Origin of the sequence: Candidatus Didemnitutus sp., assembly GCA_019634575.1 — a bacterium.
GTDB lineage: Bacteria > Verrucomicrobiota > Verrucomicrobiia > Opitutales > Opitutaceae > Didemnitutus.
Genome location: JAHCAY010000001.1, coordinates 1,320,156 through 1,375,523, shown reverse-complemented (window position 1 = coordinate 1,375,523; position 55,368 = coordinate 1,320,156). Strand labels below are relative to the sequence as shown.

At 66.2% G+C, this 55,368-nt stretch carries 56 protein-coding genes and 1 tRNA gene (2 of these 57 running past the window's edge); 23 read left to right on the top strand and 34 right to left on the bottom strand.

All coding sequences use genetic code 11. The features are described 5' to 3' along the window. A protein-coding gene (locus tag KF715_05785; GenBank protein ID MBX3736179.1) for an rRNA pseudouridine synthase crosses the window boundary here: on the bottom strand, positions 1-66 show its start. It extends 711 nt beyond the left edge of the window; 66 of the gene's 777 nt are visible here — the first part of the coding sequence; it begins with the start codon at positions 64-66; its stop codon lies off the left edge, out of view. Positions 67-200: 134 nt separating this feature from the next. Here KF715_05785 and KF715_05780 point away from each other — a divergent pair, with 134 nt between their 5' ends. Next, a complete protein-coding gene (locus KF715_05780; protein MBX3736178.1) occupies positions 201-1,370 on the top strand; it encodes a sulfite reductase subunit alpha in 1,170 nt (389 codons plus the stop codon). Positions 1,371-1,407: 37 nt separating this feature from the next. Here KF715_05780 and KF715_05775 read toward each other — a convergent pair whose 3' ends face one another. Then, a complete protein-coding gene (locus KF715_05775) occupies positions 1,408-1,806 on the bottom strand; it encodes a RidA family protein (GenBank protein MBX3736177.1) in 399 nt (132 codons plus the stop codon). A 125-nt stretch (positions 1,807-1,931) separates the two neighbouring features. Between KF715_05775 and fabG the strand changes: the two genes are divergently transcribed. The 6 genes from fabG (at position 1,932) to KF715_05745 (ending at position 6,270) form a co-directional block, all read left to right on the top strand. After that, complete coding sequence (gene fabG / locus KF715_05770; protein MBX3736176.1) at positions 1,932-2,678, top strand: 3-oxoacyl-[acyl-carrier-protein] reductase; 747 nt, start codon at positions 1,932-1,934, stop codon at positions 2,676-2,678. A 52-nt stretch (positions 2,679-2,730) separates the two neighbouring features. Continuing rightward, a complete protein-coding gene (acpP, locus tag KF715_05765) occupies positions 2,731-2,994 on the top strand; it encodes an acyl carrier protein (protein MBX3736175.1) in 264 nt (87 codons plus the stop codon). An 80-nt stretch (positions 2,995-3,074) separates the two neighbouring features. Further along, positions 3,075-4,325 (top strand): beta-ketoacyl-ACP synthase II, encoded by a 1,251-nt coding sequence (gene fabF / locus KF715_05760; GenBank protein ID MBX3736174.1) that lies wholly within the window; start codon positions 3,075-3,077, stop codon positions 4,323-4,325. A gap of 66 nt (positions 4,326-4,391) precedes the next feature. Further along, positions 4,392-4,829 carry a DUF4019 domain-containing protein gene (locus tag KF715_05755; GenBank protein ID MBX3736173.1) on the top strand — a complete coding sequence of 146 codons (438 nt, stop codon included), beginning with the start codon at positions 4,392-4,394 and terminating at the stop codon, positions 4,827-4,829. A 134-nt stretch (positions 4,830-4,963) separates the two neighbouring features. Next, positions 4,964-6,037 (top strand): class II fructose-bisphosphatase, encoded by a 1,074-nt coding sequence (gene glpX, locus KF715_05750; protein ID MBX3736172.1) that lies wholly within the window; start codon positions 4,964-4,966, stop codon positions 6,035-6,037. 157 nt (positions 6,038-6,194) lie between these two features. Next, positions 6,195-6,270 (top strand) — tRNA-Phe (locus tag KF715_05745). Between the two features lie 176 nt (positions 6,271-6,446). Here KF715_05745 and KF715_05740 read toward each other — a convergent pair. After that, positions 6,447-6,941, bottom strand: coding sequence for a GAF domain-containing protein (locus KF715_05740; GenBank protein ID MBX3736171.1), 495 nt, complete (start codon positions 6,939-6,941; stop codon positions 6,447-6,449). A gap of 93 nt (positions 6,942-7,034) precedes the next feature. On the opposite strand from KF715_05740, the gene KF715_05735 reads away from it, so the two are divergent. From KF715_05735 to KF715_05725, 3 genes are all read left to right on the top strand, one after another. Then, positions 7,035-7,580 carry an RNA polymerase sigma factor gene (locus KF715_05735; GenBank protein MBX3736170.1) on the top strand — a complete coding sequence of 182 codons (546 nt, stop codon included), beginning with the start codon at positions 7,035-7,037 and terminating at the stop codon, positions 7,578-7,580. After that, positions 7,577-8,311 carry a hypothetical protein gene (locus KF715_05730; protein MBX3736169.1) on the top strand — a complete coding sequence of 245 codons (735 nt, stop codon included), beginning with the start codon at positions 7,577-7,579 and terminating at the stop codon, positions 8,309-8,311. The genes KF715_05735 and KF715_05730 overlap by 4 nt, the downstream gene beginning before the upstream one ends. Positions 8,312-8,580: 269 nt before the next feature. After that, positions 8,581-9,321, top strand: a complete 741-nt coding sequence (locus KF715_05725) for a hypothetical protein (protein MBX3736168.1) — start codon at positions 8,581-8,583, stop codon at positions 9,319-9,321. A 105-nt stretch (positions 9,322-9,426) separates the two neighbouring features. Here KF715_05725 and KF715_05720 read toward each other — a convergent pair whose 3' ends face one another. Beyond that, positions 9,427-10,443, bottom strand: a complete 1,017-nt coding sequence (locus KF715_05720) for a haloacid dehalogenase-like hydrolase (GenBank protein MBX3736167.1) — start codon at positions 10,441-10,443, stop codon at positions 9,427-9,429. Between the two features lie 106 nt (positions 10,444-10,549). On the opposite strand from KF715_05720, the gene prfA reads away from it, so the two are divergent. The 3 genes from prfA to KF715_05705 all read left to right on the top strand — a co-directional run bounded on the left by prfA (position 10,550) and on the right by KF715_05705 (position 13,080). Beyond that, entirely contained in the window at positions 10,550-11,671 is a 1,122-nt protein-coding gene (gene prfA, locus KF715_05715) for a peptide chain release factor 1 (GenBank protein ID MBX3736166.1), read from the top strand. A gap of 109 nt (positions 11,672-11,780) precedes the next feature. Further along, a complete protein-coding gene (prmC, locus tag KF715_05710) occupies positions 11,781-12,629 on the top strand; it encodes a peptide chain release factor N(5)-glutamine methyltransferase (protein MBX3736165.1) in 849 nt (282 codons plus the stop codon). Between the two features lie 55 nt (positions 12,630-12,684). Continuing rightward, on the top strand, positions 12,685-13,080 hold the full coding sequence (locus KF715_05705; protein ID MBX3736164.1) for a YrdB family protein: 396 nt from the start codon (positions 12,685-12,687) through the stop codon (positions 13,078-13,080). A 65-nt stretch (positions 13,081-13,145) separates the two neighbouring features. On the opposite strand, the gene KF715_05700 is transcribed toward KF715_05705, so the two are convergent. Together KF715_05700 and KF715_05695 are read right to left on the bottom strand one after the other, a co-directional pair. Then, a complete protein-coding gene (locus KF715_05700) occupies positions 13,146-15,320 on the bottom strand; it encodes a carboxy terminal-processing peptidase (GenBank protein ID MBX3736163.1) in 2,175 nt (724 codons plus the stop codon). A 144-nt stretch (positions 15,321-15,464) separates the two neighbouring features. Then, positions 15,465-16,337 carry a rhomboid family intramembrane serine protease gene (locus tag KF715_05695; GenBank protein ID MBX3736162.1) on the bottom strand — a complete coding sequence of 291 codons (873 nt, stop codon included), beginning with the start codon at positions 16,335-16,337 and terminating at the stop codon, positions 15,465-15,467. A gap of 146 nt (positions 16,338-16,483) precedes the next feature. Between KF715_05695 and KF715_05690 the strand changes: the two genes are divergently transcribed. Beyond that, positions 16,484-16,717, top strand: a complete 234-nt coding sequence (locus tag KF715_05690) for a ferredoxin (protein ID MBX3736161.1) — start codon at positions 16,484-16,486, stop codon at positions 16,715-16,717. Between the two features lie 2,036 nt (positions 16,718-18,753). Further along, positions 18,754-19,464 (top strand): zinc metallopeptidase, encoded by a 711-nt coding sequence (locus KF715_05685; GenBank protein ID MBX3736160.1) that lies wholly within the window; start codon positions 18,754-18,756, stop codon positions 19,462-19,464. Between the two features lie 74 nt (positions 19,465-19,538). Here KF715_05685 and KF715_05680 read toward each other — a convergent pair whose 3' ends face one another. The 20 genes from KF715_05680 to KF715_05585 form a co-directional block, all read right to left on the bottom strand. Next, complete coding sequence (locus KF715_05680; GenBank protein MBX3736159.1) at positions 19,539-20,075, bottom strand: putative colanic acid biosynthesis acetyltransferase; 537 nt, start codon at positions 20,073-20,075, stop codon at positions 19,539-19,541. Next, positions 20,072-21,268, bottom strand: a complete 1,197-nt coding sequence (locus KF715_05675; protein ID MBX3736158.1) for a glycosyltransferase — start codon at positions 21,266-21,268, stop codon at positions 20,072-20,074. The genes KF715_05680 and KF715_05675 overlap by 4 nt, the downstream gene beginning before the upstream one ends. A 16-nt stretch (positions 21,269-21,284) precedes the next feature. After that, positions 21,285-21,950, bottom strand: coding sequence for a hypothetical protein (locus tag KF715_05670; GenBank protein ID MBX3736157.1), 666 nt, complete (start codon positions 21,948-21,950; stop codon positions 21,285-21,287). After that, complete coding sequence (locus KF715_05665; protein ID MBX3736156.1) at positions 21,947-23,098, bottom strand: glycosyltransferase family 4 protein; 1,152 nt, start codon at positions 23,096-23,098, stop codon at positions 21,947-21,949. Before KF715_05665 ends, KF715_05670 begins: the two co-directional genes overlap by 4 nt. Beyond that, positions 23,095-24,417: a hypothetical protein gene (locus KF715_05660; protein ID MBX3736155.1), complete on the bottom strand. Its 1,323-nt coding sequence runs from the start codon at positions 24,415-24,417 to the stop codon at positions 23,095-23,097. The genes KF715_05665 and KF715_05660 overlap by 4 nt, the downstream gene beginning before the upstream one ends. Further along, complete coding sequence (locus KF715_05655) at positions 24,414-25,664, bottom strand: glycosyltransferase family 4 protein (GenBank protein ID MBX3736154.1); 1,251 nt, start codon at positions 25,662-25,664, stop codon at positions 24,414-24,416. Before KF715_05655 ends, KF715_05660 begins: the two co-directional genes overlap by 4 nt. After that, on the bottom strand, positions 25,661-26,776 hold the full coding sequence (locus KF715_05650) for an acyltransferase (protein MBX3736153.1): 1,116 nt from the start codon (positions 26,774-26,776) through the stop codon (positions 25,661-25,663). Before KF715_05650 ends, KF715_05655 begins: the two co-directional genes overlap by 4 nt. Continuing rightward, positions 26,769-27,887: a hypothetical protein gene (locus tag KF715_05645; GenBank protein MBX3736152.1), complete on the bottom strand. Its 1,119-nt coding sequence runs from the start codon at positions 27,885-27,887 to the stop codon at positions 26,769-26,771. The genes KF715_05650 and KF715_05645 overlap by 8 nt, the downstream gene beginning before the upstream one ends. Then, entirely contained in the window at positions 27,884-28,213 is a 330-nt protein-coding gene (locus KF715_05640) for an FkbM family methyltransferase (GenBank protein ID MBX3736151.1), read from the bottom strand. The genes KF715_05645 and KF715_05640 overlap by 4 nt, the downstream gene beginning before the upstream one ends. Before the next feature lie 56 nt (positions 28,214-28,269). Then, positions 28,270-29,286: a glycosyltransferase family 4 protein gene (locus KF715_05635; protein MBX3736150.1), complete on the bottom strand. Its 1,017-nt coding sequence runs from the start codon at positions 29,284-29,286 to the stop codon at positions 28,270-28,272. Continuing rightward, the gene (locus KF715_05630) at positions 29,283-30,368 is read right to left on the bottom strand and encodes a glycosyltransferase family 4 protein (GenBank protein MBX3736149.1); all 1,086 of its coding nucleotides are present in this window, start codon (positions 30,366-30,368) and stop codon (positions 29,283-29,285) included. The genes KF715_05635 and KF715_05630 overlap by 4 nt, the downstream gene beginning before the upstream one ends. An 18-nt stretch (positions 30,369-30,386) precedes the next feature. After that, the gene (locus KF715_05625) at positions 30,387-31,181 is read right to left on the bottom strand and encodes an FkbM family methyltransferase (GenBank protein ID MBX3736148.1); all 795 of its coding nucleotides are present in this window, start codon (positions 31,179-31,181) and stop codon (positions 30,387-30,389) included. A gap of 22 nt (positions 31,182-31,203) precedes the next feature. Then, positions 31,204-32,196, bottom strand: a complete 993-nt coding sequence (locus KF715_05620; protein ID MBX3736147.1) for a hypothetical protein — start codon at positions 32,194-32,196, stop codon at positions 31,204-31,206. Continuing rightward, on the bottom strand, positions 32,193-33,026 hold the full coding sequence (locus KF715_05615) for a glycosyltransferase (GenBank protein ID MBX3736146.1): 834 nt from the start codon (positions 33,024-33,026) through the stop codon (positions 32,193-32,195). The genes KF715_05620 and KF715_05615 overlap by 4 nt, the downstream gene beginning before the upstream one ends. Beyond that, entirely contained in the window at positions 33,023-34,219 is a 1,197-nt protein-coding gene (locus KF715_05610; GenBank protein MBX3736145.1) for a glycosyltransferase family 61 protein, read from the bottom strand. The genes KF715_05615 and KF715_05610 overlap by 4 nt, the downstream gene beginning before the upstream one ends. Then, a complete protein-coding gene (locus KF715_05605) occupies positions 34,216-35,019 on the bottom strand; it encodes a glycosyltransferase (GenBank protein ID MBX3736144.1) in 804 nt (267 codons plus the stop codon). The genes KF715_05610 and KF715_05605 overlap by 4 nt, the downstream gene beginning before the upstream one ends. 154 nt (positions 35,020-35,173) lie before the next feature. Continuing rightward, a complete protein-coding gene (locus KF715_05600; protein ID MBX3736143.1) occupies positions 35,174-35,950 on the bottom strand; it encodes a hypothetical protein in 777 nt (258 codons plus the stop codon). Beyond that, positions 35,947-37,191, bottom strand: a complete 1,245-nt coding sequence (locus KF715_05595; GenBank protein ID MBX3736142.1) for an ABC transporter ATP-binding protein — start codon at positions 37,189-37,191, stop codon at positions 35,947-35,949. The genes KF715_05600 and KF715_05595 overlap by 4 nt, the downstream gene beginning before the upstream one ends. 10 nt (positions 37,192-37,201) lie before the next feature. Continuing rightward, entirely contained in the window at positions 37,202-38,047 is an 846-nt protein-coding gene (locus KF715_05590; GenBank protein MBX3736141.1) for an ABC transporter permease, read from the bottom strand. Positions 38,048-38,081: 34 nt separating this feature from the next. Next, complete coding sequence (locus tag KF715_05585; GenBank protein ID MBX3736140.1) at positions 38,082-39,074, bottom strand: GDP-mannose 4,6-dehydratase; 993 nt, start codon at positions 39,072-39,074, stop codon at positions 38,082-38,084. A gap of 275 nt (positions 39,075-39,349) precedes the next feature. Between KF715_05585 and KF715_05580 the strand changes: the two genes are divergently transcribed. Further along, the gene (locus KF715_05580; GenBank protein ID MBX3736139.1) at positions 39,350-40,381 is read left to right on the top strand and encodes a phytanoyl-CoA dioxygenase family protein; all 1,032 of its coding nucleotides are present in this window, start codon (positions 39,350-39,352) and stop codon (positions 40,379-40,381) included. A gap of 121 nt (positions 40,382-40,502) precedes the next feature. Here the strand turns inward: KF715_05580 and KF715_05575 are convergent, their stop codons facing one another. Continuing rightward, positions 40,503-40,994 (bottom strand): hypothetical protein, encoded by a 492-nt coding sequence (locus tag KF715_05575; protein MBX3736138.1) that lies wholly within the window; start codon positions 40,992-40,994, stop codon positions 40,503-40,505. Positions 40,995-41,061: 67 nt separating this feature from the next. Between KF715_05575 and KF715_05570 the strand changes: the two genes are divergently transcribed. The 5 genes from KF715_05570 (at position 41,062) to KF715_05550 (ending at position 45,643) form a co-directional block, all read left to right on the top strand. Next, entirely contained in the window at positions 41,062-42,147 is a 1,086-nt protein-coding gene (locus KF715_05570) for a hypothetical protein (GenBank protein ID MBX3736137.1), read from the top strand. A 107-nt stretch (positions 42,148-42,254) separates the two neighbouring features. Then, positions 42,255-43,169, top strand: coding sequence for a hypothetical protein (locus KF715_05565; GenBank protein MBX3736136.1), 915 nt, complete (start codon positions 42,255-42,257; stop codon positions 43,167-43,169). Continuing rightward, positions 43,166-44,029 (top strand): sulfotransferase domain-containing protein, encoded by an 864-nt coding sequence (locus KF715_05560; GenBank protein MBX3736135.1) that lies wholly within the window; start codon positions 43,166-43,168, stop codon positions 44,027-44,029. Before KF715_05565 ends, KF715_05560 begins: the two co-directional genes overlap by 4 nt. 57 nt (positions 44,030-44,086) lie before the next feature. Continuing rightward, positions 44,087-44,386 (top strand): lasso peptide biosynthesis PqqD family chaperone, encoded by a 300-nt coding sequence (locus KF715_05555; protein ID MBX3736134.1) that lies wholly within the window; start codon positions 44,087-44,089, stop codon positions 44,384-44,386. 15 nt (positions 44,387-44,401) lie between these two features. Beyond that, the gene (locus tag KF715_05550; protein MBX3736133.1) at positions 44,402-45,643 is read left to right on the top strand and encodes a vitamin K epoxide reductase family protein; all 1,242 of its coding nucleotides are present in this window, start codon (positions 44,402-44,404) and stop codon (positions 45,641-45,643) included. A gap of 38 nt (positions 45,644-45,681) precedes the next feature. Here KF715_05550 and KF715_05545 read toward each other — a convergent pair whose 3' ends face one another. The 6 genes from KF715_05545 to KF715_05520 form a co-directional block, all read right to left on the bottom strand. Continuing rightward, entirely contained in the window at positions 45,682-47,085 is a 1,404-nt protein-coding gene (locus KF715_05545) for a tetratricopeptide repeat protein (protein ID MBX3736132.1), read from the bottom strand. Positions 47,086-47,091: 6 nt separating this feature from the next. After that, positions 47,092-48,612: a nucleotidyltransferase family protein gene (locus tag KF715_05540; protein MBX3736131.1), complete on the bottom strand. Its 1,521-nt coding sequence runs from the start codon at positions 48,610-48,612 to the stop codon at positions 47,092-47,094. A 350-nt stretch (positions 48,613-48,962) separates the two neighbouring features. Further along, positions 48,963-50,849 (bottom strand): hypothetical protein, encoded by a 1,887-nt coding sequence (locus KF715_05535; GenBank protein MBX3736130.1) that lies wholly within the window; start codon positions 50,847-50,849, stop codon positions 48,963-48,965. Between the two features lie 200 nt (positions 50,850-51,049). Continuing rightward, on the bottom strand, positions 51,050-51,697 hold the full coding sequence (locus KF715_05530; protein MBX3736129.1) for a phage tail protein: 648 nt from the start codon (positions 51,695-51,697) through the stop codon (positions 51,050-51,052). Positions 51,698-51,773: 76 nt separating this feature from the next. Beyond that, entirely contained in the window at positions 51,774-52,079 is a 306-nt protein-coding gene (locus KF715_05525) for a hypothetical protein (protein MBX3736128.1), read from the bottom strand. 43 nt (positions 52,080-52,122) lie between these two features. Continuing rightward, a complete protein-coding gene (locus KF715_05520; protein MBX3736127.1) occupies positions 52,123-52,848 on the bottom strand; it encodes a tail fiber protein in 726 nt (241 codons plus the stop codon). A 439-nt stretch (positions 52,849-53,287) separates the two neighbouring features. Here KF715_05520 and KF715_05515 point away from each other — a divergent pair, with 439 nt between their 5' ends. Together KF715_05515 and KF715_05510 are read left to right on the top strand one after the other, a co-directional pair. Further along, complete coding sequence (locus tag KF715_05515; protein MBX3736126.1) at positions 53,288-53,827, top strand: GNAT family N-acetyltransferase; 540 nt, start codon at positions 53,288-53,290, stop codon at positions 53,825-53,827. A 161-nt stretch (positions 53,828-53,988) separates the two neighbouring features. Further along, complete coding sequence (locus KF715_05510; protein MBX3736125.1) at positions 53,989-54,669, top strand: hypothetical protein; 681 nt, start codon at positions 53,989-53,991, stop codon at positions 54,667-54,669. Here the strand turns inward: KF715_05510 and KF715_05505 are convergent. Further along, a protein-coding gene (locus KF715_05505) for a sulfotransferase (GenBank protein MBX3736124.1) crosses the window boundary here: on the bottom strand, positions 54,662-55,368 show its 3' portion. It continues 226 nt past the right edge of the window; the window shows 707 of its 933 coding nt (coding positions 227-933); the start codon falls outside the window, past its right edge; its stop codon occupies positions 54,662-54,664. The two genes, KF715_05510 and KF715_05505, sit on opposite strands and share 8 nt — an antisense overlap.

Sequence of the window (55,368 nt, the reverse complement as noted above, 5' to 3'; positions counted from 1 at the left end):
CTCGGCCGCCCGGCGGGAGCACAGGCCGGAATCGGCGATGAATTTCTGAATGCGAACGGGTTCCATGTCCGCACGTTTGGGCCGCGCGCGGCGGCGGGCAACAGGAAAGCCCCGTTGGCGTTTTGCGTCACCTGTAGCAAAGTGACGATGAACGGGCTTGCCACCTGCTTCGGCGGCCCGGCACAAAACGCCTTCCACGCATGCATCTGGAGCCAGCTCCCGCCACGTTCTCCAAAGATAACCCGTTTCCCGCCCACCTGACGGAAAACCGCCGCCTGAATCGCGACGGCTCCGCCAAGGACACGCGGCACTTCGTCATCGACCTCGCCGACAGCGGTTTGGCCTACAAGGCCGGCGACTCGCTCGGGGTGTTTGCGACGAACCGCCCGGAACTCGTCGACGAAGTCCTTGCGCGCCTGCGTGCGACGGGTGACGAGCTGGTCAGCCCCGCGATGCTCAAGCTCACGACGCCGATCACGCTGCGCGAAGCGCTCTTCTCGCGGCTCGCGCTCGCCGGCCCGACAAAGAAAATCCTCGAGACGCTCGCGGCCAAGACACCCGATCACACCGAAAAGGAGAAGATCGCCGGCCTGCTCGCACCCGAGGCGAAGGAGCAGCTCGCCGCCTATCTCGCCGAGCGCGAATACGTGGACCTGCTCGCGGAATTCCCGCACGCGCGCGTCACGCCGCAGGAATTCGTCGATCACCTGCGCAAGCTGATGCCGCGACTCTACTCGATCGCCTCGAGCGGCAAGGTTCACCCGACGCAGGTGCATCTCACCGTCGCCGTCGTGCGCTATGAGACCAACGCCCGCCAGCGCCACGGCGTGTGCTCGACCTTCCTCGCCGATCGCGTCGTCGCGGGCGAGACGGCGGTGCCCGTTTTCGTGTCGCTCTCGCATTTCGCGCCGCCCGCGGATGGCACGAAGGACGTCATCATGGTCGGACCCGGCACCGGCGTGGCGCCGTTCCGCGCGTTCATGCAGGAACGCGTTGCGACCGGCGCGACCGGCCGCAACTGGCTGTTCTTCGGCGATCAGCGCCGCGCGACGGATTTCCTCTACGAGGAGGAGTGGCTCGCCTGGCAACAGGAGGGCAAACTCGCGCGCCTCGACGTCGCCTTTTCGCGCGACCAAGCGGAAAAAATCTACGTGCAGGACCGCATGCGCCAGAACGGCGCCGAGCTGTGGGCGTGGCTGAAAGCCGGCGCGCACTTCTACGTCTGCGGCGACGCCAAGCGCATGGCCAAGGACGTCGACGCCGCGCTCCACGAAATCATCGCGCAACACGGCGGCATGGACGCCGCCGCCGCGACCGAGTTCGTGAAACAGCTCAAGAAGGACCACCGCTACATGCGGGATGTCTATTGAGTGGCGGGAGTGTGACTGATCGGCCCCGCGAGGCTTTTTAGGCCTCCGCGATGACCGCGACGGAAATTTTTAGTCCGGGGGCTTTCACGGGCAGCTTGGCACCTTGACGGGCCGGCGGGTTCTGCGGGAACCAGCGCACCCATTCTTCGTTCATTCCGGCGAAATCCGCTTCGTCCGCCAAAATGACTGTCGCACTGACGATCTTTTCAACGGAGCTGCCGGACGCAGTCAGTATGGCAGCGATGTTGGTGAGGCACTGGCGTGTCTGGTCCTGGATGGTCGTGGCGGTAATTGTCCCTGTGGACGGGTCGCTTGGTGCCGTGCCGGAGACAAAAACAAGCCCCGCCGCCTTCACCGCTTGGCTGTAGGTAGGTGGGGGCGTCGGTGCGTTGGGGGTGGTGATGATTAATCGGCTCATTGTTTGATAGAGCGCCAATGGGCGCGTTTTTCCTTGGATCGGTTCAGTTCCTGACCTGGTTCAAATTACGGATAAGTCACCAGGAACGGGCCGACTATTTCTCGCTTGCTCGGGCCAATCCGACCGCATCCCATCCGCCTCCCATGAGCCTGACCTACAACAATCGTGTGGCCCTCGTCACTGGCGCGGGGCGCGGCATCGGCAAAGCCATCGCTGAACTCCTCGCCAAGAACGGCGTCACGGTGATCTGCGTGAGCAAGTCCGCGGACAGCTGCGGCGCGGTCGCGGCCGGCATCGTCGCGGCGGGCGGCAAGGCGAAGGCGCTGGCGGTTGACGTCGCGGATGGCGCGGCGGTGAAGGCGGCGTGCGAGCAGTTGCTGGCCGAGTTCGGCAACATCGACATCCTCGTCAACAACGCCGGCATCACGAAGGACGGCTTGCTGTTCCGCATGAGCGAGGACGACTGGAACAACGTCATGGCGACGAACCTGACGAGCTGCTACCACTTCACGAAACTCGTCGGCCGTCCGATGACCCAGAAGCGCTGGGGCCGCATCATCAACATCACCTCGGTCGTCGGCCTCATGGGCAATCCCGGCCAGGCCAACTACTGCGCGGCCAAGGCCGGCATGATCGGCTTCACGAAGTCGATCGCGAAGGAGTTCGCGGCGCGCAACATCACGGTCAACGCCGTGGCGCCGGGTTTCATCAAGACCGACATGACCGCCGGCCTCCCGGAAGAAGCCGGCGAGAAACTGATGAGCGTCATCCCGCTCAAACGCCTCGGCGAGGCCGCCGACATCGCACACATGGTGGCGTTTCTCGCTGCGGAAGAGGCGGGCTACATCACCGGCCAGGTTTTTACCGTTGACGGCGGCATGGTGATGTGATGCCGATTTGACCACATTTTAGCCGCGATAAGACACCCGAACCCTTTCCAACATGGCCGACCAGAAAACCATCGAACAACGCGTCAAGCAGATCATCGTTAACCAGCTGAACGTTAACGAAGAGCAGATCACCAAGGAGGCCTCCTTCCTGGACGATCTCGGCGCCGATTCCCTCGACACCGTTGAGCTCATCATGGCCTTCGAGGAAGAGTTCAAGAACGAGATCAAGGGTGAGATTCCCGAGTCCGACGCCGAGAAACTGCAGACGGTCGGCGACGTGATCACCTACATCGAGTCCAAGGCGGGCGCGAAGTAAGTTCCCTTTCCTAAAGGCGTTCTACCACCCGGAAAATCGGGACTGGTAGAACGCCTTTTTATTTTCACTGTGTCCCGCTGATGGAAACCGTTTCTCCGCACAAACGTGTCGTCGTTACCGGTCTGGGCGTCGTTGCCTCGCTCGGCCACAATGTGCCCGATTTCTGGGCCAGCATCCTTGCCGGCAAATGCGGCATCGATCGCGTCACGCAGTTCGAGGTCAAGGACTACGCCTGCCAGATAGGCGCCGAGGTGCGCAACTGGGACCCGGCGCAGCACATGGACCCGAAGGAGGTCCGCCGTAACGACCGCTACACGCATTTCGGTTTCGTGGCCGCCAAACAGGCCATCGCGGACGCGAAGCTCGACATGGCCAAAGAAGACGCGGACCGCGTCGGCGTCATCATTGGCTCCGGTATCGGCGGCATGCTCACGATCGAGAATCAGCACAAGAACCTCGTCGAGCGCGGCCCTCGCAAGGTGTCGCCCTTCATGATCCCCGCGCTGATCAGCAACATGGTCGGCGGCCTCGTCGCCATCGACCTCGGTGCGCGCGGTCCGAATTTCGGCGTCGTCAGCGCCTGTGCGACGGCGACCCACGCCATCGGCGAATCGCTCCGCATGATCCGCGGCGGCGAGGCCGACGTGATGGTCTGCGGTGGCGCCGAGGCGGCGATCACGCCGTTGTCCTACGCGGGCTTCTGCTCGATGAAGGCGATGAGCACGAACAACGAGAACCCGCAGAAAGCCAGCCGGCCGTTCGACGCGAACCGCGACGGCTTCATCATGGGCGAAGGCTCGGGCATCCTCGTCATCGAGAGCCTCGAACACGCGCTCGCGCGCGGTGCCCACATCTATTGCGAACTCGTCGGCTACTCCGCCACGTGCGATGCCTACCATATCACGTCGCCCGATCCGGAGGGCAAGGGCCTCTCGCTCGCGATGACGCGCGCCCTCGCGGACGCCCGCGTGCGCCCGGAGGAGATCGATTACATCAACGCCCACGGCACCTCCACGCCCTACAACGACAAGTTCGAGACGCTCGCGATCAAGAAGGTCTTCGGCGAACACGCAAAGAAGGTCATGATCAGCTCGACCAAGTCGATGACCGGCCACCTCCTCGGCGCCGCCGGCGGCATCGAAGCCGTGATCAGCGTGAAGACGATCGAGACCGGCGAAGTTCCGCCGACGATCAACCTCGAGACGCCCGATCCGGAGTGCGACCTCGACTACGTGCCGAACGTGAAGCGCTCCGCCAACGTCCGCACCGTGCTGAGCGACAACCTCGGTTTCGGCGGTCAGAACGCCGCGCTCGTTTTCCGCAAGATGTGACGCCGGCGCGTCCCGCGTCGCAGCTTGCCTAGGTCGTGCGCCGCTGCCATCAGTGGCGGCGCACACATGAAGACTACGTTGCGTCTGCTGTTCGCCGCGGCGTGCCTGTTGGTCGGCACGTTCGCGTTCGGGGCCGAGGGTAAGGTTGCCGGTTCGGCCGAGGAATCCACGAAGCTCGCACAGGCTTGGCTGAAACTCGTCGACGACGGTAATTACGCGCAGAGCTGGAAGGACGCCGCCTCGCGCTTTCGCGCCCAAGTAACCGAGGAAAAATGGGTCGGTGCGATGAGCCAGGTGCGCCAGCCACTCGGCGCGGTCAACTCGCGCGAGCTGGCCGAGGCGACCTTCGCCACGGAACTCCCGCGCGCCCCGAAGGGCGAGTATTGGGTCGTGCGCTTCAAGACGAGCTACGAAGGCGCCCAAGCCAACGAGATCGTCACGCTCACGGCTGATACCGACGGGCAGTGGCGCGTCATCGGCTTTTTCATCCGACCGGCATCGTGAGCGCGGCGCTCGAGTGCGAGCGCTGAACTGGAGCTGGGGACCGGGAATCGGTTTCTAATACTCGTCCGCGGTCGCGCCGCGCGCGTTGCCGCAACGAGGGGAACATCGCTTTGCTTTCCGGAACCCAACACCCCATGGCCACCCCGACCAAACGCATCAGCCTCACGGAGAGCGACCCGGAGCGGTCGCTCGAATTCGAGTTCATCCGCGCCACTGAAAACGCCGCGCTCAACGCCGTCCACTGGATCGGCCGCGGCGACAAGGAGGGAGCCGACGCCGCCGCGTGCGACGCGATCAACGGCACCTTCGACCACATCGACATGCGCGGTGAAGTCGTGATCGGCGAAGGCATCAAGGATGACGCGCCCGGCATTTTCCTCGGCGACAAACTCGGCACGTGGAAGGCCGGCTCGCCGAAGTTCAACATCGCCCTCGACCCGATCGACGGCACCACGAACATCTCGAAAGGTCTGCCCAATTCCATCTCCGTCATGGCCGGCGTGCTCGCGCCCGAGAAGGGCCACGCGATGGTGAACATCCCGACGTTCTACTCGGAGAAACTCGCCTACGGTCCGCAGGTCGCGCACGCGATGCAGAAGAACAAAGCCATGCGCTTCGATCTCGATACGCCCGTCGAGGAAATCGTCCGCAAGGTCGCGAAAATGCGCGGCAAAAATGTGCGCGAGGTCGTGGTCGTGGTCCTCGATCGTCCCCGCCACGAGAAGATCATTCGCGGTGTGCGCAAAGTCGGCGCCGCGCTGCGCCTCATCACCGACGGCGACGTCACCGCTGCGATCGCGCCATCGCTGCCCGACAGCGGCGTCGATCTTTACCTGGGTATCGGTGGTTCGCCCGAAGGCGTGCTGACGGCGGCCGCGCTCCGCGCACTCGGTGGCGGGCAACAGCTCCGCATGTGGGTGCGCGACGACGAGGAGAAGGCGCGCATCGCCAAGGACCCGGCGGCGAAAGACCTGAAAAAGATTTTCTATGCCGAGGATCTCGTGACGGGCCCGGGTGCGATTTTCTGCGCGACAGGCATCACCTCGAGTTGGCTGCTGCCGGGAGTGAAGGTCGTGGGGCGCCACGCGACGACGCACTCGATCCTGATGCGCGCACGCAGCCGGACGATTCGTTACATCCAGGCCGTGCACGACCTCGACCACAAGACGATCTACCTGCGCAGCCGGAACACGGAGACGTTGGTCTGAGGCAGGGAAACGCTGAACCGGTTCGCCCCGCGACGGGTTCGTCCGGAAATCCGCCCGCGGCTGCTGAGTTTGCGGCGGATTTCGCCGGCCGCAAAAAGTCCAAAAAGCCGTTGACGGCGGCTTTCGGCGGCCCTTTTACTCGCCCTTCCATTTTTGTGGCTCGGTAGCTCAGTTGGTAGAGCAGAGGACTGAAAATCCTTGTGTCGTCGGTTCGATTCCGACCTGAGCCACCACTCTTTTCGGGCGGCATTCCTCTTCTGGGAGTGCCGCCCGAAATCGTTTCTGGGGAACGAGACGGGACGGTAACGCGATGCCGCAGGACTCGCCTGCGGATTCACGCGGCGCGCGGATCCGTTCCGGGTTGCCGTGTGCTGACCTAACGCCGCGTCTCCGGTGGCGGTGCCTGCCTTCAGGGCGCGTCTGACGCGGTCAGCAGGATTTTCACGGCGCGTTCCAACCCGCGGGCGTCGTCCGCGTCGAAGCGGTTCAGCTGCGGACTGTCGAGGTCGAGGACACCCAGGAGGCGGCCGTCGTGGAGCAGGGGAACGACGACCTCGGAGTTTGAGGCGCTGTCGCACGCGATATGGCCGGGAAAATCGTGGACGTTGGGCACGACGACCGTCTCGCGCTGCGCCGCGGCCGTGCCGCAAACGCCTTTGCCGACCGCGATACGCACGCACGCGACCTTGCCCTGAAACGGTCCGAGCACGAGTCCGCCGTCCTTCAGCAGGTAGAAGCCGGCCCAGTTGAGATCGGGCAGCGTCTGCATCAACAGCGCGGACATTTGCGCGAGATTGCACACCCAGTCGCGTTCGCCGTGCAGGACGGCTTCAAGTTGCCGATTGAAGGCGGCGTAGAACTCGGACTTGGACGAGGCTTGGATGGCAGCGACTGCGTGCGACATGCGGGCAGAAAAGCGACAACTGGTCCCGGCGCAAGCGGTCGCGCGTTGAAACGTTCCCGGGAATAATCCAACCTGCCGCGACTCCCACATCCGATGCCTAGCGATGCCTTCACGCAGCTGGTGGACGCGCACTACGCGCCGCTCTACCGCTTCGCCCTCAGCCTGACGCGCAATACGTCGGATGCGTGCGATCTTACCCAGCAGACGTTTTTCATCTGGGCGCGGAAAGGCGATCAGCTCCGCGAGGAGACGAAGGCCAAGTCCTGGCTGTTCACGACGCTCTACCGCGAGTTTCTGCGGGGACGTCGCCGCGCCGAGCACGTGACCGCGCTGGAGGACCTCCCGCCGGGCGAGAGCGATCCGGCGGCGCCCGAGGTCGATCTCGTCACCGGCATGGATGCCGGACTCGTCGTCGAGGCGTTGCAGGAAGTCGACGAGGTCTACCGTGTGCCGCTGACGCTTTTTTATCTCGAAGACCTCGCTTACAAGGAAATCGCCGATGCGCTCGAAGTGCCCATCGGCACCGTGATGTCGCGCCTGTCGCGCGGCAAATCCCAGCTCCGCGCCGCACTCGCGCGCAAGGAAGCCGGCCGGAGCAAGGTCGTCCCATTCGACAAATCCGCGAGGAAACTCTCATGACCAACGAGGAGGCAAAGTTCGTTCTCCACGCCTATCGACCCAACGGCGCCGATGCCGGCGACGCGACGTTCTGCGCTGCGCTCGAGCAGGCAAAGCAGGATCCGGCGCTGGAAAAGTGGTTCTCAGCGCAACAGGCTTTCGATCGCGCCATGTGCGCGAAGCTCAGCGGCGTCACGCCGCCCGACCATCTGCGTGCGTCGATTCTTGCCGGCGCGAAAGTCAGCGAACCGCCGGCGGTGCGGTCGTGGTGGCACAGCTCCGTGCCCATGGCGCTCGCGGCGAGCATCGCGCTGCTGCTCGCGGTGGGCATCGCCTTCTGGCCGACGAACGCTTCGGCGGAGCAGATCGCGGCCTTTGCGATCAAGGATACGCTGACCCAGTCGCACGAGGGCGCCGAAGGCCCCGAGGCGCTCGAGTTGCAGGCTATGTTGACGCGCGCCGACCGGCGCCTCAGCGCACCGATGCCGCTCGATTTCGCCGCACTGCAGAAAAACGGTTGCCGCACCGTGCGGTTTGCCGGGCGTGACCTTCTGGAGGTTTGCTTCAAGCGCGATGGAAAGTGGTTCCACTGCTACGTTGCGCGCGCCGCCGACTTTCCCCTGCTCGCGAAGAAGCTCACGCCGAGCTTTACCGAGCGTCCGGGCGCCAGTGCGGCTGCGTGGAGCGACGGAGAACACATCTTCGTCGTCGCGAGCAAGGCCGGTCGCGATGCGATCCAACGCTTGATCTGATGCGTCGCGAGGCCCGCGTTTGCGGACTCTCGGGACCTCCGCGCGACGCTGGAGCGGGCATCGCGCGTGGGTCGGATTTCGATTGGAGGCGAAAAAAAGAAATTTCGCTCCCGCGTCGGTAGGCAGAAGCGTCCCAGTGGAACTGCGCTCGGGAAAAGGTTTGCGCGGCCTCTTGTAAACGCCGCGACATGGCGGCGCAGGTTGTAAATGGCACCGGCGGAAAAGTCACTTGTCAGGGTTCGTTTCGCGCACTTTGTGCCGACGTTCCTGTGATCAACACCGCCCGAAAATTCCTTCTTACGCTGTGCGCCGTCGCGCTCGCGCTGCCCTTTGCGGGCGCGTCCGAGCGCGCGGAAACGCTGCGCGCGATCAACTGGGTGGAGAATCCCACGAACCATACGCGGCCCGGTTCCCGCGGCGAATTGGGGCCCTATCAATTTCTCCCGCAGACCTGGCGACTGCATACACGCACGCCATTTCGGCAGGCGGTGGTGCGCGAACAGGCCGACGCCGTGGCGGTGAGGCATTACGAGTGGATTGCCGATGGACTGCGTGAAGCGGGCATCGATCCGAATCCCTTCAACATCGCGCTGGCGTGGAATTGCGGCCTCGGCGCCGTGAGGTCCGGCCGCGTCCCCGCGGTGAGCTACGCTTACGCGGAGCGCGTGCAAAATCTCGTCGAGAGTCAGCGCGCGCATCAGCAGGCCGCGCTCGCCGCCTCGATTCCTGAAGTGGCGGCGAAGCCCGCGCTACCCGACGCGACGGACGAGGGCGCGCCGCTCTTCGTTTTCAATCCGTCGCGGAACGCCGCGCCGAAGTTTGTCGTCTCATTGGGCGAACAGCTCTACGAGCAGCCCATTCCGGTGATTTTCACCGAGAAAACGCCCCGCGCTTCGGACCTCGCGCAGGCGCGCAGCGACGAGTCGTCCACGCCGACGCTCCAAGTCGAGGGAAAGCCGATGTTCACGCTCGGCAGTGTCGCGGCGCCGCGCTTCGCGCTGATCCACTGAGCGAGCGGAGTGCCTTTGCCATAGTCACGACGCCGTCCGCGAGGGCGGCGTTTTTCTTTGGGCAACCGGCGCAGCGGCGGAATGCGTGCCGCTGCGGGGAGCGACTTATTCGAGGAAGCTCGTTTGCTTCGGCGAGCGCGCGGATTTTTTCTCGTCCTCGGGGGAATTGAGATGCCGTGGCGGACGGGCGACGCGCGACGCCACCGCGCTCTCGCGGTCGGAGACAATGCGCTCGCACATCTTCTCGATCTGGAGGTGCAGCCAGTTGGTCGTGGGGCTGTTCTCCGTGTAGTCGGCGGGGCCGTAGTGGTCGATGCGGCCGGCCTGGCGAAGGCGATCGTTCTGCTCGAATTCGGCGCGGACAGCGGGATTGTAGACGGCGTAGGTCTTGCCGCCGCCCTTTTTCACGACCGAGAAGCTCGGCACATCGCTCGGACCGTCGGCAATGTAGATCATATTTTGCAGCGGAATGCGGCGATCTTCGGGCGAAACCTTCGCGTTGACGTCGATCGCGGCGTTGCGGTTCGTGCCTTTGTTGATCTCGAAAATCGCGCGCGTCTTCGTCGTGTTGTCGATCATCACGCCGATCTGTGCGATCTCGGCGGCGGCATCGAGCGGGAACTCGTTTTGTTTCAGGAAGCCGGGTTGCAGCGGGTTCTCGATGAATTCGCAGGCCCACACGCCGTCGACGAACGGGAAAATCGCGCTGCCGCGGACCATCTCGGCGAGGCCGGTGCTGACGATGTAGTGCTCGAGGACGATCTCGTGCTTCTGGAATTCCGGGCGCGCCTTCACCCATTCGCGCGAGGAACGGAAAAACTCCGGCAACCCCGGGTAGAACGTGATCTCGCGGCCGCAATCGCGGAGCACCTTGTTGTTCAGGCCCGCCATCGGGCCGGCGAGGACGTAGGTGAGCAGGTGATTGAGGTAACTGATCTCTGGCGAAATGTGGTAGCCGCGGCGGCGATAATTTTCGGCGAGTGCGTTGGTCTCGGTCCAAAATGTCTGCTCATCCACGCCAAAACGCTTGAACAGCGGGGCCTGCATGTAGGCGGGAATTAGGGTCTTGTCGAAGTCCCAGATGCAGGCGACGATGTTTTGAGTGAAGAGCGGAGAAGCCATCGCAGAAATGTTTTACTAGGCGGCGCGAGCCGCCCCTGATTGGCTTCCGACGCAAGCCGCCCCTCGCGGCTGACGCAATTCACAATTTCTCCCCGTGCCCGCGCGCATGGACCAACTGCCCGACATCTCTCCTTTTCAACACCGCCTCGATGAACTCGACGCGCAGATGGCGGAGCCGTCGTTCTATGCCAACGCCCGGCGCGCGGCCGACGTCACGCGCGAGCAGCAGCGCCTGCGCGCGCTCGTCGACGAGTTCCGGGCCTACGAGAAGCTCGGCCTCGAGATCGACGAACACGGCGCACTCTTGAAAGACCCGAAGGCCGACGCCGATTTGCGCGGCCTCGCGGAGATGGAGCTGCCGGATTTGGAAAAACGCCGCGCCGCGCTGCACGAGTCGGTGCTGCGCGCGATGATCCCGCCGGAGCCGTCGGACTCGCGCAACACCGTGATGGAAATCCGCGCCGGCGCCGGCGGCGATGAGGCGAGCCTGTTCGCGGCGGACCTTTATCGGATGTTCGTGCGCTACGCCGAAGGCCGCGGCTGGAAGGTGCAGCCGATGAGTTCGAGCGGCTCGGATCGCGGCGGCTTCAAGGAAGTGATCTTCCTCGTCACCGGCACCGACGTCTACAAACGCCTCAAATACGAGAGCGGCGTGCACCGCGTGCAGCGCATTCCCGTCACCGAAGCGAACGGGCGCATTCACACCTCGACGGTGACGGTCGCGGTGTTGCCCGAGGCTGAGGAGGTCGACGTGCAGATCGATCCGCAGGACCTCGACATCACCGTCCAGCGCGCGAGCGGACCGGGCGGGCAGGGCGTCAACACGACGGATTCGGCGGTGCGCATCATCCACAAGCCGACCGGCCTGATCGTGTTCTGCGCCGATGATCGTTCGCAGATCAAGAACAAGGCCCGCGCGATGGCTGTGCTGCGTTCGCGGCTGCTGAAGCTCAAGGAAGAAGAGGAGCGCGCGAAATACGCCGCGCAGCGCAAGGGCCAGATCGGCACGGGCGATCGCAGCGAACGCATCCGCACCTACAATTTTCCCCAGAATCGGGTGACCGATCACCGCATCGGCCTCACGCTCTACAGTCTGCCGCAGGTGCTCGAGGGCAACCTCGACACGCTGATCGAGGCGCTGCAGCGCGCGGAGTTCGAGGAGAAGTTGGCCGAGCTGACCGGTGCGCCGGTGATCGCGCATCGCCGCGCAAGCGAGGACGACGAGTGATGCGCCTCAAGACACGGTCTCTGGTAGCTCACGACCTCCGGACACGGGAATGCTCGCTTCCACTTCAACCCGCGCCCGGAGGTCGCGGGCTACCGAGCGAGGCGAAGCCATGCTGACTGTGCTCGAGATCATCAAACGCACCACCGAGTTTTTTCAGAAACACGGCGTGGATAGCGCGCGGCTGAATGCGGAGCTGCTGGTCGGGCACGCGCTCGGACTGAAGCGCATGCAGCTTTACCTGCAATTTGAGCGGCCGCTCGCGGAGGCAGAGCTGGCCAAGATCCGCCCGCTTGTGAAACGGCGGAGCGAGCGCGAGCCGCTGCAATACATCGTCGGCACGACGGAGTTCAGCGGACTGACGCTCAAGGTGGACCGACGTGCGCTCATCCCGCGCCCGGAAACCGAGCTGCTCGTCGAGTTAGCAAAGGAACAGTTTTCCGCCTCCCCGCCGGCACACGTGCTCGACCTCGGCACCGGGTCAGGCGCAATCGCGCTGGCGCTCGCGAAGCACTTTGCCGACGCCATGGTGACTGCGGTAGATGTAAGTTCGGACGCGCTGGCGCTCGCGCGCGAGAACGCGACCGCGCTGGGGCTCGCCGAGCGCGTCAGGTTTTCTCAATCGGATTGGTTGGCAGGGGTGACGGAGGGGGAGAAGTTCGAATTGATCGTGGCCAATCCACCGTATTTGTCCGATGCGGAAACGAAGGAAACTGCGCCCGAGGTCCAGAAGTTCGAGCCATGGAATGCGCTTTCGGCTGGGCCGGATGGGACGGCGGCCTTGCGCAAGATCATCGCTGAGTCGCCGAGGTGGCTCGCGGTCAGCGGAGTCTTGATGCTCGAAACGGGCATCGCGCAACACGCGCAGTTGCTGGAAGCGGCGAAGGCGGCCGGTTTTTCGAGCGCTGAATCGCGTCGAGACCTCACGGGCCGGGACCGCTTCGTGATCGCGCGGCTCTGAAGACGATGCGGGCAATCGCCGTCGCGACTTCGCGCTTCCTGCCTGAGCGAGCAACATGGCGACTCATCCGCTGAATTTGGCTTTCAGATTCGCGCTCGAGTGCGCGGCGTTGTGGGTTTTTGCCCGGCTGGGAATTTCGTTGGGCGAGGGAGCGGTTGGTTACGGTCTGGCGATTTTGTTCGTGCTCGTTGCGGCCTCGGTATGGGCGGTTTTCCGCACGCCGAATGATGGTGGCCGGCCCGTCGTATGCGTGGCAGGCTGGACGCGGCTCATCCTCGAGGGCGCACTCTTCACGCTCGCCATCGGCACGTTGCTGGAGCTGGGGGATAGCGGCGTGGCGGTCCTGCTCGCGGGGGCCGTCGCGGTGCACTATTCGTTCTCCTATGATCGCGTGGCGCGAATGCTGCGCGGCGACAAAGTGGGGAAGGACGAGGCCAAACGGGAACCTTAGAGCGGCATCGCTGCGCCCGGCGGTGTCTCGACGGTGCCGTCGCTGCGGAGGCGAGGAGCGGCCGGTCAGCCGCGCGGGAGCGTGTTGGCGGGCATCGGCGTGCGGCGCGCCCAGAGCGGGGAGTCGGCGAGGCGCACGGCGTCGGAGACGACGCGGAGGGTTTCGCGGAGATGGACGTCGAATTTCGCGGCGATCGCGCTGTCTTCGGCATCGGTGTCGCCTTCGGCGGGCGGGGGCTCGGGCGGCGGCGGGTTCTTGATGACGGCGTCGAGCTTGACTTCGCGTTTGGTGAAGTCGGCTTTGGCGAGGGTCTTGAACTCGGCTTCGAATTTCTTGCCGGTCGCCTCGATCGTTTGCTTTTCCGCGCGACGCTTCTCGAGGTTCAGCGAGACGGTTTTCTGCTCCGTGCGCTCCTTGAACCAGTTGATATTCTGCTTGAGGACGCTGAATTCCTCGAGCGATTCCTGGCGCTGCTTGCTGGCGGCGAGGAGCGGGGCGACGAAGGCTTGATTGAGCGGGCGGCCGACGAAGGGCGTGGAGTTGATTTCGTCCCACATGAGCGCGTTGGGCTCGGTGGCTTCGCCGACTTCGATGTAGTCGTCGATGGAGGGGAGGACAATGTCGGGCGTGACGCCTTTTTTCTGCGTCGAGGAGCCGTTGGGTAGGTAATATTTTTGCGTGGTCAGCTTGGCGGCGCCGGGCTTGCCGTAGTCGCGGGAGAGTTTCGGGAGGTAGCGTTCCATCTCGAAGATGACCTGGACGGTGCCTTTGCCGTAGGTGGAGCTGTCGCCGATGATGACGGCGCGGCCATAGTTCTGCATGGCGCCGGCGAAGATCTCCGAGGCGGACGCGCTGAAGCGGGAGGTGAGGATGGCGAGCGGGCCGTCGTAGGCGACGGAGGTGTTCGTGTCGCGGCCGACAGAGACGCGGCCGGCGGAGTCGCGAACTTGGACGACGGGGCCCTGGTCGATGAAGAGGCCGGAGAGGTTGATCGCTTCGGAGAGCAGGCCGCCGCCGTTGCGGCGCAGGTCGAGGACGAGGGCGGTGATGTTTTCCTTTTTGAGTTTCGTGATGAGTTCGGCGACGTCGTTGCTGGCGGAGGCGCGCGTGGCTTCGTCGGTGTCGCCGCCCTCGCCGTAGAAGGAGTTCAGCGTGATCACGCCGATGGGGGAGATTTTGCCGGTGGCGTCGGGGACTTCGTAGAGGTCGGCGGTGGCGCGGGCTTGGTTGATCTTGATGTTGTCGCGGACGATCGTGATTTGCTCGGTCTTGGACTGGTCGACGGCTTTCTGGGGGATGACGGAGAGCGTGACTTTGGTGTCCTTGGCGCCGCGGATCATCTGGACGATTTGTTTGTTGCGCATGCCGACGACGTCGACGGCTTCCTGGCCTTCCTGTTGGACGGCGATGATTTTGTCGTTGGGTTTCAGCTTGCCGGTGAGATCGGCGGGGCCGCCGGGGACGATGCTGACGATCTTGCAGTAGCCTTCTTCGTCAACCGTGAGGACGGCGCCGATGCCGACGAGGTGGAGATTGATGTCGACGTTGAAGTCTTCGAGATCGCTGGAGGAAAAGTAGGAGGAGTGCGGATCGTAGAGCCGGGTGAGGGCGGTGAGAAAGCGGGCTTCGATCTCGGAGGGTTGGACCTCCGCGGTGTTCTTGAGGAAGCGATCGAAGCGTTTGGTGATGGTGGCCTTGGCGGCTTCGAGGGTCTTTTTGTTGAGCAGCTCGTTGATCAGCTCGGCCTTCAGGCGGCGGGACCAGATGGAGTCGGCTTCGGTGGCGTCGGCGGGCCAAGGGCCTTTGGTGCGGTCGATCGTGTAGGTCTCGTCGGCGGTGAGGTCGATGTCCTTGGCGAGCTGATCCTTCACCCAGGTGACGCGGCTGCGGGCGCGTTCCTCGAAGAGGCCGAAGATCTTGAAGGCGGCGTCGATGTTGCCGCGGTAGGCGAGGTCGTTCTCCATGTTGGTGCCATAGAGGCGGCGGAGGGCCTGCTCGTCGGCTGCGGTGAAATAGAGGCGCTGCGGATCGAGGAGCGCCATGTAGTCGGTGATGAGTCTGGGGTAGTCGTCCGCCTTGATGCCGTTGCGGTTGAAGTGCACGTAGTCGAGCATCTGCTTGAGCGTGCGCACCTCGTTTTGCATGAGGGGATTCGTGGAGTAGTCGCGATCGGTGATCGCGAAAGCCACGGGCGCGGCGGCAAGCCAGAGGACGGTGCGGAGAAAGCGTGGAAGGCGCATGCGGAGGAGTTAGTCGCGTGGAGCGGGGGTTTGTTTCTTAAATCGGTGAATTATGGGCTGGGTGCGGCGAAGCGCGCGGAAAGTGCGGCGCTTGCGTGGGGCAAACGGATCAACATCGGCGCGCGGTTGGCGAGCTTGAGGGCGTCAACGGCGGCTGAGGAGGTCTTTGGCATCGTCGAGCAGACGTTTCTCCTGCTCAGTAAGAGCGCCGAAGCCGTGCGAATTTATCTTATCGAGAATGCGATCCACTTCCGCGCGAAGGTTGGCGGGGGGATTTAAACCCGCTGCGGCCGTGCCGGTCGCCGGTATTTGGACGGCGGCGTTTTTCTTCCGCCGGAAGAGTTGCGGCAGGCGAAATACCGTCTCGGCGGCGCGATCCAGCCCGTTACGCGCAAAAAAGAACCGGTAGTAGAGCCAGCCGGCAAGCATGCCTCCGAGATGGGCGGAGTGGGCGATGCCGGTATCGAAGGAGCCGCCCGGTAGTTCGCTGAAGAGGAAGCCGAGTGCATCGAACGCGAGCAGCATCCACGCGAGCAGCTTGGGTTTCAGGGTTACGGGCAGGACGAAAAGGACGAGGAAGGTGATTTCGCGTTCCGGCGCGATGCAGGCGAAAAAGACGAACATGCCAGCGAGCACGCCCGACGCTCCGACCAAAGGGAAGGGCGGTGCGCCCCAAGAGTGGGTCGCGACCCACGCCAGCCCGCCGACGATCGCGGTGCTGAGGTAGAATTGGAACAGGCCTCGCGAGCCGAGAATGGGCGCGATTTCCCGGCCGATCAGGAAAAGGCCGAGGCAATTCAGGACAAAATGAAGGACTCCGCCGTGCAGCAGGGAGTAAGTCACCAACCGCCAAATTTGGCCGTGCCAGAGCGAGGCTGGCGTCAGCGCGAAGAGTTGCTGGAACGATGCGCTGTTGAAGAACCGCTCGAAAACGAGCTGCAGCACCGAGCCCGCAATGACCGCGCTGATAATCCAAGTGAGAGCCGAGGTGGCCTCGCGCGGGTAATCCGAGCGCATGTAAGAGCGGTCCGAAAGCATCGTGCGCAACTTACGCGCGCCCCTCCCAAATACAAGCCCGAGCTCCGCTCGCGCATGACGCGGACCGAGTGGCCGATCCGGTTCGCCCGCTTGACACGGAATTTCAATGTCCTTGTATCCCGCCCATGGCCAACAAAGCAGAGAAATGGAAGGAAAACGCTGCAGGTAAGTTCTACGTCGATCAGCAGTGCATTGACTGCGATCTTTGTCGCGAGACGGCCCCGGGTTTCTTCACCCGCCACGACGAGGGCGGCTATTCCTTCGTCCACAAGCAACCGACGACGGAAGAAGAAACGGCGCTCTGCATGGAAGCCCTCGAGGGTTGTCCGGTGGAGGCGATCGGCAACGACGGCGAGTAATCTTCGCTCCCGCATCACGCGAATTGCCGCTGCGGTTCCCCGCAGCGGTTTCTTTTTGATTCTTATGTTAAGTTCATTTCCTTGGATTGGAAACATTGCTCGTTCCGTCGGGCGCGCGGCGGCCGTTTTTTCGACATTGGCAGCGCTTTTCGCCGCTCGCCTTTGGGCCGATGAGAACGATGGAGCGGCGAAAAAACTCCCTGAGTTCGTGGTGACTGAGGCCCGTGTGGCCAACGACGAACCGGCGGGCACGCTGGGAATGCCGATCACGGCACTGCGATTTGAGCCACGGGTTGACGTGCAGGCGCGGAATTTCGCCGAAGCTCAAGCCGATGTCAGCCTGCGCGGTGGCGTATTCGAATCCACCGGTGTCCGAATCGGAGCGGCGGCGCTCGCGGATCCTCAGACTGGACACTACCTTTTCGAACTCCCGGTTGCTCCTGAAATGCTGACTGCGCCCGCCGTGGTCACCGGTGCGGCCAATGCCGCTCGCGGCCTCAACGCCGGCACTGGATCCGTTGAATTCGGCTGGGCGCCGGTGCGCACGGGTGGCCGGGTTTCGTTTGCGACCGGGCCACACGATTTCAACCGGCAGGCGATCTACGTGAGCCGGGCCGCTGATACGCCCACCGGTCTCGCCGGTGACGTCTCGTGGGCGCGATCGCAATCAGACGGAGCAATCGCCTTCGGTGACCACGATTTCTCGCGCGTGGCTGCGCGCGTGCAGCGGCGCTCGGCGGATGCGCGTGCGCAGACGGACCTTTTCGTCGGTTACCAGCACAAGTTCTTCGGCTGGCCGAATCTCTACACGCCGTTCGGTTTCAACGAGTCTGAGAACCTGCAAACCGTGTTGATCGCGCTCAATCACTCGTGGCGTAGCCAGGCGGGCAGCGAGTTTCAGGCGGCCGCGTTCTACCGGCGCAACAAGGATGACTATGAATTCAACCGCCTCGTCCCGGGGGCCTCGAATCCGTTTCAACACACGACTTGGCTGCGCGGGCTCGCCGCGAGCGGACGGGTGCAATTTGCCTCCGCCGCACTCGGCTATTCGTTCGAGGCGCAGCGGGATCATCTCGCGTCGACGGCGTTGACGTTCGGCCGTTTCAACGAGCGATCGCTCGAAAAGGTCACGTTGCTGCCCGAATTCTCAAGGCCCACCGATGCAGGAAGCGTGACGGCCCGCGCGGGCGGAGCGCTCGACCATTCCGACCGCGACGGTTCGGCTTGGTCGCCGATCGCTGAACTCGAATGGCGCGGCGCGGCGGGCCGCACGATCCGGGGCGAATACTCCGAGACCACCCAGTTGCCTTCCTACACCGCGCTGAATTCCAACGCGACGAGCGGTCTTTTCCGGGGAAATCCGGATCTCGCTCGCTCACGGGCGCGGAATCTCGAGCTGGCCGCTGCGTTCGGCGTCTGCGATTGGTCGGTTGAGCTGGCGATGTTTCGCCGGTGGGACGATCGCTTGGTGGATTGGACGTTCCGGCGCGGCGTCACGGCGCGCACTGCAAATCCCGTCGATACGGTCACCGATGGCGTCGAGATTCTGACCACCCGGCGCAGCGCGCAAGTGGACCTCACGTTGAGCTATGCGTGGCTGCACAAGCGCAGCGATTACGGTTCCGCGCTCGTCGATGCGAGCTTCTATGCCTTGAATTTCCCCGAGCAGCGCGCGACCGCGGCGATCCGTTGGCGCGTCGCGCAGGGTGTCGAGGTGCGGTCGGACAACGAGTATCGTGTCCAAGCGCCGAATTCCCTCCGTGTCATCGGTGGGGACGAGGCGCTGATCTCGTCCCTCGGTCTTTATTTTTCACCGAGCGCATTTCCGCGCTGGGAGCTCTCGTTGCTCGTGGATAACCTGTGGAATTCGCGCTTTCAGGAAGTTCCGGCCGTGCCCGCCTCGCCGCGGCAGTGGTCGGTGTCCGCCGCCTTCCGCTGGTGAGGGATTACACGGCCTTCGGGCTGTTTCCAGCGCGCGGAATTTCTCTGGAAAATTCCGCGGCGCTGCGGATTTTAGACGGGAAACCAATTTCACCATGCCCTTCCCGCTCTGGATTCTCCTCATCATCGTTCCGCTCCTGTTCGGCCTCTACGCGCAGATGCGCGTTTCGAGTGCCTATAACAAGAACATCCAAATCCCGTCGCGCGGCCGCATCACCGGACGTGAGGCCGCCGCTGCGGTCATGGAAAGCGCCGGCATTCACGACGTGCAGATCGTCCGGGTCGAGGGGCAGTTGACGGACCACTACGATCCTTCGACGCGCAAGCTTGCGCTCTCGGAGCACAATTACGACGGCACCAGTCTCGCTGCGCTCGGCGTCGCGGCGCACGAAGCCGGTCACGCCATCCAGCACAAGGTGGGATACGCGATGATGAATGTCCGCCAAGCGCTGGTGCCCGCGATGCAGATTGCCGCTCCAGTCGCGTGGGGCGTGCTGAGTTTCGGCATCCTGATCGCGTCCCTGCTCGGCATGAAGTTTTTCGGCATCCTCATGCTCCAGCTCGGCGTGGCCGCGCTGTGTGTGATCGCGCTCTTTCAGCTCGTGACGTTGCCGGTGGAATTCGATGCCAGTCGCCGCGCAAAACTGCAGCTCGTCAATCTCGGCATCGTCGGTCGCGACGAGATGGAAGGCGTGAACGAGACGCTCGATGCGGCCGCGCTCACCTACGTCGCCGCCTTTGTCGCAACCCTCGGCAATCTGCTCTACTTGCTCCTGCTGCTGACCGGCGGCCGTCGCAGCGACTGAGCGATGCGCACTCCCACGCTAGACTTCGTCCCACGCCAGCCGGTCGGCTGGCGTTTTTGCTGGAGCGCCCGGCTCTAACGCGCCGGATTGCCGCGCACGGTTGCGCCGGCCGGCACTTCGCGGGTGACCACGCTCATCGCTCCGACCACCGCGTGCTCACCGATCGTGACGCCCGGCAACACGAACGCCCGTGCTCCGACAAACGCGCGCGCGCCGACCACAATCGGCGCGGTCAGCAGCGGCCACTCGCGGTCCGCGAGGTCGTGCGTCCCCGTGCAAAGGTAGGCCTCTTGCGCGACCAGTGCTCCGGGCAGCAGGGTGATGCGGTCCAGTGAATACAGATTTGCGCGGTCGCCGACGCACGCGGCGTCGTGCAACTCCACGTTCCAAGGCATCGCGATGCGCGCGCGCTGGTGCACGAAGGGCGTGCCGACGATCTTGGCACCGAAAACCCGCAGCACGAACAGGCGCCATGGATTGAGCGGTTTGGGCGTCCACTGGCACAACAGCGGCCAGCAAAAATCCCAAGCGAGCATCGTGAGCCGGCGCGTGAGCGTCCAGGGTGTGCTGCGGCCGGGGGCCTGACGGCGAACGAGGGGCGACTTGCTCATGAGGCGGCGCGAAGCGTTGCCGATGACGAGCCGGGCGTCGAGCGTGCAAGCGCCGCCTCGATCGCCGCCATGAGGCACTCGGCGGCGGGCTCGGTCGCGAAATGGCGCTCGAAGCAACGCTGGCTCGCCTCAGCCATGGCCTCTCGGGCGGGAGTTTCGCTGCCGAGCCAGCGGGCGAGTGTGGCCGTGGCGCCTTCCACGGTATCGGGCCCCACGAGTCCCGCGCCGGTCTCCGCGATTTCGCGCCAGACATTCACTTGGTCGCTGATCAGCACCGGGCGTCCGCAAGCCAGCGCCTCCACGACCGCCAGCCCGAAATTTTCCTGATGTGAGAACAGCACAAACGCTTCGCACGCGCGCAGCGCGCCCCATTTTTCCTCGCCCTCGATCATCGGCAGCCAGTGCACCCGCTCGCCGACGCCGAGCCCAGCTGCGAGAGTGCGCAGGTGCGCGCGAAATGATTCATCGCCGCAGGGTCCTGCGATGACCAAATCCGGCACACCGGTCGTTGCTCTCTCGACTGCGGCGTAGCCGCGCAGGAGTTCCTCCAGGCCTTTCTTCGGATGGATGCGTCCGAGAAACAGCAGAAACGGCCGCGTCCCGAGCGCGGGCAATCGCGCCCGGAAAGCGGCGTGTTGTTCCGGGGTATCGACGGGAGGCGTGCTGACACCGAGTGGCACGACGTGCTCCCGCGCGCGGTAGAGCGCGAAGCTCGCGCGCGCGAGCCGGCGCTCCTCCTCGGTCGTGAACAGGACGCCGGCAGCGTCGCGCAGCACGCGATATTCCGCCCACGGCCAGTAGAGCCATTTTTTCAGATGCTTGAGCGGGTAGGTGCGCTTGAACCACGGATCGAGCATCCCGTGACAGAAAACGAAATACGGCGTGCGCGAATCGCGCAATGCGCGCCATGTGCCGAACCCCGGATATTGCCACAGGCCGTGCACGAGCACGGCGTCGAACTCATCGCGGTGGGCGCGCAACCACGGCGCGAAATCCGCCGCGTAGCCGTAGCCGAGGGAACGACGACCGAAAACCCGCACGCCAGCCCGAACGGCATCCGCCGGATCGAGCGACACGGTGGAAACGTGCTCGCCCCGCGCCGTGAGCGTCGCCTCGAGGGTGCGCGCAGCGACCGCGACGCCGCCGGTTTCGGAGCGGAGCGAGCGAACGACTTGGAGGATGCGCCGCGCCATGCTTAGTCGCGCGAGCTCACCACACCCAGCCCTCCGCGCGGTGAAAATACGCCGCATCCGCCGGCAGTTCCTTCACCGGACGCGCCGGCACACCGGCGTAGAGCCAGCCCGGTTGATCGTGCGCCCGATTCAGCAACGCCATCGCGCCGAGCACGGACCGATCGGGCAGGCGCGAGCCGCCGAGCGCCACCACCGCGGTGCCGACAAAACAGCGCGCGCCGATCGTGATGGGCGCGCAATCCTGGCGGTTTTCCACGACATCGATGGAGTGGGTGAGGAATTGCGACCGATAGCCCGCCACCGTCGTGAACGCACCGATCGTGATCCGGTCGGTGCAATCGAAATGATGCGCCTTCGTGATCGCGGCGTGCTCGCCCACGACCAAGGCAGGATCGCGATCCGGACGATGTGCGAAATGTCGCGCGCCGCCGCGCGGGAAGCCGGTGATCCAGTTGTTGCGCTCGATGATCGAGTGCGCCGCGAGCTCGATGCGGGCGAGGTGTCGCGCGACCGTGAAGTGGCCGATGCGCGCGCCCTGCGCCATCACGAGCTTCTCCGGAAAGATCCATGAGCAGCCGATGCGCGCGGTCGGATGGATCTCGTAGCCGAAGAACGCGCCGAGCGCCCGGCGCCGCAAGGGCCACGGCAACAGGACGACGAAAAGGCGGAGCAGGAACTTCATCGGGGGCGCGGGAGCGTGATGACCTCTTCGTAGAGTTGGAGATAGGCGTCAATCATCCGCGCGACGGAAAACCGGGCGGCGTTCGCCAATCCGCGGGCGACGATCGCGTCGCGCTCCGCAGGTGCCGCCAGCCGGAGCGCCGCGTCGGCCATGCCGGCTTCGTCCGCGAGGGCGAAGAATTGCGCGGCGTCGCCGCCGACTTCCGGCAGCGAGGTGCGGTCGCTGCAAATCACCGGACAGCCGCATGCCTGCGCTTCGAGGACCGGCCAGCCGAAGCCCTCGCATTTCGACGGGAAGAGGAGCGCATGCGCCGCGCTGTAAAGCGCCGCCAGATCGGCCTCGGTCGCGTGCGGCACGGCGACGACGTGCTCGGCGACACCTTCCGTTGCGATCGCGGCGCGCAGTTCTGCGGTCAGGTCCGCGCCGCAGAAAACCAGTTGGCCGGGCCAGCCTTGCGCACGCATGCGCCCGAAGACGCGCACCACGCCGGCCTTGTTCTTCCGGGCAAGGTTTGAGCCGACGTGCAATAAGTAGGGCGTCGAAGCGAGGTGCGGCGTGAGCGTGGCCAGCCGAGCCCGCGCTTCGGCGATCGGGAGGGGGCGCAGCGGCTGGTTGAGCCCGAGTGGTATGGCGCGGCGAAGTTGCCGAGTTTGGCGCGGCACGATGCGCGTGGCGTCTGCGAGCGTGCTTTGCGAGTCGCAGGCGATGGCGTCGGCACGCTCGAGTCCGCGCACGATGGCGCCTTGGAGGCGGCGTCCGAGCCACGAGGCCGGGCAATCGGTGTCCTCGCCCAGCGCGCCGCGCACGGCCAGGAGGTCGTGGCACGTCACCACCCACGGGCGATCGCGCTGCGTCGGGAGGTAGAGCGCGTTGGAATGGTCGACGACGTGAATCACTTGCGCGGATGCGACCGGGCCGCCGTGCTGCGCGTCCCGCAACTCGGAGGGGAACGAGAGATACTTCGCCGCGTAGCCGGCCCACTTCGCGCCGATGGCTCGGGCGAGCCAGCGGTGGCCGGAGAGCGGCTGCGGTGCGAGCACGGCGACCTCGTGTCCGCGTGTCGCCAGCTCCTGTCGCAACAGTTCGCCGAAGCGCAACATACTCTGCTGACCGTCGGGCGCGTAGTTCGTGACGAGGGCGATCTTCATGGTCCGGCGGTATCGGGGGCGGCGGTGGCTCCGTCCTCTTCGGCGACATCGTCGGGGTCGGCCGGATTGTTCAATGCGGCGAGGCACAGGCCGGCGCCGAAGACGGCAAATCCCAGATGTGTGGACGGCCCCCACTGGCCGTTGAGAATAGGTAAGAACGAAGCGCCGGCCAGTGTCCACGCCAGTGGATCGCCGGTGAATTGGAAATGCCGCCAGCTGCGCGCGACGAGTGCGAACGCGAGCCACGTGCGCCAGGCGAGAAACGCGAAGCCGAGGAGCGGCCCGAGCTCGAGCACGACGCGGGTCCACTCGGATTCGGCGAGGAGAAACGCGTTCCGACCCGAAGCGAGCTGCGCGCCCGCCACGGTGCCGAGACCGATGCCGTGGCCGCCCCAAGGCACGCTGGCGGCGACCTCGGAGGCTTGGATGAAATCGCCGAAAATGCGCGCCGTGAGATTGCCCTGAATGGTGCCGTCCCGGGAGTCGGTCGCTTCGATCCACCGCTTATTGAATGCCTCGAGAAAACCGAAATTTGCCGCCACCAACAGCACGACGACGACGACGGACAATGCACCGGCGTAGCGGGGAATCCGACGGAAGTCGTGGACGACCGTCGCGAAACCGAAGACGCCTCCCACCAACAGCACGGCGGTGAGCGTGCGACTGATCGAGATGGGGAGCGCCACCGCCAGCGCGATGGTCGCGGCGACGAGCAGCCAGCGTGGCACGCGTCCGGGGTGCAGCCAGCCATCGAACACGAAAGCCGCAGTCAGCGCGAAGAACGCAACAAGACCGCCGATGAAACTGAACGGACCCGGTGGGCGGATGCGGCCGAGTGCGCCGATGATCTGGCCGTTCTCCTGGCGACCGACACCGACGTTCACGAAGGCGTCGGGTGGCGAGTTGTATTGCACGAACATGAGCGCCGTCACCGGCACGGAGCACACGAGGCAGACGATGCCGAAGCGGCGGACGTCGGCGCGGTCGAGCGCCTCCGCGAGCACGTAGATCAGAGGCAGATGCAGGTAGTTCGTGCGCAGGCCGAAGAGGGTCACGATAAACGGATTTTCGGTTGTGAACGCCAGCAGGAGCGAGCTGAGCGCCAGCAGCCAGATGCCGGCCAGCGCGGCGCCCCAGCGCAGCGCCCCCGCACGCCACGCGAGCGCGTAGACGACGAGCACGACCGGATCGCGTGCGACGAAGAGCACGTCACTGTATTGCGGCAGCACCCACTTGCGCAGCACGCCTTCCAGCAGGATGAGCGCGAAGTAGCACCAGAGCGAAATCTTCAGCCAGGCGAGTGGACGCGAGGATGTCATGCGGCGGGGAAAAGCGCCGTGTTCAGCGCGGCGACGTAGCTGGGCCACGTCAGGCGCGCGGCGGCGGCCTGCGCGACACTGCCCATGCGCGGGAGCTGCGGTCGATGCGCGAGGCACCACGCCAATCGATCGGCCAACGCCTGCGGCGAACGAATCGGCACGAGAAAACCGTTTTCGCCGTCCCGCACGACGTCGTCCGTTCCGGTGTTGGCCGTCACGATGACAGGCAGGCCCTGGCTCATCGCCTCCTGCACCACGAGCGCGCGGCCCTCGACGACCGAGGGTAGGCAGAGCACATCGCACGAGCGCATGAGCTCAAGCACGGCGGCGTGGGGCCGCGGCGGCTCGTAGGTGAAGCGCACGCCGGTCGCGCGGTAAAAATCCAACGCCAGCACCGCCGAGCCCATCACAACCAGTTCGAGGTCGGCGGCCGGCAGCAGGCGCACTGCGGCGAAGAGATCGGCGAGGCCTTTGCGCTGCGTCATCGCACCGGCGAACAGCACGCGCAGGGCTCCGTTCGGCGTGCGCGGCTCGCGCGGAGCGCACGGCGCCGGCGAACCGAACGGCGCGACGATCACGGTGCGAGCTGCGCGCACGGCGGCGGGCAGGGATTGGGCGACGAACATGCTCGGGCAGACGATGTGGGTGGCGAGTTCGAGTTCCTGCGTCTTGCGTGCGAGCTTTGTGCCGGAATCGTCCGGGCCGAGCAGAGTGGGCGCCCATTCGGGCCAACGCGCGGCTTCCTCGGCGAGCAATCGCCGGCTTTCGGTCCAATGCGCGATAGGCAGGTCGTAGACGCGGGACCAGCCGCGCGCGGCGGCGGCGGCGAACGTGTCGGCCGCGGCGTCCTCATAGGCGTAGGCATACTCCGCGGTGACCGCGCCGCGCGCGATGCGGTGCGCGACCCAGCGATCGAAATCGCGATAGACGGCGTCGACCGAAAACACACCGGTCTCGTGGCGGGTGAGTGCGCGTCCACGGAGGCGGGTGGCGGTCAGGCGCGCGGCCTCGCGCCACGGATGCGTGCGCACGTGGCCGCCGGTGGCTCGCGAGAGGCCGCGGCGGTTCAACTCGGCCACGAGTCCGGCGGGCAGCTGTGCTTCGAGCCACGCCGGACCGCGCCAGTCGAGGCAGGTGCAGAGTTCGGCGAGGCGCTGCTCCGCACGCCAGGCGCGCGCGAGTTGGCGGAAGAACTCGTTGCCCGTCGGGTGCGCGAGCAGCACGCGCGGTGCGGCGGTCGGCCTCATGCTCCGACCCTCCGCGCCCAGGCGTGACTCGGTTGTTCGACCAGCCGGTGAAAGACGACGACCGGCGCGAACACGGCCGCGCAACCGGCGAGCGTGACGGCGAAGCTGGCCGGCTTGCCGCCGAACATCTGCGTCCATCCCGCCCCGGCGAGCAGCAGGAGCGGAAAGTGCAGCAGATACAGCGAATACGACCAGCGCCCCGTCGCCCGCAACGCGCGCGCGAGGACTTGCTCCGCGCCGATGGGCGGGACTGCCACGCAGCGCCACACCAGCCAGAACGACGCGGCACCCCAGCACAGGTGTGCGAGCGGTGCTTCATGCCGCCATGTGAGCGCGATGCCGAGCGCCAGTGCGGTGCCAGCGACTGCGCTCCAGCCCGCGCCCGGCCGCCGCAGCGAGCCGGCCGCCTGTTGCTCGCGCAACCACGCGCCACCGCACCAGACGAGCCAGTAGAGCGCGAAGTTGCCGTCGAGCACGCGCGCTCCCGCGAGACAGGCGGCGGCCGCCAGTGCGGTCACGCTGGCGACCGCGCCCAGCGTCCACCTCCAGCCGACCCGTGCGATGCTCCGCCATAGGAGCGGATAAAGGAGATAGAACTCCATTTCGACCGGCAGCGACCAGAGCGAGGGATTCGTGCCCACCTGCGAGGCCAGGGAGGTCTCGGTCGCCGCGCCGGTGTAGTTTTGCGCCATGAACGCGCTGCTGAGCACATGGTGAACGTCGAGACCGAGCCAGACGGCCACGCCGACACTCGTCGCCACCGCGGCGAGATACGGCGGGTAAACACGCGCGAAGCGCCGCCACCAGAACGCGCCCCAGCGCGGCGGCACGCGTGCGCCCGCGATAGGTTGGTGCACGCAGAATCCGCTGATCACGAAAAACAGCATGACGCCGGCTCCGAGGAACGGCGTCGGGGCGGACAGCCAGGCCAGCGCGTGGTCCCAGGCGGAGAAATCGGCGGGGCGCGCCTGAATCTCGCGCCAACCCACCCACAGCGCGACTCGCGCGTGAAACACGAGCACACCGAGCGCGGCCAATCCGCGCAGCATTTCGATCTCGGGCGCGAATCTCGCTCCGCGGGCCTCGGCCGGGACGTGGGGCGCGTCAGTCATGTGCGGCGAGCGCGGCGAGGAACATCTCCGCGGTGCGCGATGCACCAGGGCGCGGGGGCGTCCGTTCGAGGGCTTGCGGCAGGGATTCCCGCGCCCGGAAATACGGCAGGAAACCGGCGTCGGCCGGCGCGAGATCCTCGGGCGTGGCGGCGAAGCGCGGCGGCTGGCCGGAGTTGGTGACGACGACGCGCAATCCGTGTTCACGCAGCGCGGCGGCGGAACTGCTCTTGCCGACGAGATGGAAGGGGGAAGTCGTCACGGCGAAGTCGAAGCGCGCGAAAAATTCCGCCAGTTGCGCAGGAGGATGCAGGCCGAGCGCGAGGCAGTCGATGCGTCCGCGCCAGTGTGCGGCGAGTTGGGGGAACAACACCTCGCCCTGGCGCAGCGAGCCCGCAGCCGCGAGCACGGCGCGTCGGCCGCGAGCGGCGGCGAGTTGCGCGAAGTCGGACAGAAACGGCTCGTGCTCCCAATTCGGATGCACCGCGCCGAACATCCCGCAGACGAGCGCATCGGCACCGACGCCCGGAAGCGCGGCCGGCACTACGCCGGGCCGCAGCGGCACACTGCCGAACATCGGCAGCTCGCTCGCGGCGCAGCCGAGGCCGGCGAGCGCGCGGCGATAGCAGCCGTTGCTGGTGTGCACCGCGGTGGGCGCGGTGGTGTGCAGCAGGCGGGCGAGCGCCCGGCGTTGCAGGAAGCCGAATGCACGCTCCTTCCACGGCGCGCCGCGGGCGAATCCGATCCAGATCTCGTGGAAAAAGACATGGCGGCGGGCACCAGCGGCGAGCACGCGGCGCAGCGGCGGCAGGCGGCCTGCGAACAGGCCGCGCGGATGAAACGCGTAGGGCACGAAGTGCAGGCTGGTCCAGTCGGGGCGGAACTCGTCGAGCCAGGCGCGAGCGCCGCGGCCGTCGTCGTCGCAGGTCGCGGCGAGCGTCTGGCGGCGCGTGGGCGGCGTTCCGCCGTCGGCTGACAAATCGACGGTGTCGGCAAGAGACAGCAGCCGCACCGCATGGCCGCGCGCGGTGCACTCGGCGGCGAGCGTGCGCACGTAGTCGCCCACGCCGTCGCGCCCGGGTTCGAGGCAGCCAGTGACGAAGGCGATCTTCATGCCGGGTTCTGCGGTCGCAGTCCGAGTTGCGCCCCGAGCGCGGATCGCTCCGCGGGCAAGGCCAGGTAGTTGGAGTTCTCCTCCAACGGGAAGGTAACGTAGCCGGCGGCGGACAGCTGAGGGTCGCCGGCACGGTCGAAGCTCTCGTAGAAAATGGTGGGCCGAGCCTCGCGCAACACCTGCGAGGCGCCGGCGAAAACCCGTGCCTCGGCGCCTTCGACGTCGATTTTCAGCACGGAGTGAGGGCCTCGGATTTCGGCCTGAAAATCGGCCAGCAAGCGGATGTGGTGTCCGCGGGCGGCGCATCCGGCGGCGAGGGGGCGCATGTCTTCTCCCATGCCGTCGCGGCCGGGTCTGAGGCGATCGATGACAGACCCGCTGCTCATTTCCTCGTCTGGTTGAGCGCGGCTTGAAAAAGCTGCAGGTAGTGCTCGGCGACGCGCGGTGCGCTGAATCGCTCCAGATGAGCGTGCACGTCGGGCGCATCTTCCGCGCGTGGGGGAGCGGCGAGCGCGAGCGCGATCTCGTGGGCGAGGGCCGCGGCATCACCGTTGGCGAACAAGGTGCCGGCGGGCCCCACGGCTTCGGGCAATCCGCCGCTGGCCGAGGCGATGACGCGGCAGCCGCAAGCGAGGCCTTCCAGCGAGACGATGCCAAAGGGTTCCTCCCAGCGCGAAGGGATGACGAGCACGCGATGGGCGTTCAGCGTCGCCACCAGCGCTTCGCCGCGCAAGGGGCCGACGTAAGACACCGCGTCCGCGATGCCGAGTTCCGCCGCGAGCGTTCGCAGCGCCGGCTCCGCCGGGCCTTGGCCGACGATGGTGAGCGATGGGCGTTTGCCGGGCGGCAGGTGATGGAGCGCACGGAGAAGCACGTCGGCGCCCTTGTCGCCCACCAGTCGGCCCACGAAAACGAGTTCCCGGTCGCGGTGGATGTTCGGCAACCGGCGGAAAAGCTCATTGTGATACGGATTGCCCACGAGGACGCCTGGGCATCCGATGTGGGCGGCGATGCACTCGCTGGGAAAGAGGTTGTTCGCGCGCGTGTGCACGATGCGCTTCAGACGATCGCGCCAGCCGACCCGGCCGTCGACCCCATGCAGCCAGGTATGTGCGGTGATGAACCATGGCCGTCGCAGGAAAAGCAACGGCCAGGCGGTCTGCAGGCTGATGTTGCTGTGCCAGTAAACGTCGCAGTCGCGCACGAGTGCGAACAGTCGGGCTGGCGTCGGCCGGCGGTGCACGAAGGGCGATTCGTCGGCGGCGCTACGCGCCGGAGTCTGCGTGACGACCCGCACCTCGTGTCCGCGCCGGCGCCATTCGGCGGCGAGGAGTCCGCTGACGGTCTCGATCCCGCCGACGTCGGGGGAGTAGCGATGACTGGAGACCAGAATTTTCACGGCGGGAACTGGTGCCACTCGCGGTAGATGGTTTCGAGTTGGTCGATGCGCTGCGACCAGGCGAAGGTCTGCACTGTTTGCCACCCGGCAATCGCCAGCCGGTGTCGCAGTCCGTCGTCCGTAGTGAGCCGCGCGAGCGCGCGAGTCAGCGCGTCGGGCGATTGGAAGGGGACGCGCAAGGCGTTGACGCCATCCTGCAGATCGGCGCCGAATCCGGTGGGGGTGGTGACGACGGCGCAGCCGCACGCCATCGCCTCGGCCGTCGCCATGCCGAAGCCTTCGTAGCGCGCCGGCAGAACGAAGATCGAAGCCCGCGTCAGCCGGCGGGCGAGTTCCGCCGTCGAGAGCAAGCCCGCGCCGTGGACTCGCGGTCGCACGAGCGCCGGGAAGCACTCACGCAACTCCGCCTCGCTGCGGGCCGTGCCGAGGAGGTCGAGTTCGAGTTGGGGGTATTGCGTGAGCAAGGCGGTGGCGGACGGCACGAGTTCGGCGATGCCCTTGCGGTCGATCCACGAACCCAGGAAAACGAGTCGCGGTGCGCGCGGTCCTGGCGCGGGGTGCACCAGAAATTCCTCGTCCAAGCCTGGAGGCACGCAACGGACACGCACCGCCGGCAGGCAGCGGGTTTCGACCAGATAGCGGCAGTCCTGACCGCTGACCGATATGCAGCCGTCCACCCAACGAAAGGCCGCACGGTCCAGCGCGCGATGCAGGCGGAAGAGAAAAGGACGGGGGGACGTGCTTTCACCGGCCAGCAGTTCGCAGCCGTCGGTGTAGTGCACCAGCCGCGGTCGCGGCGAGCGGCGCGCCAGCCAGCGGGCCAGCCAGCCGAATTCGCCGCCTTGGATGACGACCATGTCCCACGGCTGCTGCGCAAGCGTCCGCTGGGCGTGGCGCAGCGCGCCGAGCGCGAGCCGGAAGCGGTGCCCCGCGCGCAGCTGCGGCCAAAGCCGCACGGTGGCGGGTTCGATGACGCGCACGCTATGCCCGCGCGTGCGAAGGCCTTCGCTGAAACGCACGCGCGTCTTGCCCGAGCCGAGGGCGGGATCGAGCGGGCAGTTGCTGTAGACGAGAATCTTCATCTGGCGGAGCGCGGCGACTCAGGCGAACGGAATGGCTTCGACGCGCGCGGCCCATGGACTGCGCGAGGACCACACGAGCATGTTGTGCGAGCCCGACGCGATGATCCCGGCCCAGCTCTGCTCGAGATCCGGGAGCGGCGTGAGCCGATCCGTGACGGCGACGAAGCGATCGTAGCCGAGCGCACGCCATTCGGCTGCCAGGTCCGCCGGCGTGTGGCCGAAGTCGTGCAGCCAGTGCGACCAGACTTCGAGATGCAGCACGGGTTGGTGCGTGCGGAGCAAGTCGCGCGCGCCGCGTAGCGCGAGAAGCTCCGCGCCTTCGATGTCGAGCTTGATGAAGGATGGCGCGGGCGTGCGCAGTGTGGGGAAAAACTCATCCAAGCGATGCCCTGCGCAGGCGAAGGAGCGCACCACGTTGCTCTGCCACGAGGCGATTTGATGCCGCACCATGGACGCCTGGCCTGAGTCGTTGCCTGGCAGCATCAGCGTGACTGGTCCGGAGCGCTCGCAGACGGCGGCGTTGTGCAAGTGGACTTGGGGCCACGCTGATTCGGTGGCGAAGCGCGCGCGCAGCTGCGCGAAGGTGTCCGGCATCGGCTCGAACGCGTGCACGTGTCCGCGCGGACCGGCAAGGCGCGCGAAGACTTCAGTGTAGAGGCCGACGTTGGCGCCGAGGTCGAGGACGGTGTCGCCCGGACGGACCGCATGGAGGAACACGAACAAGTCACGATTCCACCCGGGCTTCCACCGCAGCAGGCGCGCAAGCAGGCGCGGCTGGTGCGCGGTGAGAAAGTTCTTCACGGTGGATTTCATGCAGGTGGCAGGCGGAAGATATTTAGCGGCGGAGGTGGCCGGGACCGAGGGTTCGCGCGATGGCGGCGGAAAGTTCCTGGCCACTGAGGCGCTCCGCGGCCGCGGCGGCGATCGCGGAGCGGGCGCGCGGCTCGCGGGTCCACGCCAGCGCCTCGTCGGTGCGCGCGAGCAGGTTGGTCAAGTCTCCGGTGCGGTAGCGGAAGACGCCCGGCAGTGTCAGATACGGCTCCGGAATGAGCGTGCGATCGGCGATCACGACCGCGGTCCCGCACAGGAGGCTCTCGATCAGGTTGGTCAGGCCGCTGGGATAGCGATCTTCGGCGCGAAGCAAAATCCAGCAAACGCGGCTGCGGTGATACGCGCGCCGCAATTCGGGGTCATTGCCGATGGGCGTGGCGGCCTCGGGGCGGCCGACGATTTGTGCAGTGACGGGCGTCAGCAGCACTCGATACCGGGCCGTATCCAGCGCGGCGCGGGCCAGGGCCGTGTCGCGCTGGGACATACCGCTGATGATCACGTCGGCCTCGGCCGGCACCGGAGCGGTAGCGCGGTAGTAGGCCGGATCGCAGCCCCAGAGCACGAAGCTCGATCGCGCGGACATGCCGCGCTCATCGAGCCGTTGCTTGGCGCCGGGCGTCAGGCAGAAGACATGGTCGCAGGTGCGCAGGCGGTCAAACTGGAGATCGACTTCCCAATCCATCCAGACCCAGGTCGCGAGCGGCCGGCGCGGAAAGAGTTCCTTGAGCAGCGGGAAGACCTGCCACAGGTCGGGCTGCGAGACCACGTAGGTGCCGGTGGCGTTGCGGCCCAGCCGCCAGAGGGTCGCGGCGAGGATCGAGGGGTCGAGGCCGCCGAGACGGTGGCGGAGATGGATTTCCCAGCGGTTCAGCCGATGCATCAGCAGCGCGTCGCCGGGGTGCGGCGCGTAGCCCCAGTAGTGAAGGGGGCTGGTCGAGCCGTCGTTCGACATGGCTCGGCGCGCGCGGAGCGTGGAGTTGACGTAGACGATGCTCATCGCCGGCGATGACGCCACAGCCAGACCGGCGTCATGAGTGCGATCACGCCGGTTTCCGCGATCCAGCGACCGAGAAAGCGCGCGGCCTCGGAGGCGTTGCGGCTGCCGGCCCATTGCTTGAGCCGGGCGCGGAGAAAAAAATCGAGACCCATGCCGCAGCGCGCGAGCGGCAGCCGGTGCTTGTGCGCGAAATAGAACGACGATTCGTGCGCGAGCGCCGAACGCCAGACCGGGCCGAGTGCGCGTGGCGGATGTTCCACGGCGGCGGCGGGAACGAAGCGGACGCGATGGCCGGCTGCTTTCAGACGGTGGTGGAAGTCCACGTCCTCGAGGTGCGCGAAGGGAAATCCTTCGTCGAAGCCGGACAAGGCGTGGAACGTTTCGGCGCGGATGGCAAAGTTGCAGGACCAGAGTCGCCCGCCGGACTCGTTGCCCGGCGCGAAGCGCAGCGACCCCATGTTCCGTTCGCCGCACCAGGTCCGGCCTTCCAGCGCGGCGATCGTCGTGTCGCGGGTTTCGCTCACGAAGGCCGACAGCCAGCCGGCGTCGGGCAGGCAATCGTCGTCGGTGAACGCCAGCCAGGCGCAGCAGGCGAGGCGGGCGCCGTGATTGCGGTTGGCCGACGGGCCGCGTTGCGGACCGCGCGTCCAGCGCGCCCAGGGAAAGCGGGTGCGGACGAGCGTCTCCGTCGCGGCGGAGCTGCTGTCGTCAGTCACGATCACCTCGTAGTCGGCGGCGGGCAGCGTCTGCGCGCCGGGCGCGAGCCGATCCAGCGCGGCCGCGAGAGTGTCGGGCCGGTTGCAGGTCGGGATGACAACGGAAAGGATCACCGGAAGGAAGCGAGGATGCGATCGACGGGGACGGCGACGGGGTGCGCATCGCTGTCACGATCGGTCGCGCCGGACTCCGCCGGGCCGACGAGCGCCGTGTAGTCGAGCGCGAGGGCGCTGGAGAGCACGAGACTGAAGGTCGGCAAATAGGTCGGCGGAAAGAGCTCCACGACCTGCGTGCCCGGCGCGCAGAAGGCGAGATTGGCGAGGCCGCCGCCGGTCGGCATCACGATCTGGCGCGCGTGGGCGAAAAGCGCCGCCTGTTCGGCGAGCGTGTGTCGTTCGAGGAGCACCTTTGCGAAGCCGGCGCGTTGCAGCTGTGCGTGGCCGGATTCGCCGCCGGTCCAGCGGCGCGCGGCGGCGAGTTCACGGGAGATGACGATCTTCTCCGGCCAGGTGCCGGAGGCGTCGCGGGACTCACCGAACAGCTCGCGGACGAAGGCCAGTCCCTCGGGCGTGTAGTCGAATTTCTCCGGCTCGCGGCCGGGCTCGGCGTAGGACGGCACGAGCAGCGTGTCGGCGGCGACATGCGTGCGCGCGTCGGCGAACACGAGGCGGTCGCGCGCGATGCCGAGACGGGCGAGGGTTTGCTCGTGCCACGGACGCTGCGCGGAGGCGGGGAGCACGAAGCCGTCGATGCGATCGAGCGGCCAGCCGGCTTCGTGCAGGAGGCCGAGCTTCGGCACGGCGTCGAGCAGCCAGTGGTGGAAATTCTCGCAGAAAAGCGTGCTCAGGACCGCGAGCGTGCCGCGGTGGCGTTGCAGGCGCGGCAGCAACGGCTGGCGCAGCGCGTCGTGGTGCGGGCGATTTTCCGCCGGCGCGAAATCGTCGAAACAGGGCGAGAGCTCGCCGTGCAGCGCGTCGTCGGTATCGATGATGTAGCCGTAGCCGCGGCCCCAGAAGCGTCCGCGCGGCAACTCGGCGACGAAGCGCGGTTTGATCGTGCCGTGGCGCATGGCGGCGAAGCGACGGGCGATCGGCTCGTCGGCTTGGCGCGCAGCGGCGCGCGTCACGGGTCGCGCCTCGCTCAGCGCGCGGAGGCGCGCGGACGGATGCACGCGCTGCCACGCGCGCGTGTCGGGCACGAGCTGGCGGGGCGGACCGAATTGCACGGATGAGCCGGGCGCGCGGCGCAGCGTCGCGGCCACCAGATCGCGGGCCGCGACGCCGACGGAGCGCAGGAACGGTCTCATCGGACGAGCAGTGAGCGCACGGCGCAGTAATGCGGACAGACGGCGCTGAGCGCGGCGGCGGGCCAGTCGCCGGCGCGGAGATCCTGCGGGATCATCGTGCGCCACGCATACCAGGCGTGACGCGGGTAGCCACGCAGCGCGGCGCGGCCGGCGGCGGCGTGGTTCCAGCGCCAGTAGCGTTCGAGGACTTTCGCGGCGGAGTTGACCGTGTTGCTCCAGACCGTGAGTTCCGGGGCGAGCACGACGTCGAAGCCGGCGGCGAGCAGGCGACGGCCGAGATCGGCGTCCTCGGAGGCGCGACACGCAGCGTCGAAGCCGCCGACCGCGGCGGCGGCGGCGCGGCGCACGACGGTGCCGTAGGTCGAGAGCAGCGCGCGTGTGTGGCGGCGCGGCGGTTCGTCCTGTCGGAAAAGATGGCGCGCGCGCCAGCGACTGGCGGCGCCGCGCGGTGCGGGATCGGCGAGCGGGCCGAACGCGGCGGCCGTGCGCTCCGCCGCGAACAGCGGTGCGGCCGCGGCGGCGAAGCCGGGCGGCAGGCGATTGGTGGCGTCGCAGCAAAGGACGAATTCCTCACGCGTCTCCGCCATCGCACGGGCGCGCACGGCACCGCGGCCGAGGTTGCGCTCGTGCCGGACCACGCGGATGGCGAGCCCGTCGAGTTGCGCGAGACTGGTATCGGTCGAGGCATCGTCGATCACGAGCACTTCCGCGGGCGGCAAGGTTTGCGCGAGCACGCTGGCGACGGCGTCGCGGATCGTCGCGGCGTCGTTGCAGCAGGGAACGTAGGCGGAATAGCGCACGCGCGGAAAACTCAGGCGGGGATTCGCGCCTGTCCGGGGCCGAGGGGCTCGCGCTCGAAGCGAGGCCGGGCCGACCTGGAGTCGGCGCGTGGAGCGGAGCTGAACCGGAGATCGCCGATCCCGTGGCCGGCTACGGGGCGCCGGGCGCACACATTCATGCGGTCGGCGATGAGAGGGCTGATTTCGGTTCGAGGAACAGCCATTGCATGGGTCCGCCGACCCGCTCGTTGACCCAGCCGAACAGATTGTAGCGACAGTAGAACCGAAGCAGCCATGAAGCGTCCGGAATTTCGGCGATCATGCGAACGCGGTTCGGGATGCGGGTGATGGCGTGGGTCGCTTGGAAGCGGGATTCGAGCAGCGCTGAGACGCCGGGCACGAGCGCGTCGTGGCATTCGACGAGGATCGGCGTGTGCACGAGTGCGGGCACGGCGGCGGGGTCGAGCAGCACGCGTTCGTAACCTTCGACGTCGAGCATCAGGATATCGCCGGGTTGCAGCGTGGCGCGCAGCGTGTCCGGTTCGCAGCGCCCGTGCATCTGGATGCGCTCCCGCACGCCGTTCAACGTCGCGAAGCGCGTGAGGAGCTCGCGGCCGGCCGCCAGTTCCTCGAAGGCGACGATCTCGGCTCGCGGCAGCCGTCGCGCGAAGCCGACCGCGTAGTAGCCGTCGGCGGCCCCGATCTCGACGATGCGCCGCGGGGTGCGCGCGATGATGCCCTCGATGATCGGGTGCAACTCGAGCTCGTAGGTGCCCATCATCTTCGGAAACGGGGCGGAGAAGCTCGGGTTCCAGTCCTCCCAAGTGAAGCGCATGCCGGCGAACGGACCGGAGCGCACAAGATCGGAGCGGGCCCAGCGCGCGCGGGCGCGCGCGGCCACCGCCGGCGGATGCCAGCGGTGCGGGACGATGCGCTTGAGCAGGGATTTCATCCGGCGTGCACCGCCCATTTGGCGCGGAGGCCCAGCAGGGCGCGGCCGGAATAGGCGGTGTAGCCCTGTGGGGAGATTTCCAGGGCGAGCAGGGGATCAACCTCGTCGTAAGTGGCCACCGGCTCGCCGCCCGCAAGCTCGTAGAGCGAGGCGACGACGGAGTAGACGCCCGGGCGGAGCAGTCGCGCCGGCAGGGTGCAGGCGATCCGGTGGGCGCGGCCCGGACCGGTGCCGCGCGCCGCGGCGAGTTCGCGGTCGAGCGTGCAGACCAGCTCGTGGCCCTGTGCGTCGAACAGCGCGACGCGCACGCCCCACAGGGCGCCGCTGGATCGCTCGACGCACTCCAGTTCGACGGTGAGTTCGCTGGAGTGCGGTAGCAGGGCGGCCGGCCGGCCGGATTCGTCGAGCACGCGGGCGCCTTGGAGGGCGACCGGCGCCGCGGCGTTGTGGCCGGGGGGCGCACGCCACTCGCCGGCGGCGGCGGCGTTGCGCGCGAGATAGCCGGAGACGACTTCTGCGGCGGGACCGTGGGCGGAGACGCGGCCATGCTCGAGCAGCACGGCGCGATGGCAGAGCTGCGAGACGGCGGCCATGTTGTGCGAGACGAAGATCACGGTGCGGCCCTGCGTGCGGGCGACGTCCTGCATTTTGCCGAGGCACTTTTGCTGAAACGCGTGATCGCCCACGGCGAGCACTTCATCGACGAGCAGGATCTCCGGTTCGAGATGCGCGGCGACGGCGAAGGCGAGGCGCACATACATGCCGCTCGAATAACGCTTCACCGGTGTGTCGAGGAAGCGCTCAATCTCGGCGAAGGCGACGATCTCGTCGAATTTCCGCGCGATCTCCGCGCGCTTCATGCCGAGGATCGCGCCGTTGAGGAAAATGTTTTCGCGTCCGCTGAGTTCCGGATGGAAGCCGGTGCCGACCTCGAGCAGCGAGGCGACATGGCCGCGGAGGCGAACTTCGCCGGCCGTCGGATCGGTGATCTCGCCGAGGATCTTGAGGAGCGTGGATTTGCCCGCGCCGTTGCGGCCGATCAGGCCAAGCACTTCGCCGGGCTGGACGTCGAAGGAAATGTCGCGCAGCGCCCAGAACGTCTCGGATGCCGCGCGCGCGCGGCGCCGCCCGGTGAGGAGCGACCACGCGCGATCCACTTCGTCGCGCATGCTGGTGAAGCCGATGCGGCCGAGCTGGTAGCTCTTGGCAACGCCGCGGACCTCGATGATCGGCTGGCTCATGGCGCGTGGCTCAGACGGTGTCGGCAAACGTGCGCTCGGCGCGCTGGAAGACGAACAGGCCCGCCGCAAGGACGAGCAGCGTGCCGGCGAGCGAGAGCGCGGCGAGTTGCGGCGTGACCGCGCCGGCGCCGAAGCAGGCGAAGCGCAGCATCTCGACCGGGCAGGCGAGGGGATTGAGCGCGGCGACCCAGCGCGCGAGCGGGCCGAGTTGCGAGAGCGGATAGATCACCGGCGTGGCGAACATCCAGAGTTGCACCACGAAGGGCAGCGCGTGCTGCAAGTCGCGGTATTTCGCCGAGAGGCCGGAAGTGAGCAGGCTGACGCCGAGGGCGAGCAAGGCGACTTGGGCGAGCGTGAGTGGCAGCAGCGCGAGCGCGACCGGGATCGGGTGCCACATGGGCGAGCCGAGCAGCGCGGGCACGTAGAACGCGAGGAAGAGCAGCGTTTGGAGAGCGAGCGGCGCGAGGCTGGCGAGCACGACGGCGAGTGGCACGACGAGGCGGGGGAAATAGACCTTGGTGAACACCGACGCGTTCACTTGGAAGGTGTTGCCGGCACCGGCGAGGACGTTGGCGAAATACGCCCAGAGCAACATGCCGCAGAGGTAGAACAGGTGCGCGGGCACGCCGTCGGTCGAGGTGCGGAGGCCGCGGTTGAAGACGAGGACGAACACGCCGGTGAGCAGCAGCGGTTGGAGCAGGAACCAGAGCGGGCCGAGGATCGTCTGCTGGTAACGCGAGACGAGATCGCGCCGCACGAGCAGCACCAACAGGTCGCGTTGCTGGAGCAGGCGCGCGAGATCGAGACGGAACCAGCCGCGATGCGGGCGCAGGATGCGTTCGACGGGCGGAGTCATGATCTCACTCGCGAAGCGAGGCGGTTCGTGGCGATCACGGTGCGGCGTCGAGCGCGGCGAGGTCGGCGTCGACCATGAGGCGGGCGAGGTCGGCGAGTTTGGTCTGCGCGGACCAGCCGAGTTGCGCGCGGGCGCGCGAGGCGTCGCCGACGAGGCGGAACGGCTCGGCGGGGCGGACGAAGCGCGGATCGGTCGTCACGTGCGCGCGCCAGTCGAGGCCGACGTGGGTGAAGGCGGCGTCGAGAAAATCGCCGAGCGTGTGGCTCGCGCCGGTGGCGAGGACGTAGTCGCCGGGTTTTTCCTGTTGGAGCATGCGCCACATCGCGTCGACGTATTCGGGCGCGTAGCCCCAGTCGCGTGTGACGTCGAGGTTGCCGAGCGTGAGCTCCTTTTGGCGGCCGCGGGCGATGCGGGCGGCGGCGAGCGAGATTTTGCGCGTGACGAAATTTTCGCCGCGGCGCGGGGACTCGTGGTTGTAGGCGATGCCGTTGCAGACGAACAGGCCGTAGGAATCCCGGTAGACGCGGCCGAGGTTGGTTGCGAAGGCCTTGGCGCAACCGTAGGGGCTCGTGGGGCGCAGCGGGGTGTCCTCGCTCTGCGGCGCGGCGGCGGGAGTGCCGAAGATTTCCGAGCTCGACGCGTGGTAGAAGCGCACGGGGTGTTCCTGATCGCGGAGGATTTCGAGGAGGCCGAGCGTGGCGTTGGCGACTTCCTGCACGGTGGCTTCGGGGATCTCGAAGCTTAGGCCGACGTGGCTCTGACCGGCGAGGTGGTAGACCTCGGTGGGCTTGATGGCGCGGAACAGGCGGCGGAGCGATGTGGTGTCGTTGAGATCGCCGTAGTGGAGGAAGAGCGATTGGCCGCCGAGCGCGGGATCGTGGCGCAGATGCTCGATGCGCGAGCGATTGAACAGGCTCGCGCGGCGCACGAGGCCGTGCACGGCGTAGCCGCGGGCGAGGAGGAACTCGGTGAGGTAGGAGCCGTCCTGGCCGGTGATGCCGGTGATGAAGGCGACGCGACTGCTCATGAGATTGGTAAGGGAGGAAAATTGGGCGAGCTTCGCTCCACCGCGTCTTCAGGGCGCGGCGTAGCAAGTTTGGTCACGGCCCGAGACCACATCGTCGGGCAAGAATCAGGGTGGCGCGGCGAGAGGGTCAAGGCGCGTTGTTCGACGGAGTTGCGCGAAGGCATGGGGCCCGGCGGGCCGGGGCGGTTGACCGGCGGTGGCTCGACAAAGGCGCATCCGGGCGTCAAGTCTCGGGGCGTCTCGGGCGATGGGCCGCGCCTGTTGGAACTCCGACTATGAGCAATCCACCGATCCCTCTCGCGCCCTCCGACGAAGCCGGCTCGCTCGGCGTGCTGCATCTGAAACGACTCTGGACGCGGGCGCGCGCGGCGCGCGGCGGCTGGCGCAGCGACGATCTCGACGACGACCAGCGCGACCATCTGGTGATCGATGCGCTCGGTCTCGGCCTCGAGCAGGCGCGCCGGCAGATCATGGAGTCGGCGAGGACATTCGAGGAATTCGAGAAATGGGTCGTGGCGACGAGTGGCGAACCGGAGCCGGCGCGGGTGGCGCGGCTCAACGCGGCCTTGTGCGGCGAGCCGCCTCCGCCGGCGACGCGGGCGTGGTTGGCGCAGATTGACGCGCTGCCGCCGGTGTTGAGCGCCGAGGACCTCGCGCATTGGGAAGAGCACGGCTACGTGATCGTGCACGACGCGGTGCCGGAGGAATCGCGCCGTGCGGCGGAGGCGGCGATCTGGGAAAACACCTCGGCGCGGCCCGACGATCCGACGACGTGGTATGCGGATCGAGGGCAGGGAATCATGCTGCAGTTGTTCCAACATCCCGCATTCACCGCGAACCGGCGTTCGCCGCGGATCCACAAGGCATTCGCGCAGCTGTGGGGCACGGCGGACCTGTGGGTGACGTGCGATCGCGGCGGCTTCAACCCGCCGTTGCGCCCGGGCGAGACGTTTCGCGCATCGGACCTGCATTGGGACGTGAGCTTGGCGCGACCGATTCCGTTCGGCACGCAGGGCATTCTCTATCTGACCGACACTCCGCCGGAACAGGGAGCGTTCCGGTGCGTGCCGGGTTTCCACCGGCGGCTCGAGGCGTGGCTCGATGCGTTGCCGACGGGCACGGATCCGCGCCAACAGGACTTGCACGCGCTCGGCGTGAAGCACATCGGCGGACGCGCGGGCGACCTCGTTATCTGGAGCGACAAGCTCCCGCACGGCGCGAGTCCGAATCACGGCGCGCGGCCGCGCATTGTCCAATACCTGAACATGTATCCGGCACGTCGAGAGCGGAACAAAGTGTGGCTGTGAGCGCGCGGCGGATCGATCACGCGGCTGCTTTCGAATTCGGCTGCTGCGAGCGATTGCGTGATCGGCGGCGCGATATCCGTGCGACGGCCTAAGCCGGCCTGCGGACTGGGAAGCGAATCGGTCAGGCAGTCGCGGGCGCAGGCTCGGGGCGCAGCCAGCCGCTCATGCGCGGAAACACAGGCGCACCGCTGCCATTGTCCTGCGCGTGGGTGAGACCGAACCACTCGAGCAGGGGAGCTCCCGGTGCGCCGGGTCCGGCGAAGGCTGCGAGCAAAGATTCGGAAGCCCCGCGATAGCCTGCGGGATGAAAAACGACCGTTGGATCGATTCCGATGTGGCGCGCGGCGGCGTAGGACCAGGCTTGGGCGGCGATCTCGTCCGCCATCGTGCTGCCGAGGTCGCCGTTCAACGCAGCGCGTTGCGAGGGGGGCGTCACCGCGATGTGTCCGGCCTCGTGCAGGAGATCGCCCGGGTAGGCGAGCCGTGCGCGATCGATCACGAGACCGCCGTTTTCGATGAGGATGCCAGGCACGAAAGTGCCCGCGGGGAGGGCGCGCTCCTGGAGAGGGATGCCGATTTCGTTAAGGAAATGAACGATTCGATCGAGGGGCACGGCTGCGACGGGATTGAGCGGAGCAAAACGATCAGGCGGAGCGAAGCAATGTCGCGATTTACGCCGAATGCGAATTGCCCTTGCGCCGGTGACGCCGACGGCGTCGGTTCGATGGGTGAATGCTGAGCGCAGAGCTTTTGACGAGTGGACGACCTGCCTCATCGACGAGACGCGCGCGCCGCAGGAACACCTGACCGCCGCCCACGCCTGGTGCGGTTGGGCGCTGGAGCGCTTGGGAATGGACGCGGTCCGCATCGATCCGCCGGACTCGACCGGGACGCATCCCACACCGCTGCCGGGCGGAGAAGCAATCTCCCCTCAACGGGCGGTGCTCTGCCTGCGTGAACATCTGCGCACCGCGGTTTACCTGCGCGCGCTCGATGCGGCGGTGCGGGCGGCGCAGGAGAAATTCCCCGGCGAGACGATCCACCTCGTCGAGGCCGGGTGCGGTCCGGCGGCGCCGATGGCGCTGGCAATGGCGGCGCGCTATTCGCCGGCGGAAGTGCAGGTGAGTTTGCTGGATATCCACGAGGCTTCGCTGGGCGATGCGCGCCGGCTGGCGGCGGACCTGGGCGTCGAGCGGTCGTTGCGCGCGACGATTTGCGGCGACGCGGCGGCGGTGCGTTTCGCGGAGAATGACCGGCCGCATATCGTCGTGGCCGAGGTGTTGCGGCGGGCGTTGAAGAAAGAGCCGCAGGTGGCCGTCACGCGGGCGCTGGCGCCGCAGTTGCGCGCGGGAGGCTTTTTTCTGCCGGAGCGAATCGAGGTCGATCTGGGTTTCGTGCGCGCGGGGCTGGCTGGCGGCGGGAGCTGGGACATCGAGCGGCTCGGACCGGTGTTCGTCCTCGATGCGGGGCGGACGGACGCGCTCGTGCCGGATGCGGCGGGACGGCTGCCGGAGCGGAGCATTTTCGTGCCGGCGCATGCGGCGAGCGCGCTGCAACTGCTGACGCGGCTACAGCTTTTCGCCGCGCACGCGCTCGAGGATTTTCATTGCAGCCTGACGATGCCGGAGCGGCTGCGCGGCGTGCCGGACGCGATCGCGGCGCGCGGAGGGCGGTTGCGTTTGGCTTACGAGATTTCCGCCGACCCGGGCGTGCGGCTGATCGCGGCGGAGCCGGCAGAAGAGGCGATTTCGGCCGTGCGTTTTTGAGCGGCTCGTGCACAAACCCGGGCGATCTCCCGAATGCTCCGATACCCTTCGATTTCCAGCGTTGGCACACCGAACACGCGGCTCGCGTGTGCAGGAGGTTTCCTGCCGTGAGCGAGTCTGCGCGGGTGCACATGGGTTTCGGTCTGCGCATGCGGTCGGAACTGGATTTGCCGGAGCTGACGGCGACGACCGGAGCGGAGCCGGTGGATGTCGAAATTGTCTACGGTCAGGTGCCGGCCGAGCTGCCGGGCACGCTGAAACATGGCGTGCGCTTTCAGGCGGCGGCCGACGCGTTGCGGCTGCAGGTCGATGGCGTCGCGACTTATCTCGTCGAACAGGGCCGGCGGATCACGATCGATCGCGCGGCGCAGGCCGACGATGAGGATGTGCGGGTGTTTCTGCTCGGCTCGGCGATCGGCGCGCTGTTGCACCAGCGGGGCGATTTGGTGCTGCACGCGAGCGCGATCGAGTGGGACGGCGAAGCGGTGGTTTTTCTCGGCCGTTCCGGCGTCGGCAAATCGACGTTGGCGACGGCGTTTCGGCAGCGCGGGCGAGCGGTGCTGACGGACGATCTCTGCGTCGTGCGACCGGGGGCGGGCGGGCGGATGTTCGCCGAGCCGGGTTTTCCACAGGCCAAGCTCTGGCTCGACTCGCTGCGCCAGCTCGAGATTTCGCCGGACGGTCTGCGCCGGATCCGCAATAAGCTCGAGAAGCGCGCCGTCCCGCTGGGGAGGGAGTTCGCGACCGCGCCGCGACCGATTCGGAAGCTCTTCGTGCTGCGTCCGCACAACAAGCCCGACCTGTCGATCGAGCCGGTGCTCGGGCCCGCGAAATTCGCGGTGCTCAAGAACCAAACGTATCGCTTCGGATTTCTCGCTGCTGTCGAGGGGAAAACCGGCCATTTTCAACATGCGTTGCGGCTGGCGCAGCAGGCGGGGTTGGCGGCGGTCGAGCGGCCCGACCGCAGCGAGTTCAAGCTCCCGGAACTCGTTGCCGCAATCGAAGCCGACCTGCGGGCATGAAAGGCATCGTCTGGCTCGCGTCCTACCCGAAGTCAGGCAACACGTGGTTCCGCACGTTCCTGACGAATTTCCTGCGCGACGCAGACACGCCCGCGCAGATCAACGCGCTCGACGGCGGACCGATCGCGAGTGCGCGCGGGGTTTTCGACGAGGCGCTCGGCTACGATTCAGGCGAACTGACCTTCGAGGAGATCGATGCGCTGCGTCCGGAGGTGTATCTGCATCAGGCGCGCGAGGCGAAGGAGACGCTCTATTGCAAAGTGCACGACGCCTACACGTTTTTGTCGGATGGGCGGGCGCTGATCCCCGCGGAGGCAACGGCAGCGGCTTTGTATTTCGTGCGCAACCCGCTCGATGTGGCCGTATCGTTCGCGCACCACGGCGGGCATGACCGGTTTGATCGCGTGATCCGGCAGATGGCGCGAGACGAGAATTCGTTTTGCGAAACCGATGCCACCGAAGCGAACCAGCTTCGGCAAAAACTCCTCTCGTGGAGCAATCACGTGCGGAGCTGGGCCGACGCGCCGGGCGTGCGGGTCCATGTGGTGCGCTATGAAGACATGAAGCTGCGGTCCGAGGAGACTTTCGGCGCGGCGGCGCGTTTCGCGGGATTGCCGGACGATCCGACGCGGTTGAAAAAGGCGATCGAGTTCAGCCGCTTCGAGGAACTGCGCGCGCAGGAGGAGAAAACGGGCTTCGCCGAGAAGATGGCGCGCGCGAAGTCCTTTTTTCGCAAGGGCGAGATCGGCTCCTGGCGGGAGGCGCTCACTCCGCAGCAGGTCGCCCAGGTAGTGGCGGACCATGGCGACGTGATGCGGCGTTTCGGCTACCTCGACGCGAACGGCGAGTTGGTATTTTGAGCGATTTCGGCCGTGCAATGTCGCGCGGTGCTGGCAAAAGGTTGCGCGGGCCACGTAATGTCCGCGCTTCCTCCCCTTGCACTTACCACGTCCGTCGTCCGCAGCTCCGACCAGGTGTCGGGCGATCTAGATGGCAAAGTCGTGCTGCTCTCGATCGAGAACGGCGAATACTACAACATGAACGAGGTCGGCAGCCGCATCTGGGCGCTGATCGAGCAGCCGATGACAGTCGCGGCGCTCGTCGACCGCCTGCTCGGCGAGTTCGAGGTCGAGCGTGCGACGTGCGAGCGCGAGGCGCTGGCGTTCCTCGACCAGCTGCAGCGCGACAAGTTGCTGCGGGTGGTGCCTTCGGCGTAGTCATTGCCGCGTGGCATGATCAACCGGCTGATACTCTGGCTGTCGCTCGCGGGCATGGTGCTTGCGTTGCACCTCTGGGTGCAGAAGGCGCGCGGCTTCGACCAAGGTTGTCTCGGACTGACGAAGCCGGCGGCGGTGGCTCCGGCGGAGCGCGGCGGGTGCGAGGAAGTAGGCGCGTTGCCCTCGAGCCATCTGCTCGGGGTTTCCAATGCGGCTTGGGGATACGCCTTCTATTTCGCGTTGGCGCTGGTGTCGTTTGCCAAGATTTTCATGGTTCCTCCCTGGGCGCGCCGGCTGCATGCCGCCGGAGAGATCACGGTGGTGGTGGCGCTAATTTATTCCGGTTACCTCGTCTACACGATGGCGTTCGTGGCGCACGCTTGGTGCGTGCTGTGCACGCTGTCGGCGGTGGTAGTCGCAGCGCTGGCGGTGTTGCATGGTGCGTTGCGGTGGCGCGGAGGATTCGCCCCGGTGCCGGAGAGCGCGCGACTGGTCGAACTCGCGGCGGCTGGCGGGGGCCTGTTCGTGGCCACGGGAGTGCTCGTAGGCGTCCTGCTGTTCGTGGACCGACTCGGCACGCGACCGCTCGACCAAGGCAAGACGCGCGGCGAGGTCGAGGACATCGTGGGGACGGCGCTGCCGAAGTTCATTGACGCCGCCAAGCTACGCGAGATGCGCCCATGCCGCTTCGACGACGACGGGCGCGTGGTGCCGTGGCGCGACTTCTTGAGCGAAGGCACGCCGTTCGTCGGCAAGGCGGGCGGGCCGACCGTGATCGTGTTCTATGATCCAAATTGCGGGCACTGCGCCGCTTATCATCCCATCTTCGTGCGGGCGATGGAGCGGTTCAAGGACCGCGCGCGTTTCACGATCCGGCCGCGGGTCCTGTGGGACGCGTCCGTATTGCAGGTCGCGGCGTTGCAGCTCGCGGAGGGATCGGGGAAGTATTTCGAGTTGTGGCAGGCGATGTTCGACCGGCCGAAGGACGGCTCCGGCAACGGGGCGAGTGTGGAGCAGATTGCGGCAATTTTCCGCAGACTGGGCCTGGATGCGTCCGATCTGGCGGCGCGGCTCGAGGCGGTGCGTCCGCAAGTGCTGGCAGCGCGCGAACAGGCAAAGCGCGCCGACATCGGCGGCGTGCCGGCGATCTACATCGAGGGACGTCGCGTCTGGTCGCCGAATCGCGGCGAGGATTGCCTGGGCAAGTTGATCGAGAAAGTCGGCGGCAGCGTGTCGCCGCCGACGGGTGCACGCTGAGACGAAGGAGCGCGGGGAAACAACCGCACCGCGCGGCGTCACTGTTCTCCGATCGAAGTGGGGTGATCGGACGGCGAGGCGAACTCGGCGAGCGCGCGCCGAACCTCGGCGAAGACCGGCGCCCACGCGCCCGGCGCGGGTTGACGGAATAGCCGGACGGTCGGATACCACGGGCTGTCGGTGCGGTCAGCGAGCCAGCGCCAGTCGGCGGCGAAGGGGAGGAGAATCCACACGCGTTTGCCGAGCGCACCGGCCAAGTGGGCGATGGCAGTGTCGACGGTGATCACGAGATCGAGTGCGGTGACGATGGCGGCCGTTTCGGTGAAGTCGGACAGGCGACCGCCGAGATCCACGACGTTCGGGCACGAGGCGAGCGCAGCGGCTTCACCGGGCCGGGCGTCTTTTTGCAGACTGAAAAAGCGACCGTGGTGCGTAGCGAAGAGCGTGGCGAAGAGTTCGGGCGGCGCGGTGCGAAACTGATGACGGTGGTGCTGAGGATTGCCGGACCACGCGAAGCCGATGTTGGGGCCGCGACCGAGTTCGATTTGCCACTCGGCGATCCTTGCCGTCGGCGCGTGCAGGTAGGGAATTGGGGTGGGAATGGTGTCGAGACGGGTGCGAAAGCCGCGGGGCAGGCTGAGGAGCGGGCAATACAGGTCGAAGGGCGGCACCGTCGTGCCGATCGGCATGACGCGCACATCGGTAATCGACGCGCCGAGCAGCCCGCAAAGCGGGGGCTGCACCGCGAGAATGACGTCTGCGCCGGCGTCGCGGGCGAGGAGCGCGTAGCGGCAGAATTGGAGCGTGTCGCCGTAACCTTGCTCGGAGTAGATCAGCAGAGTGCGGCCTTCGAGGGAGTAGTCGCCTTGCCAGAGCGGAGCGGGGAAAATGTTGTTCGCCCAGCCGGCACCGAAGATCGCGCGTTGCTCGTAGTTTTCCCAACCGGCTGCGAAATCGCCGGTGGTGAGCTGGGCGAGCCCTTGGTTATAGCGAATCAACGCCGAGTTTGGGTGATGGCTGCGGGCTTCGGCGAAGGCGGCGAGCGCTTCGGCGAAGCGGTTGTGCAGCAGCAAAGCGGCGGCGAGGTAGACGAGGGCGGCGTGGTGCGTCGGCGAGGTGGCGACCGCCTGATGGAAGGCGGCGATGGCCGCCGGCAGGTTGCCGACCTCCTGGTGCAGCAGGCCGTCGACGATAAGGGCCTCGGCGTGTTGCGGGTGGCAGGCCAGCGCGCGCTCCACGAGCGCCCGCGCTTCGGCAAACCGCCGCTCGTCCTTGAGCAAGTAGGCGAGATTGGCCAGCGCGTCGGCGTCGTGGGGCGCGAGCGCGAGGTAGGCTTCGAACGCGAGGATGGCGGCGGGCCGGTCGTTCTTCGCGGCTAGGGTGAAAGCGAGCGAACGATACGCAGCCAAGGCGTCCGGATCGAGTTGGTCGGATGGCTCCATCGTCGGCTACGGGATTCGCCAGAGATAGATTTGCGAGATCGTCTGCGGATTGACGCTGACGATCTTGGTTTTTTCAGGAGGCCAGCCCGGAAAAATAAAAGTGTGCGAAACGATCCGTGTGCCGCGGGAAAGCTCGCGCGCGAGCTTACGGCGCAGATCAGGGTAGGCGAAGCCTTGGAGATAAAGGCAGACGACGGTGGCGTCCCGCAGGGGAATCCGCATCGCGTCGGCACAGAGGAACGACGTGGTGGCCGCGACTTGCTGCGCGGCGGCCGATGCGGTGGCTTCGCGAATCCGCTGCGGATCCAAATCGATCCCCACGCCGCGAGCGCCGAATTGCTTTGCCGCCGAAATCACGATGCGTCCGTCGCCGCAGCCCAAGTCGTAGACCACGTCGCCCGCTTTCGTCTCGGCGAGGTCCAACATGGCGTCAACGGTGCGTTGCGGCGTCGGAGCAAAGCGCCCGATGCAAGCCGGGTCGTCCGATTCGTTTTTCCCGACGGGAAGCGGGGAGCGGAATCGGTTGCGGATATGCCGCCAGACGTAGCGCAAACGATCGCCCCAGTTCGGCTGGAGCCGTAGATTGAGGCGCAGAGCGGCAGCCGAGTCAGGCGACATCGACTGGCCGGCTTCAAGTTGCCGGCATAGTTTCGCCGCGTGCCGGTCGAGCGCGGGCTCGCGTGCGATTTCCTTGGCGACTTGCGGTGGTAGTTCCTGGCCGACGACCCGATGGCTGGCCACGAGCGAGAAAATCAGACTCGACCGAAGGCCGGCAGTGTCCGCTCGAGCCAGCACCAGCGGCCAATCCCACGTCGCATGATGGTTGAGGAGGCTGAGCAGATCAGCCACGCGGCGCAGTTCGAGCCAGCGAAGGCCGTTGCGGTTGGCGCAGAGGCGGAACAGCCAGTCGATCGTCGGGAGGGTTTTCAGATCTCGCCCGCCGACCGGGATCGTTTCGGCGCGACCGATCAGCCCTTCGAAGTCCCGGTCGGTTGCGGGCAGCGAGTGGACGATCACCCGGCTGCGATGGCGATCGGCGAGGGCCAGAGGGCTTACCTCGAGTGAGTAGCCGAGGGAAGCGAGCGCGGTTCGCGCTCGAGCCGCGTCGCTGGCGCGCACCAGAAGTGTCGTGTTCATTCCGAGGGAGCGCAGGCTCGGCACTGGGTAGCAACGCCGGGCCAATGCCCAGCCGCTCGCAAACATAAATGGGATGCTGGCTCGCGTCAGCAAGTCGTGGAGCACGCACGCTTCGCGCGCACGTGCCAAGTGCCTGAGCTGGGTGAAGTGCCCGATCGCCTGCAACTGCTGCAGCGTGTCCGCAGGCGGAGACCATCCATTGTCCGGGCGCGACGCCATGGTCCCAAGCGAGGGCAGCAGTCCGTGGCAACGAGCCAACCAAAGGAGCCGGTGCCAGTTGCATTGGGCCCCGGAAGCAGCGTCCAAACTGACCTTAGGGGGGGCGTTTGGTCGCAGCCCATAATTCAGGCTGGCCTGAAGCAACGCAAACTCGGGAGTCGGCTGACTCACGGCGGGGGGGCGAAGGCAGGTGCAGGTGGCAGACGCATCGCGGTCAACGCTCTTGGGAAAACCGTATTGCCCGGCACTTGGCAAGACGCTTGACCATTCGCAGTTCGCCTGCCACCAAATCGCACCATGAATTTCACCGGACAGACTTCCTCGATGAAGGATCAAAAAGTTTTTTCTTCGAGCGGCGCGAAACGCGCGTGGGTCGCTCCGGTTGTGACGCCTTTAGGAGTCGGGGAAACGGAGACTGGAGCAGGAATGACCACCGAGGTGCAGTTCGTTGGTATGTGTGGAGCCGGGGCGACGATGTCGAGCGCCGCCAACACAAATTGTAGTTAATCGCGCCGCTTGGTTTAGTCTCCGCAATCGAGTGTGGCGCACGGTCGCACACGCCAAGTGGCGTGCCAGCGGATAAATCGCGCCAAGGCGGCGCTGTTTGCCAAAGTCAGCTCCCTTTGCCACAAGCCGAGGGCGGCGTCCTGCCATTGACGTGCAATCCAGGCGCAATCGAGATGCCCGGCCACCGCAGGATCGCCGCTCAGTTTAGAGAATGTATCCTGCAATTCGCGCAGCTGAGCCGCGAAGTGAGATTGGAAATCCGGTTGAGGCTGACCGCGACTCACGCGGAGGCGCACGGTGTCGGGTAGCTGACCGCGCATGCTCTCGCGCAGGAGCCGGCGGTCCCAGCCGTCCCGGATTTGCTGCTCGAAGGGAAGCGACAGGCAAAATTCGTTGAATCGGAAGTCCAACATCGGAGCTCCGCTCCGCCGGCGCGCGCGAGTCGAGCCTACGACCGACGGCGCGGCGCCCGTCTGTTGAGTCGCGACTTCCGTAAGGATACGATGCAAGCGGCGACGCGGGTTTCTTGGCGGCGTGTTCCATGAAGCAAGGTGGGCTCGCGTCAATTCGTCGATTCCCGTTCGCGCGCGCAAATCGGGATTCAGAAGGCTAAGCCACGGCGACATATCCGACCCGCGTTTAGGATACGGGAAGATTCCCCGCCAAATGCGACCAAGCGTGGCATGGCGCACCAGTGCTCCCCACGATCTGCCATAGACGCGGCGCTGCCCTGCTACTTCGCGCAACCACGTTGACAAGTGTCCTGTCGTGGCGAGATGCGCGAGATAACCAAGAGGCTGGTTTTCGAGAGAGACGAGGTAGTTGCCGCCCAGTCCGCTCAAAATCACTCCGATATCCAAACTGTCCAGAAGGGCGGAATACGCCGGATCTTCGCCTGCGGGCAGGCTTCGGAACGGAACAAGGTTGTGCTCGAAAAGATCGTCCCAACTCGCGAGCGGCGCGGCGCCGGAGTTGCCCGGTAGGAAATGAAAGTCAATGTCACGCGCGGAAGCGCTGAGGTCTTCGACAAAGGCCGATTCGTCGAGGACTCTGCCGGTATGTCCGTAGCGATTGGAGCCCGCCCTGCGCCGGTGGATCGCTTGTAGGCGCGCGCCGTCGCGCGCCAGGATGCCACCGGCAACCGCGGTAACCGCGGACGAATCCAGCCCGCCGCTGAGGAGCACGGCGGCGCGTCCGGAGTAGCGCTGCAGGCAGTTTTGCGTGGCACGCGTGAATTCGTGACGGAATGCCTCGACGTATTCTTCGTCCGACTTCAGTCGCAGCACGCGATCCGGATCAGGATTCCAATAGCGTGCGATGCGGAGGCGGCCGTCCTGAAATGAGAGTCGGTGTCCGCCAGAAAGCCGCTGCACATCGGCGTAGAGAGTTTCCGCGGGAGCGAAATCGATGCGTGCGACGTAGCAGGCGAAGGCGGTTTCGTTGAGCTGGCGCGAGACTTCCGGAAGTGCGAACACGCCTCGGAGTGTGGAGGCGAAGGTGAAAAGACTGGCGTGGCGAACGAAATAGAAAGGGCGGTTGCCGAGATGATCTACGGCGGCGAAAAAACGCCGTTCGAGCGGATGCCAGACGGCGAGGGCGAACGAGCCGGCGAGTCGAGCGGGACATTCCTCTCCCCAGCGATCATAGGCTTCCCGAACAAATGCGCTGTCGGCGTGCGCGCGCGCCTCCGAGTTGGACCAACCGAACTCCGCCGCGAGCTCGGCGCGGTTGTCGAGGTAGGCGTCGGTCACGAGAAGGCGTCGTTGCGCTGGGTCCACGTGCGGTTGCGATTCAAATGCGTCTTCCGGAAAAAACGCTTGAGCGAAGTGCCCGAAGCCGGCTGAGCCTTCCGCCCAGATGGCGACTCGATCCACTGGGCATATCGCCATGGCGTCGATCATCGAGCGAACCTGCGCTGGCGCGACGGAGCCGGAATCTAAGCGAACGATGCCTGCGATGGCGCGCACAACTGCACAATGTCACCCTGCTGGATGACCACGCAAGTGACAAGCGTTGCACCGAGCCCCCGGTGCGGCGGCGCGCGGTGGGCGTGAAAAAGCCGCCCTTTTCGAGGGCGGCTTTCGAGGAAACCGGAATCCGCTTAGTTGCGAGCCGGGAAGATGCCGGCGGTGGCGATGATGTAGTTCACCACCACGTAGGGCTGAAGAATCGCAACAGGCTGACTGCTGCCGCTGCTGCCCACGGTGGTGGTGGCAGAGGCTGCGATGCTGCCTCCGAGAACGGTGGGGGACATTTGCGCGGCCATGGTGGTGTCCGTGCCACTGCCGGATGCAGCGTAAGGCTTAATCGAGACCGGACTCGCTCCGCCCGTCGTGCCCACCGTGAGCATGTTGCCCGTGGGCACCGCGGAGGTCGTGGAAGGCGCAGTGAGCGCGTGAACTGTGGTTGTCGCGGTCAGACCGGAAATATCGGTGGTCACGTTGGTCGTAGCGACGTGATTGTGCATGGGCATCTGCGACGTAAGTATCGTCACGGTTTCGGAGCCGGCGGCTTCTCCCATGTCGTATAAGGAGGTGCCGGGGCTTCGTCCTTTGCCAATGGCGACACGACCACCGAGGTTCGGTAGCCCGAAGGTTTGCATGCCGTCGCCACCGAAGGTGGTGCCAAGGAGCGCGAAGAGGGCGGAATTCTGCGCGATGGACATGAGTTGTCCGGCGCAGAAGGCGTAGTTTCGCGGAGCGAAGTTGAAGGCGACAGATTTGATTTCGCCGAGGAATGGTTCTGACATGGCGGGAGACGTGGACGGATGGGTTATGGTTGTCGGTCTGTCGGCGGTGCCTGAGGGATCGCCGGATCCGGAGTGGTTATGGCGTCTCGTCCCTGAGCAAATTGAAGACGGCCTCGTAGAGAATGCCGATCTTCCTTTTTTGCACCGGGACGAGAAACAGATCGATTTCGCCGAGCGCAGCGTGGTTCAGGCGGTAGATGCCCTGTTCCAGTTTTTCCCCTTCAGCGAGGAAATGCAGGGAGAACGAGAGCTGCACCTCGTCGTCGATGCCTGAACGCACGGTGACAAGTTGGAGCGTGCGGATGGCGCCGCCATCGAGATGGAGGGCAAAGGGTGTGTTGAGCAATGGCTGGTAAGCCTCGGGTGTGAGCGGCAGGGACATGAAAAAGGCGGCCCGCCGCCGAAGCGGCGGGCCGGAAAACAAATCAGTTCCGCTGCGGGTAGACGCCGATGGTCGCGACGATGTAGTTGAGCGCGACGAGGGGCGGTCGGATATCAACCGCGGCACTGGTTCCCGTCACTCCTATGGTCGTCGTCACGCCAACCGTGGTGGCCGCGGTCGCGGTAGTGGCGGCGCTGGCAGTGACGTTGCCGCTGAGCGTCGTCGTGGCGGCACCGCCGGCAAGCGTGGTAGCCGTGCCGCTTGGCGCGTAAGGCTTGATTGCCACTGGCGTGGAGCCTGCCGTTTGACCAACCGACAACAGGTTTCCGGTTGGAATTGCCGACAAGCTGGCCGGTGCCGTCAGCGCATTGATTGTCGTGGTCGCCGAGAGGCCGGCGATGCTGGTCGTCACGGTTGTCGTGGGCGTGACGGTCGTCGTCGCGGTCGCATTGCTGGCTGCGGCGTGATTGTGAGCGGGTAGCTGGGCCAAGCTTAGCTGGATAGCCTGTGCACCGGCAGAATTGCCGAGTTGGTAGGGGGTGAGCCCCTGAAGCGTGCTGCCATTGGTTGCCAAGGCGACGCCGACGCGGCTCTGGAGGTTCGGCAGGCCGAAGGTGGTCTGGCCGTTGCCGCCGAAGTAGACGCCGTAGAGCGAGTAGAGCGCAGCATTCTGTTGCACCTGCATCAGCTGGCCGTTGGCAAAGGCGTAGCCGTAGGGACACCACGGAAAACCTACCGCCTTGATTTCACCGAGCATGGGATCTGACATGTTGGGACTGGGTTCGAGTTTTGGGATTTTCGGCCGGATCGACCGATTGGGTTCATGGTTGCGACGCGGCGTTCGTTTGCGCGCGCGTGGGCGCGGCAAGGCAGAGCGGCCGGGTAACAAATTCGCTTTGGGCTTCGCCCCGGGTTTTCGCCGCCGCCCTCTTCGGGCGCGCGGACATCGTGTCCTCACGGAAACGGCAGGGGCCGAAGTCAGGCAATAGGGTCATGCTGTGGGGCATGCCCGGTGGCCCCCGGTGCACGAGAGGAGGAAGACACGCGGCCCATCGAAATGCACGCCGAAAGTCCGCTCCTTTCGTGAACACAGAAAGTGTGCTTTCGCTTTTCGTCCTTCGGGGGGGAAGCTGCGAGGTTGACACCGCGCGCGGCCCATCGCTTTCCATGTGAAGCGCGCATCGGCGCGCGACACCATCGCCGCCGCCATGCAAGTGACCGCCCATTTGACTCTCCGCCCGGTCCGTCCCGAAGATGAGCCGTTCCTCCGCGAGCTCCGCGCGCACGTCGACATCGAGCGATTGCACCTCAACCAATGGTCCGTCGAGGCGCTGCCGCTCGCGCAACAAGTCATCGCTTCGCAGTTCCACGTCCACGCGGCGCACTACCGCAAAGTGAAGAACCTGCGCGATACGAAGGACTGCGTGATCGAGTTGAACGGGGTCACCGTCGGGCGCTTCATCGTCACGCAAAATGCCGAGGAGGTTTATCTCTCCGACATCGCGGTGCATCCGAATTTCCGCGGCCAGGGCATCGGTGAGGCCGTCGTCGAATCGACCAAGCACGAGTGCGAGCAAAGCCGGCGATTGCTGCACCTCCACGTCGACAAGGACAACACCGCGCTTCAATTTTATCTGCGCCTCGGATTTCGCGCCATCGGGCAGTCGGAAATCAACTTTCTGATGGAGTGGGTGCCCGCCAGCCTCATCGGCCGCACCCAGGTCCACGCTCCGAAAACTTCCGGGTGAACTGGGGCGCGGAGAACGCCGCGAAGCCGCACACCGCCACGTTCGTTCTCTCGACCGGCCGATGCGGCACGCAATGGCTGGCTCATACCCTGCGCGCGGCGGGAAAAAGCTTCGGTCGCGTCGAACACGAGCCGATCGGCGACGGTTATCATTCGCGGGAAATGCTCGGCGCGGGCGATCCCGCCCAGCTTGCCCCGGTCGTGCGAAAGGGAGTCGAGGCCCATCTCGAAAACATCGAGCGCACGCTCGAGCACTCCGATTATTTCGAGGCCGGCTTCCCGTGTTGGAGCTCGGTGCCGTATCTGCTGCGACGTTTCGCTGGTCGAGTGCGGGTCGTGCATCTTCTGCGGCATCCAGTGGCAACAGCCTATTCCTGGTGGTCGCACGGCGCTTATCAGCCGCAGTTGCTGCCGCGTTTGCCGCAAAAGATCCTGCTGCACCCGGGCGATGCGGGGGTCGCTTTTCCGGAATACGCGCAACGCTGGGCGCATCTCCATCCGGTCGAGTGCAGCCTGTATTATTGGACCGAGGTCAATGCGTTCGCACGGAGTCTGGAGAAGACCGCCGGAGTGCCGTGGCTGCGGCTCGACCACAGCGATCTGTTTTCCGAAGCCGGGCTCCGACGACTGTGCGCTTTTCTCGGCGCTGAATATTCCCCGCGTCTGCGCGCGAATGCCGGCCGCGTGATCGACGAACATCATTTTTTCGTCAGCTCGTGGATCGAACCGGACTTTGTCTCGCACCACCCGACGACGGTGGATTTGGCGCGGCAGCTGGGCTACGATGCGCTGGCGGTGGACGCCGCCGCACTGCGGCGGCGTTTCGCGCCGTTTCTCAGCTGAGGTCGGCGATAAATTCGCGATACGCGGGCAGGGCGAATTTCTCCGCTGCCGCGAGCAGCTCGTCGGTCGCCTCGAGGCGCTTTGCCGCCGCGTCGGGCACGAAGCGTTGTTCGGGATTCTTCGCGTCGCGCGCCGCCGCGGCGAGCAACGCCTCGCGCTCCCCATCGTCGAACGCGCAGTCCGGAAACCCGCGCGCCACGAGATCGGGCAGTTGCGTGTAGTCGATCGTCGTGAGTTCGCTCCGGTGCGTCCGCGCGGCCCGGAAAAACGCCCCGAGGATCGCTGAAGCGTGTTCCACCGGGGAGAGCGCATCGCGCACGGACGGCGTCAATCCGAGTTGCGCGGGTGTGACGGTGTCGCGCACCAGGGTCAGGCTCGGTCGCCGCATCAGCGACACCAGCACCTCCACCGGATGGCGATGAAGGAAGACGAAAGGCGTCGTTGGAAATGCGCGCCGCATGAGCGGCACGGTGAAGATGTGCCACGAGTCGAGCTTCACAAACAGCCGCCGGCATCCCGCGGCGTGGGGCCGTGCGAGCGCGGCAACGGCTCCGCGGACGAGCGCGATCTTCTCGCCGTCCGTCGTGGCCGGACGGTGCAAGTGGAGGCGCAGCACCTCATCCACCAGCGGCGGCTCGGCGAGCACCGTGTGTTGCGGGAGAGCCGCGAGCATTTGCGCGACGAGCGTCGAGCCGCATC

Bases quoted from the DNA above. Each gene is read 5' to 3' on its own strand.
- KF715_05780 (MBX3736178.1), top strand. From the start codon at position 201: ATGCATCTGGAGCCAGCTCCCGCCACGTTCTCCAAAGATAACCCGTTT.
- fabG (MBX3736176.1), top strand. From the start codon at position 1,932: ATGAGCCTGACCTACAACAATCGTGTGGCCCTCGTCACTGGCGCGGGG.
- acpP (MBX3736175.1), top strand. From the start codon at position 2,731: ATGGCCGACCAGAAAACCATCGAACAACGCGTCAAGCAGATCATCGTT.
- fabF (MBX3736174.1), top strand. From the start codon at position 3,075: ATGGAAACCGTTTCTCCGCACAAACGTGTCGTCGTTACCGGTCTGGGC.
- KF715_05755 (MBX3736173.1), top strand. From the start codon at position 4,392: ATGAAGACTACGTTGCGTCTGCTGTTCGCCGCGGCGTGCCTGTTGGTC.
- glpX (MBX3736172.1), top strand. From the start codon at position 4,964: ATGGCCACCCCGACCAAACGCATCAGCCTCACGGAGAGCGACCCGGAG.
- KF715_05740 (MBX3736171.1), bottom strand. From the start codon at position 6,941: ATGTCGCACGCAGTCGCTGCCATCCAAGCCTCGTCCAAGTCCGAGTTC.
- KF715_05735 (MBX3736170.1), top strand. From the start codon at position 7,035: ATGCCTAGCGATGCCTTCACGCAGCTGGTGGACGCGCACTACGCGCCG.
- KF715_05730 (MBX3736169.1), top strand. From the start codon at position 7,577: ATGACCAACGAGGAGGCAAAGTTCGTTCTCCACGCCTATCGACCCAAC.
- KF715_05720 (MBX3736167.1), bottom strand. From the start codon at position 10,443: ATGGCTTCTCCGCTCTTCACTCAAAACATCGTCGCCTGCATCTGGGAC.
- prfA (MBX3736166.1), top strand. From the start codon at position 10,550: ATGGACCAACTGCCCGACATCTCTCCTTTTCAACACCGCCTCGATGAA.
- prmC (MBX3736165.1), top strand. From the start codon at position 11,781: ATGCTGACTGTGCTCGAGATCATCAAACGCACCACCGAGTTTTTTCAG.
- KF715_05705 (MBX3736164.1), top strand. From the start codon at position 12,685: ATGGCGACTCATCCGCTGAATTTGGCTTTCAGATTCGCGCTCGAGTGC.
- KF715_05700 (MBX3736163.1), bottom strand. From the start codon at position 15,320: ATGCGCCTTCCACGCTTTCTCCGCACCGTCCTCTGGCTTGCCGCCGCG.
- KF715_05695 (MBX3736162.1), bottom strand. From the start codon at position 16,337: ATGCGCTCGGATTACCCGCGCGAGGCCACCTCGGCTCTCACTTGGATT.
- KF715_05690 (MBX3736161.1), top strand. From the start codon at position 16,484: ATGGCCAACAAAGCAGAGAAATGGAAGGAAAACGCTGCAGGTAAGTTC.
- KF715_05685 (MBX3736160.1), top strand. From the start codon at position 18,754: ATGCCCTTCCCGCTCTGGATTCTCCTCATCATCGTTCCGCTCCTGTTC.
- KF715_05680 (MBX3736159.1), bottom strand. From the start codon at position 20,075: ATGAGCAAGTCGCCCCTCGTTCGCCGTCAGGCCCCCGGCCGCAGCACA.
- KF715_05675 (MBX3736158.1), bottom strand. From the start codon at position 21,268: ATGGCGCGGCGCATCCTCCAAGTCGTTCGCTCGCTCCGCTCCGAAACC.
- KF715_05670 (MBX3736157.1), bottom strand. From the start codon at position 21,950: ATGAAGTTCCTGCTCCGCCTTTTCGTCGTCCTGTTGCCGTGGCCCTTG.
- KF715_05665 (MBX3736156.1), bottom strand. From the start codon at position 23,098: ATGAAGATCGCCCTCGTCACGAACTACGCGCCCGACGGTCAGCAGAGT.
- KF715_05660 (MBX3736155.1), bottom strand. From the start codon at position 24,417: ATGACATCCTCGCGTCCACTCGCCTGGCTGAAGATTTCGCTCTGGTGC.
- KF715_05655 (MBX3736154.1), bottom strand. From the start codon at position 25,664: ATGAGGCCGACCGCCGCACCGCGCGTGCTGCTCGCGCACCCGACGGGC.
- KF715_05650 (MBX3736153.1), bottom strand. From the start codon at position 26,776: ATGACTGACGCGCCCCACGTCCCGGCCGAGGCCCGCGGAGCGAGATTC.
- KF715_05645 (MBX3736152.1), bottom strand. From the start codon at position 27,887: ATGAAGATCGCCTTCGTCACTGGCTGCCTCGAACCCGGGCGCGACGGC.
- KF715_05640 (MBX3736151.1), bottom strand. From the start codon at position 28,213: ATGCGCCCCCTCGCCGCCGGATGCGCCGCCCGCGGACACCACATCCGC.
- KF715_05630 (MBX3736149.1), bottom strand. From the start codon at position 30,368: ATGAAGATTCTCGTCTACAGCAACTGCCCGCTCGATCCCGCCCTCGGC.
- KF715_05625 (MBX3736148.1), bottom strand. From the start codon at position 31,181: ATGAAATCCACCGTGAAGAACTTTCTCACCGCGCACCAGCCGCGCCTG.
- KF715_05620 (MBX3736147.1), bottom strand. From the start codon at position 32,196: ATGAGCATCGTCTACGTCAACTCCACGCTCCGCGCGCGCCGAGCCATG.
- KF715_05610 (MBX3736145.1), bottom strand. From the start codon at position 34,219: ATGAGACCGTTCCTGCGCTCCGTCGGCGTCGCGGCCCGCGATCTGGTG.
- KF715_05600 (MBX3736143.1), bottom strand. From the start codon at position 35,950: ATGAAATCCCTGCTCAAGCGCATCGTCCCGCACCGCTGGCATCCGCCG.
- KF715_05595 (MBX3736142.1), bottom strand. From the start codon at position 37,191: ATGAGCCAGCCGATCATCGAGGTCCGCGGCGTTGCCAAGAGCTACCAG.
- KF715_05590 (MBX3736141.1), bottom strand. From the start codon at position 38,047: ATGACTCCGCCCGTCGAACGCATCCTGCGCCCGCATCGCGGCTGGTTC.
- KF715_05585 (MBX3736140.1), bottom strand. From the start codon at position 39,074: ATGAGCAGTCGCGTCGCCTTCATCACCGGCATCACCGGCCAGGACGGC.
- KF715_05580 (MBX3736139.1), top strand. From the start codon at position 39,350: ATGAGCAATCCACCGATCCCTCTCGCGCCCTCCGACGAAGCCGGCTCG.
- KF715_05570 (MBX3736137.1), top strand. From the start codon at position 41,062: ATGCGAATTGCCCTTGCGCCGGTGACGCCGACGGCGTCGGTTCGATGG.
- KF715_05560 (MBX3736135.1), top strand. From the start codon at position 43,166: ATGAAAGGCATCGTCTGGCTCGCGTCCTACCCGAAGTCAGGCAACACG.
- KF715_05555 (MBX3736134.1), top strand. From the start codon at position 44,087: ATGTCCGCGCTTCCTCCCCTTGCACTTACCACGTCCGTCGTCCGCAGC.
- KF715_05550 (MBX3736133.1), top strand. From the start codon at position 44,402: ATGATCAACCGGCTGATACTCTGGCTGTCGCTCGCGGGCATGGTGCTT.
- KF715_05545 (MBX3736132.1), bottom strand. From the start codon at position 47,085: ATGGAGCCATCCGACCAACTCGATCCGGACGCCTTGGCTGCGTATCGT.
- KF715_05535 (MBX3736130.1), bottom strand. From the start codon at position 50,849: ATGATCGACGCCATGGCGATATGCCCAGTGGATCGAGTCGCCATCTGG.
- KF715_05530 (MBX3736129.1), bottom strand. From the start codon at position 51,697: ATGTCAGAACCATTCCTCGGCGAAATCAAATCTGTCGCCTTCAACTTC.
- KF715_05525 (MBX3736128.1), bottom strand. From the start codon at position 52,079: ATGTCCCTGCCGCTCACACCCGAGGCTTACCAGCCATTGCTCAACACA.
- KF715_05520 (MBX3736127.1), bottom strand. From the start codon at position 52,848: ATGTCAGATCCCATGCTCGGTGAAATCAAGGCGGTAGGTTTTCCGTGG.
- KF715_05515 (MBX3736126.1), top strand. From the start codon at position 53,288: ATGCAAGTGACCGCCCATTTGACTCTCCGCCCGGTCCGTCCCGAAGAT.
- KF715_05510 (MBX3736125.1), top strand. From the start codon at position 53,989: ATGCTCGGCGCGGGCGATCCCGCCCAGCTTGCCCCGGTCGTGCGAAAG.